The sequence below is a fragment of the Bacillus sp. SW14 genome (assembly GCF_047608225.1).
In the GTDB taxonomy this organism is placed as follows: Bacteria; Bacillota; Bacilli; order Bacillales; family Bacillaceae; genus Bacillus; species Bacillus subtilis_G.
Genome location: NZ_JBLKRW010000001.1, coordinates 253,015 through 310,685, shown reverse-complemented (window position 1 = coordinate 310,685; position 57,671 = coordinate 253,015). Strand labels below are relative to the sequence as shown.

Genomic DNA, 57,671 nt, shown 5'->3' with positions numbered 1-57,671 from the left:
CCGTCGAAAACCGGACAAATACCGGTGTCTTCACTGAAGGGTCCTGAAGAAATTTGGCCCGTGTATACTCGGCCATCGGCTCGTAAACCTGAAAAAAGCCATGTACGCCATATCCGCGCGCATGCACAACACGCTCCGGAATCCTCTCATGGTCAAAGTGCGTCATCTTCTCCCGGAAGTGAAAATCCTCCATCAGCGTCGGACCGCGAACCCCGGCTTTTAACGAGTGCTCATCCTCTGACACCCGCACACCTTGGTTTGTCGTCATTTTCTTCCCGCTGTTATCGGCTCTGTACTGCTCAAGCTGCTCGTCCTTTGCGTGTTCATTTACACGTTTGCTTTGATCATCACTCATGTCCGTTCCCCCTTTTATTGATTCCATATCTAAAACGAAACATTCTACAGCACATTTACCCGCGGCCTTCTTCAGATAAACTGCCTAATCCGTTCAATAGGATTTTAGGTCTACCTATCAGTATGAGGACATACATATTTGAAATAAGCCTTCTGTTCAGAAAGAAAAGGTGGAAGCGCTTACTTAAAATTTACTGAGGGAGGTCATAGCGTGCTTGCCATACTCGGTTTTGTGATGATCATTGTCTTTATGTACCTGATTATGTCTAACCGGCTTTCCGCTCTTATTGCGTTGATTGTTGTTCCTGTTGCATTTGCCTTGATCAGCGGATTTGGCAAAGATCTTGGCGAGATGATGATTCAAGGTGTAACAGACCTCGCCCCGACCGGCATTATGCTGTTATTTGCCATCCTGTATTTCGGTATAATGATTGACTCCGGTTTGTTTGATCCTCTCATTGCCAAAATCTTATCGCTTGTCAAAGGAGACCCGTTAAAAATTGCCGTCGGCACAGCGGTTCTGACGATGACCATTTCGCTGGACGGGGATGGGACAACAACCTATATGCTTACCATTGCGGCGATGCTGCCTCTGTACAAACGGCTCGGCATGAATCGATTGGTATTGGCCGGAATTGCGATGCTCGGTTCGGGAGTCATGAATATTATTCCGTGGGGCGGGCCGACTGCGAGGGTTTTGGCTTCCTTGAAATTGGACACGTCGGAGGTCTTCACGCCGCTGATTCCCGCTATGATCGCCGGCATTCTCTGGGTGATTGCAGTCAGTTATATCCTCGGAAAAAAAGAGCGGAAGCGGCTCGGCGTCATTTCGATTGAACACGCGCCTGCCTCCGATCAGGATGCAGATCCGCTCAAGCGTCCCGCTCTCCAATGGTTTAATCTTCTGCTGACTGTCGCCCTCATGGCTGCGCTGATCACCAGCCTGCTTCCGCTCCCTGTTCTTTTTATGACCGCGTTCGCCATCGCCTTGATGGTCAACTACCCAAATGTCAAAGAGCAGCAGAAACGGATCTCAGCGCATGCGGGAAACGCGTTAAACGTTGTCTCGATGGTGTTTGCGGCAGGCATATTCACAGGCATTCTTTCAGGCACGAAAATGGTGGATGCGATGGCCCATTCTCTCGTTTCACTCATCCCTGAGGCCATGGGCCCGCACCTGCCGTTAATCACAGCTATCGTCAGCATGCCATTCACCTTTTTCATGTCGAATGACGCCTTTTACTTCGGTGTTCTTCCGATCATCGCAGAAGCCGCTTCCGCTTACGGAATAGACGCCGCCGAGATCGGAAGGGCCTCCTTGCTGGGCCAGCCGGTGCATCTGCTCAGCCCGCTTGTGCCTTCCACCTATCTGTTGGTCGGAATGGCAGGCGTCAGCTTTGGCGACCATCAAAAATTCACCATCAAATGGGCCGTGGGGACAACAATTGTGATGACGATTGCGGCGCTTTTGATTGGGATTATTTCGTTTTAATGAGAAAAGGATTTCCGCTGGCGGAAATCCTTTTGTTCTGCATAATTTAAAAATCGAAGACCATACTATGGAAAAATCAAAACAAAAAGGTGATTGCATGAATTTTGCTTGGGAAGCACTCATTTTAATTATATCCGGCATCATATTGCTAAGAATTTCAGGAAGAAAGTCAATCTCCCAGATGACATTAGCACAAACTGTGGTGATGATTTCCATTGGAACGATTATTGTCCAGCCGATTATAGAGACAAGTTTATGGAAAACCCTTGTGGCAGCCGGTATTTTTACTGCGGCTTTAATACTCATGGAATGGTTCCAGGTGAAGGCCAATTGGATGGAAAAGTTCTTAACCGGCAAAGCGAAATTAGTGATTGAAGATGGCAAACTCAATATAGAAAATATGAAAAAACTGCGGCTGACAGTTGACCAGCTTGAAATGCGATTGAGGATTCATGGAATCTCCAGCATAAAGGACATTAAGAATGCAACGATTGAAGCAAACGGCCAAATAGGATATGAATTGCAAGATGACAAGAAACCGCTCACGATGGGTGAATTTAAGAAATTGATGAATATGCCGGCCGCAAACACAGTTAACCAGCCTGAACCAGAAAATCAAGAAAACATTTTTCAAGAAATAAAAAACGGTCATTCTACACCTTCTGGCAAACTAAAATAAGGCTGTTCCTTGTGCAGAAACAGCCCGAGCGAATGACCTTATTGGATATATGAAATGACTGGCAGACTTTCAACACCCGATGCATAGTAGTAATTAAAAACGCTGAAAGAATCGATTGCTTTGCCGGTTTTTACATCTACGATTAAAATATGATATCCGTAGCTTTGATCATTTGCATCTAGTCTTCTAGGTGTTTTTTTGCCTAACGTATCTGAAAACATTGGATTAATCAGACCGATAAAAAACTGATTTTTATGAATCAAAAGAGGACTGATATAATCTCGGTAAGTATTGCCCAGATCAGAAGATTCATGCCAACAACTTCACATTACAATCATAAGAGCCTGGCTATTATTGAAGCAGCAGGCTCTTATTACATTTGACATTATTTTTTTGTATAACGCACCCAGTCGTAATGAGCGTATAGCGGTGTTACACCATTGTAGGAACCGAGCCATTCATCAACACCCGTACCATTCCACAAGTTCATCATGATCTTTCCTGGTGTTTTCGGAATTTGGCTTGTCGCAGTATGTTTTAATTGCCCATCGACATACCATTTAATAGAGTTTGGCTGCCAATCGAACGCATACGTATGATGAGCAGTGGCTGCATCAAATCCGAGATCCACTATCTTCTCATGGTTTCCTGCACCATTTGTATAATAGTTAAATTGAACCTTTGTTGTGTCTTTTCCTAAAAATTCGATATCAATCTCATCCCAAGGAGTTCCATCCGTTGGACCTGTGTAAGTGAAGAACGATGAAACGATCCCTGTGTTTTTAGCTGGTTTCATTCTGACTTCATAAAGTCCATATCCATATGTTTGAACAGAGCGGTTTTCCCCGCAGTCAAACTTGTTATAAGATGGACTTGTTAGCGCCAAACGCATTTCACCTAATGACGTCATTGATACGTTATTTGCACGCCAAGTGCAGTTAAACATATTTCCATTCGAATAACCATTTGCTTTTTGCCATAATCCGGAGTTATAGCTGTTAAAAGGGTCAAAAAACGATCCACCTGTTTGAGCCGAGGCATTAGAAGTGACTGCAGACAAACTCATAAACAATCCAGTGACAAGAATCAACAACACTCGTTTCATACAAGATGACATGTTGACATTCCCCTTTCTAAGAAAGCGTTTTCTTTGTCGATCATACATGATTTTCATAAAGGGAACATCGGTCAAAATAATGATAATAACGAATCTTACATACTAGAATCCTGTACTATCATTTTTAGATTATACTTAGACTCAACTTTAACAAAATGAAAGTGATGAATGTATTGAATTCAACATGTTTGGTATTTCTTCTTCAACGCTGCGCTTTTATGAAAAGGAAGGAATTGGTTCCGAAAATGAATCGAGATACAAGCGGCCGATGAGTCGATGATTTGTTGATCGAGTACAAGAGATGGCCGCTCTGAAAAATTGTACGCCGGCTCAGCTTGCACTTGCATAGCCGATGGCAAATGAAGTGATTCGTATCCCTGTAACAAAGAGAATCCCTTATTTAGAAGAAAACGCATTTTCTTCCCCGCCAGCCAGCTGTAAAATGCCTTGCCGCTGCTTGAATCCCCATTTTCTCATCCCTTCTGCTAAAAAACAAAAAACCTAAACTACCCCTATCGCAATAGGAACGAGTAGTTTAGGTTTTGCCTGCCTGACCAGTAACAATCCTATGAAACGCCCTCATCACCCTCTGAAAAAAATAAAAACCTAAATTACCATCAGTACAGACAGAGATCATCCGCACTCATTGCAATTTAGGTTTTGCCTGCTTAGCAGTAACAATCCTAACATCCTCATATGTGAATGTAAGAAAAAATCAACACAAGAAAATAAAAATGTCAACGCTTTCATTTGACGACCCTTTCGATGTGAATCGTTAAATACAGCAGCTCGTCACTGGTGAGCTTGTGTTTATACTCCCGCTCAATGTAGGTTTGGATTTTTTTCGTGCATTCATACGCGTGATGGTACTTTTCTATCACTGTCTCCAGTAAAAAATCGTCCTGGCTTTCCATGTGCGTGCCATTAAAAAGACGCTGCGCGAAAAACTTCAAATGGGTGACAAACCGATAATAGTGAAGCGATTCTTCGTTGAATTCAATCTTAAAATGGTATTTTACGATACTCAAAATCTCTTGCATGACTTTTGTAATATTGATGATATTAGGCATCTCTTCATTCAGCTCGGCATTTACGATATGCATGGCAATAAAGCCAGCTTCATCCTCCGGCAGAGACACGCCAGTCTTGTTTTTCACCATGTGCAGCGCTTCTTTTCCGATCGCAAACTCGTCTTTGTACAGCCGCTTTGTTTCCCACAGCAAGGCGTTTTTGATATCAAGCCCTTTCTGATTGCGCTGGATGGCGAAGTTAATATGGTCGGTCAGCGACACATAGATGCTGTCGTTGAGCTTTTTGCCGAGCTTTAATTTCGCATAGCTGATAATCTCTTCGGATACTTCCATACACTCGATCGGTATGTCATACAAAAGGGTTTTGAATTTTTCTGATACATCCTTGTTATCGAGCGTGAACACCTTCTCAATGCGGTCTTCATCGACATCATCGCCGGTCTTTTTCTGGAACGCGAGCCCCCTGCCCATGATGACCAATTCTTTTCCCTGTTCATTGACCACGCTGATCACGTTATTGTTGATCACCTTCGCAATTTTCATGACATGTTCCTCCAATCAACTAAGAACAAACTACACCTTGATTGTACATTCTTTTTGTACTAGGTCAATATCATCAGGGAAAGAGCAGGAAGCAGGTCAATACAATCCACTCAGCACCGGCTGCCCGGGCTGTTTTTGAAGCAGTGCCTCCAGATGTCGTTCAAATGCTGCCTTGTCAGCCCCCTGCTTTTTGACAATGCTGTTCATGATTTTGACGCTTTCGGCACTGTATTGCGTATATTGTTTTTTCAGCTGATCAAGCTGCTGTCTTGTCTTCTTCGCGTTTTTCGGTGTGACTTGGCTGATGAGTTTGATCATACGTTCTGTGATCTCAAAAAAAACAGCACGATTTTCTTTCAGCTGCTGCATTTCGTTGCGGCTCATTCCATGATTGCGGGTTTTTTGAAGCAAAGCGATTGCCTCAGTGTTTTGTTTTTTGAGCGGTTTGTTTTCAAGTTGAATCGCTCCAAGGTTCTCCTTCGCAATGTCTGCTTCTTCTACAGTCATGCTGCTCCGAACAAAGTATTCAGGATTGCCGATTCCATAATCAAATGCTTCGCTTACACGTATCATGGAACTGAATACAATCGCCAGCTGCTTATCGCTTGGGAGGGTCTGGAAGTCCTGTTTATTCTTATTGCTCATCGGTTTGGCTGTGGTTTGTTTGACCGTCTCTTGATCACGATCTGCAAACGTCTGAGCCTCATCTTCACTTTCGCATGCGCTCATCACAAGAACTGTGACCAGCAGGCTTATACACAAGCCTATTCGCCTCATGCTCTGTCTCCTCTCTGCTGAATCCCTTCTGGAAAATACGTAAAATGTAGTTAAATGGTACCAGATACACCTATCCCCATCAATAAACCAAAAGTATGATTTGAAGCGCAAAAACATAAACATTTTGTAAAAATTGACGTGCTTTCCATTATTTTCAGCCCCATTTCTCGTACAATAAAAGTATTGTTACCAGAGGAGGGGGCTTGTGATGAAACGTTTTACGAAACAAGAAAACAGCTGGATTTTATATGACTGGGCAAATTCTGCATACTCGATTGTCGTGACCACCGCGGTGTTTCCGTTGTTTTATAAAGCAGCTGCTGCGGAAGGCGGTGTCGGAGCTGCTCAATCGACTGCCTATTTGGGATATACCATTGCGATTTCAACGTTTATTCTTGCGATGCTCGGGCCGATTTTAGGCACGATCGCCGACTATGAAGGGTGCAAAAAAAAGTTTTTCGGTTTCTTTGTGTCAGCCGGTGTTGCCAGCACCGCGATGCTAGCCTTTATTCCGAGTGAACATTGGCTGCTTTTATTGCTGTTTTATACGATATCAGCTATCGGTTTTTCCGGCGCCAACGTGTTTTACGATGCCTTTCTCGTTGACGTCACCCCGGAGAACCGAATGAACCTCATCTCTGCACGGGGTTTTGGCTTAGGCTACATAGGAAGCACGATTCCATTTATCATCAGCATTGCTGTCATCCTGCTTGCTCAAGCAGAGTCGATTCCGCTGTCTGTATCGGCCGCAAGCCAGCTGTCCTTTTTCATAACGGCTGCCTGGTGGGGGCTGTTTACCATCCCGATGCTGAAACATGTCCATCAGCGCTATTACATCAAAAGAGAACCTCATATTGTTATCAACAGCTTTAAGCGGCTCGGCCAAACGATGAAACGGATTAGGCAGTACCGGGCGCTGTTCCTCTTTTTGCTTGCTTATTTCTTTTATATCGACGGAGTCGGCACGATTATTACGATGTCGACTTCCTATGGGTCTGATTTAGGGATCAGCCCCTCAAGCCTCCTGATCATCCTGTTTGTCACCCAGGTCGTCGCCGCGCCGTTTTCCATTGTATACGGAAAACTGGCAGAACGCTTTACGGGAAAAACAATGCTGTACGTTGGAATCGTCATTTATATGATTGTCTGTGTGTACGCTTATTTTATGGAGACAACGCTAGATTTCTGGATACTGGCCATGCTTGTCGCCACCTCGCAGGGCGGCATTCAAGCCCTCAGCCGTTCTTATTTCGCCAAGCTCGTGCCAAAGCGCCACGCCAATGAATTCTTCGGCTTTTACAACATTTTCGGAAAATTCGCTTCGATTATGGGACCGCTGCTCATTGCCGTTACCGCTCAGGTTACCGGGAGATCCTCGACTGCGGTGTTCAGCCTGATTGTTCTATTTGTAATCGGCATTGTGATCCTCGCTTTTGTCCCGGAGGAGACCAGCGCGGATATAAGCCAGCAGCAAAATGACCTGCCCCTTTAACCGGGAGCAGGTCATTCATCATTTATTCGCTTTATTCACCTTCAGCTTTTTCCCTTTGACGGTTGTGTTTTTCATCACTTTGAGAACTTGAGGGCCTTTTCCGTTTAAAATCTCCACGTAAGAGGCGTTATCCATGATCGTGATAATGCCGATGTCATCAGCTGACACACCGTCAATTTTGGCAATCGTTCCTACAAAATCAACAGCTCTGATTTTCTTTTTCTTTCCGCCGTTAAAATACAGCTTCATAATGTCTTTATTCAGCTCTTCGCTTTTGTCCTTTTTGAATTCCGGACGGTCATTCAATTTGGATAGAAAATCAGGTTTCTTCTTGGCCACTTCTTCTTGAGAAGGGGCTTCTATTTGTTGAATCTCAAACCCGATATATTCTTCAATGTCAGCTAAAAACCGTTTTTCGAAGGCCGTGACAAACGAAATGGCCTTTCCTTTGTTTCCTGCGCGCCCCGTCCGGCCTGTGCGGTGGACGTAGCTTTCCTTCTCAAGCGGCAGATCATAGTTGATGACAAGAGAGATATTTTCAATATCAATCCCGCGCGCGGCGACATCTGTCGCGACTAAGTAACGGTACTCGCCCCGTTTAAATTCATCCATGACATCGAAACGGTCTTCCTGAATCATTCCGCCGTGTATTTTATCGCACGGATACCCTAAGTTATCTAATTCATCGGTCAGCTGATTGACATGTTCTTTCGTCCGGCAGAAAATGATGCAGCTATCCGGATTTTCCGTTATTAACACATCTTTCAGCAAAGAAAACTTATGCTCTTCTCTTACTTGAATCACGGCATGTTCAATATTCCTTGTGGTAAGCCCCGCCGCTTTGATTTCGATATGCTCCGGGTTTTGCATGTATTGACGGCTTAATTTCTCAATATCCTCCGGCAGGGTCGCCGAAAACAGCATCGTCGTACGCTCAACCGGCAGATGCTTGATAATCGCCTCCACCTGCTCAATGAAGCCCATATTCAGCATCTCATCGGCTTCATCAATCACCAAATAGGACAGACGGTCTAACGGCAGCGTGCCCTTTTCGATATGATCCAAGACACGTCCCGGCGTGCCGACAACGATGTGGCTTTTTTGCTTCAGTTCAGCTTTTTGTTTATCAAAAGAAGACTTTCCAAACACGGCAGTCGCTTTGATTCGTTTAAAGCGTCCGATGTTTGTGATATCCTCTTTAACTTGCACCGCAAGCTCACGGGTCGGTGTTAAAATAAGCGCCTGCGGCTTGTTTTCGTCCCAATCCGCCAGTTCACAGAGAGGAATCCCGAATGAAGCCGTTTTCCCGCTTCCCGTCTGTGATTTGACGACAAGATCCTTTCGTTCTAGGGCAGCGGGGATCACGCTCTGCTGCACCTTGGTCGGTTCTGTATATCCCAGTCCTTCTAATGCTCGTAAAATGTCATGACTGATTTGATAGTTTTTAAAATGACTCATGTATAAACTCCTGTCTCTTGCAGATGTTCTCATTATACGCTAATTCACGCAGGCATATGTGTTTTGCCGAAAAATGACGTATTAAAATCCTTCAATTCTCTGGCGTTTCAACTCCTGAACGGCTAGCCGCGCCAGTGCGTCGGCTCCCGCGCGGTTAGGATGCAGCGTATCTCCGTCCATATATAACGCGAGTGTTTTTTCCGGACCGATTGATGTAAAGTAAGCCGAACTGAGGACATTTAAGTCAATGAGGTGCGTTTTCTCCTCTTCGGCCAAAGCCAAAATAGAAGCCCTATACCATCGGTTGACAGACGAATGAATGCCTTCAGACGTAAAATCTGTCGCCCGTCCCTGTGGTGTTGAAAGGATGACTTCCGCACCCTTCGCTTTCACCTGGCGAATCATATCTCGCATCATCTCCTTAAACTCCGCTTCAGATTCATGATGCTTCGGATTTGTATCATTAATGCCGAGCTGCAACATAAAATAATCTCCCGGCTTGATATACTTCAAGATCGCCTCAAGCTGCCCGTCATTTCGAAACCCTCTCGCGATCTGCCCGCCTGACGCCATGTTTCTGACTTGAAAGGTGTGTTTGTCGACATAGTGAGGCAGCATCTGCCCCCAGCCCGCCTGCTTGCTGCTGTTGAGCGGATAATAATTGCACACCGTCGAATCGCCGCCGACATAAATGGTTCGGTTTGTCACCGGCTGATCAGACAATTTCTTGATTTTCAAGGCACTGAGCGTAAAGGCGGTGCCTGCTTTTCCCTCTGTCACCAGCAGATTCAGCTGCCCGTCGGTGACAGGAATTTGGAACGTATCCTCCGCACCGTCTCCCGTCATATTGATGACCTGAAACACACCCTCCGCCGCCACACTGGCCCTTGCCGTATTGCCAAGCGTCACCTTCACCTCGTAAAGGCCGTTCGGGAGATCGACATTAAACGTGTTGTCACTTTTCGTCCCATACGCTAAAAACTGAACCGCATCACTCTTCACACCAGTCCCGGATGCCGTCACATCCTTCATATTCTCCGGTGTTTGAAAACCGTAGCCCTTTGACCGGTCATAGCGATCAGACGCCCTGACACCAATGTAATCAGGCTCAACCGAAAAGCTTCCAAAATCAAACTGATACACCTTCTGCTCCGCCGCCTTCACACTCTCAATCCCGCCGGAACACAGCATCAACATCATCACAAAACCCGCAGCCATCCACTTTTTCATCAAGATTCCCCCTCTATGAAAACGCATACATTAATGCATACTCGGTGATTATTGCTTTATGATGGCTGAAAGCAGAAGAAAATTGTGTTGACAAACAGAGAGGAAAATTTTATTATATCAATGGTTGATATATCGTTTATTGATATAAGGAATGAGGTGAACACTTGCCAAAGCAGCGTCCGCAGGAAATGGATCAGCTTACCGATCCAGCCTATTATATTGTCTTAACATTGCTGGAACCAAAGCACGGATACTCGATCATGCAGGAGATTCAGGAAATGACCGATGACTCCTTCACGATCGGCCCGGCTACCTTATATACATTGTTAAAGAAATTACTGCAAGAAGAGATCATTGAGCTTGTCAACAATGACAACCCGCGCCGCAAAGTGTACCAAACAACACGAAATGGCCAAGAATTACTCAAAAAAGAAATTCAGCGCAGAAAAGTGATGGCTGAACACGGAGAACGCGCTTTTCAACAATTGAAAGGAGATTAGTCATGAAACAGAAAAAATATATGATGTCTGAAGGATTGGCGTTTTCAGAAGAAAAAGATATGAAGAGACTAAGTGATATGGCCAGCAAAGGCTGGGTGCTCGATTCATTTGCGTTTATGGGATATAAGCTTAGAAAAGCTGAGCCGCGGAAATTGATCTACAGTATTGATTATCATGATGTTGGGGAAGAAAGCTTGGCGGAATACACTGAGATGTTTGAAGCGGCCGGATGGGAGCGTGTTTGCTCTTCACAAGGTATGCATATCTTTTCGGCTGAGCCCGGGACCTCGCCGATATACAGTGATCAATCCACCATGAAAGAAAAATATAAAAGAAGCGAAAAAGCTGTACGAAACGTCACTTGCACCTTGAGTTTCCTAACTCTTTTGTCAATCACACTCCATTATGTAACCGGATTATCAAATTGGGTGCCTTTGGCTTTCCTGATCGTGACTTTTCCGTTTCTCGTTACATATGCTGCAGCAAAAAGCAGGACACTTGGAAAGTGGGGAAAATCAGTGTGACTTCTTGTCACACTTGATCACATCCCATCCGCCACAATAGAAACTCATTTGGTCTTCTTGATCATACACATAATAACGGAGTCTTTCCCATTGATCATCAGTCGGTAAAATCTCCAATTCAACCGAATCGATGGATTCAAGATCATCCAGCTTCGATGCACTGATGTCTTCAAACCGCAAATGAATGTCACAGGTTTGAGTCGAGAGTTTTAATTCAAACACAGGAATATGAATATAACGATCATCTGCTTTCATATAGAAAATAAACTCGTTTAATGTAAATGGACCTGTATCCGCATGAGAAAGATGCTTTTTCAATTTCTCGTATTGTGTGATATTCAAATGGATTCCCCCTATTTTTATGAGTCGTCGCCAACCATATAGATGTCCACAGCATCGTATTCAAACCACATGATCCGTTCGCCTGAGTCCGTCAGGCATTGGAGCTTCCCCTCGAAAAAATAGCTTTTATCCGGTTGAGGATCAGTGATCAGAAAAACATCATCATTGATAGAAGCTAACAGAAAGAGAAAATCTGCAATATCACGGTCTGCTTTCTTTAATACGGAATGGAAATGAAATTCCCTTTTGGCCAGCTTCGTCACCTTGTAAGCATGACCTTCAAAATACTCGGACAGTTGTTCTATAATTGAACCAGTCGTTATCACCTGTATCATGATTCGCTCATAGGTAAGCCCTTGCCAAAAACGATAAAACGACTCTGCATCTTCAAGTTCGCACGACGTAATGGTTTGGTCTGGCTTAAGATCAACCATGTCCAAATTGCCGATACTGCTTATAGAGGTTTTTCCATAGAATTCTCCTCCGTGGCTAGCGCAAAGCAAATCTCTTGTCTGACTTGTTCATAGAAGAAAATGTAATGGTACAGATCGGTATCATTTTTGATCATATCCGGCGATATTTCAGGATACAGCTCAAAAAAACTTTTCTCCAACGAACGCCGCTGATGCCGGGGCATCCTTTTATTCGCCAGGACATAATCCAAACTGCCAGCAACAAGCATAAAAAACTCATATATTTCTGCTTCAAAGCCGTACAATTCATCAGGGTACGGCTTTTCTTCAAGCTCTTGCTGTCTTTTTCTCAGTTTTTCAAACACGCTGATCCTCTCCCTTCAGCCACCTCATATTGCCGGCAATAAAAGCGAAACGTCTGCTCTTCCCATTCTTCCACAAGGTACATGCCTTGTGGCTGTGATTCAATGTGGAGAAGACCATCAGACATATCCGAAAGCGTTTCCATATCTCGTACCTTAACAGCTGAAACGTCTTTGAATGTGAAAACAATCGAACGGGAATGATAAACAGCTGATAACTGAATAGTATAAATGGTACCAAGAACGTTATCTCTTTCCCTATAAAGACGCCATTTCTTGATATACTGAAACATAATAGTAGAAGTTCCTGAAATACTCAACTCATCTGCCAATTTCGATTCCTCCGTTGACGCTTTCCTATACTCCATACTCACTTACATTATGAAAGACACATGTTTAATAACAAACTCATCTATCTTGAAACAGGATAGGCGGATAGTTATCTATCGCCTCCAACAGCTCTTCACCAAACACAGTGGTTGTACATTTCCACGGATCACCCAAAGGCCCCCATGAAAAGTCCTGATGAAAAAAGAAATAATAGTCTCCATTTGGAAATACGGAAACAGGCCATTCGCCAAATTCATCCTGAGGCATTGTCTGATGAGGGCTAAAGATATATCCGTCATGCTGCCAGTCTAATGCGTACATCATATCGCTTTTTCCAGTACATGATTGAAGTGCTTTTAAAATCGAAGTCTCTAAATCATTCAGCACTCTGACCACATCATCATTACTGGCTTTACCGCTCATCCCGCTTGAAATTTCAAACACTCGATATGGAAGGCGGGATGATGTGATGACATCTGCTTCCGGGTTTCCATTTTATGAGCTTGTTCACTTCTGACCAGATGCGGTCTTGTTTTGTCTGACTTAAAGCGTGCCAATTCATCATAGTCTCATCCCTCCACCTTATTGGATATCCTGCTTATAAACACCTGAAGAGACCACTGCGTAAACAGCGTTACTTGTCAGTTTCACCTGTTGAACGTCAAGGGCTTCACCGTTCGAGTCACAGCATGTTATCTCTTTCATCTCTGGACTCACATCGGCAGAAATCAAATATAGAGACGGCTTAAGGTCTGTCCTGTAACAGTTGACCGTCCCAACCCAAAAACCTTCTTTTGATACTGTAAGCTGATCAAATGCTTCTGATTCAGGTGCTTCATCCGACTCAGCATGGAAAAAATAATCTTGGGTTCGTGTTGATGATTTTATTCATTTTTAATTTTTTCATTGGTTATGCTCCCGGTTAGAAATGAAGTGATAAGAATAAGCCATTTATTAGCTATTAGTAACGGACAGCCTAGTTTATTAATCGTTTTGATATAAAGCTACTTTCCAATTCAGTCTTAAAACGCGATGACGTTGTCTTTTACATTTCGTCTGGCTGATGTTATGTTCTATAGGAAAAGAGGCTGACAACCTCTCTTTTCTTATTTAGTGTTTAATTGGTATGCATAAAACGATTGATCATCAAAGCGAACTGTTTCAGCTTCTATAGCAATCAGCATTCTGTTCATGTCAATGAGAAAGTTAGCATTTGATTGATACTCCGGAATTACACAATTTGTTAGATTCCCGATTCCTTCTGGATGATAACTCATCTCAAAAACTTGCCAATTGTATTCTTCCGGATCTATTTTTTCCAATCTTATATCACCGTCACCTCCATTAAAATAAACAGAAGCAACATTTTGATAAATAATATTATGCGTATATTCAGCTTTATTTTGAACAACCTGAATCTCAATTAAGAGTTCTTTTTTAAAGAACTGATAATCGACCTTTAAAACATTGCAACCCCCGTCAATATAATCTATCAATTGTTCAATTGTTTTGTACATTCTTCCTCTCCTGACTAACCTCTGTTTTTATACCAACAAATCCGTATATAAAAGGGGCTTGATGATAATCATAAGTCATCATCAAGCCGAAAATATCTTACTTTGTATATTGTTTTATCCAATCATTTATATCATCTTTTGAATGCAAATAATCATCTGGAGAATCTTTCAAATCAATCCCGCTTTTGATTTTATATATGCCTTCTATTAGCTTTACCGTGGTCAAACTGAAACCACGTATTCAAAGACTAAATGATTAAGTTATAAACTTACAGTTTTTTTGCATAAAAGAGCTCACAACCATATTCGGTGTGAAATAAACAGATTGCAAATGTAAAAGATGGTTCTAGCAAGATAAAGCTATTAGAAAGTAATTGACCTTCAAATTCAATAAAATCTAATAAACAGCCTAGATGCTCTACACAATCTTTCAGGGTACTCTTGATGGCTCCCACTTCATCACTATGTGGATGAAATAGATAGACAATATCATTTATGCTCTCAGAACCCAAGGTAACAATGGTTTCTTTTAATAACTGTTTAGCCTCCTTTTTGCTATTCACCTTCATTTCACGCAACATACCTTCAACAGAATTTGATAAGACAGCTTCCAACAAATCGCGGCTTTGCCCTACATCAGCTAGTTGATAAACAAATCCTTTTTTTTCGCAGTATTGTAATCTCTCTTTTAATTGTTTTATTAAAATTTTTTTCTTATTCTTCTTAAGTTTTTCATCTAATTTTCTTCTCAATTACCCTATCTCCTTCTTTTTGTTCTATATCCTTTAAAATGTTCTGGATAATGTCCTTTGAGTTGATTGTACCTCCCTTTTTTTAATGGACTTCTACCTTTTCCAACACCATGGAAATGGGGCCCTCTACCTCGTTTATCATGTTTATGAAGTACCACATATTTTTTATGACTTCCTCTTCCAATTCTACCAAAAGAATATACAGTTCTATGCTCACTACTACCATCGTATACTTTTTTATGCATTTTAAATTGAGAAGAAGTAGGTATTCCGGCAGCCCGTTTAGCAGCCCTGAATGAAGCCCTCCTACTCATTTGTTGGGTAGCTTTATAAACCCTCTTAGCACCCTTAAATATCTTCCCAGGACCAAAGTTAGAAGCAGCTGCCCAAGCAGCACCTTTCCACCCTTTTCCTGATTTATACGCCTTATACCCATCATAGGCTGCAAATCCGGCATTTACCACAAGCCATACCCAATGCCCATCCGGATCAACATTCATCACCGGGTTATTATTTCCATAAGTATACCCATTCTGATCCAATGAATCTCCGTCGCTGCCCGGGTCTGGGTCGAGCGATAAGAACACGCCGTTTCTTGGCTCGTAGTAGCGGGCCATGAGGTAGTACAGGCCTGTTTCCTCATCATATTGGTAGCCTGCGTAGCGGTAGCGGTTGTCTTTTACTTCATCGCTTGCTTCGGTTTTTGTTGGATTTCCCCATGCGTCATATTGATACTTGGCAACGGTTTTTCCAGTGCTGTCTGAGATTGCGATGACGTCTCCGTGTGCGTTGTAGTGATAGAAATATTTCTTGCCATTCTCTGTGTAGGATAACAGCTGGCCGCTGTCACCATACGTGTATGATTTTGTGACTTTGTTGTCTGCGTCAGTTTCATACAAGACGTTCAAGCTGTCTCCGTCATAGAAATAGTTCGTGACGTTTCCGTTGACGGTTTTTTGGATTCTGTTTCCTTTTTCGTCATACTTATACGTTGCGAATGGCTTGTCTTCGCCTTTTTTTGTAACGGCGGCCAGGTTATCTTCTGCATCCCACGTATATGTGAATGTGCCGTCGGATGTGCGGTTGCCGTTTTTATCGTAAGAGATGCTTTCATTATTGACTTTTGTCAGCTGGTTCATGATGTTGAAGGAAGCGTTCACCGTTTTGCTTGAGCCATCTTTTACAGTTGTAACGGTTTTCCGGTTTCCGAATCCGTCATATGTGTATGCAATGACAGTACCGTCTTCATGGGTTACTTTGACAAGCTGATTCAGCTTCCCATACTCATATTGCACCTTGCCGCTTGCTGAGCTGTTTATCGTTGTGCGATTGCCGTTGGCGTCGTACTCATAGCTTTCCGTCAGAATGCTTCCGCCGTTTTTGTCGCCGATATGCAGCGAGCTTACAAGGTTTCTTTCGTCATAAGAAAAACTTGTTCCGCCGCCGTTGCCCGTAATAAAGGTTTGGACGTTGCCATTTTCATCATAATCAAATGAATATGATGATGCACTGTCTTTCATCTCAATCATTTGATCCAGTTTGTTATACGTAAATTGATTTGTTCCTTTTTGGTCCCCGTGGCTCCATAAGAAGGTTTTGAGCTTATCGGAGTCACTAGGATATGTCCACGTTTGGCTGCCGCCCCGGTCACTCAATTCGGTTAAGCGGTTATTGTTGTCAAATGTCCGTTTCTTTGTGGTGTTCTGCTCTTTATTAACGACCGACGTTTCATTTCCATTTTTGTCATATGTGAAATTGTACTTTTCTGTACCGTTATACGATTTTGATTTCACCCGGTCTGTTCCATCATAAGAAAGAGACACTTCGGTGCCATTCGGTGAAATGGTTTTGGTCAGGTTGCTGTTGGCATCATATTCGCTTGCTAACACATTTCCCAGAGGGTCAGTTGTTTTGACAAGCTTGCCCATCACATCATATTCGTATTTATAGGTTTGATCTGCTCCCGCCCGGATGGTTTTGCTTACCTCATTGCCTTCCTTATCATAGCTGTGAAGGATAGACGTGCCGTTAGAGAGCGTCATGTTTGTCAATTGGTCTGCCTGATCATACGTATAGGTTGTTTTTTCACCTTTTGCATCCGTTTCAGACGTTTTTTTACCAGTTTCATCGTAATCAGTTGAAGTGGCGTAACCTAGTTCGTCCTCTTCCTTGGTCATATAGTTCCCATTACTGTCATACGTGCTTTTGGTTAAAAGGCTTCCTTCAATCAGACGGATATCATCAAACCAGACTGTGCCTGTCGCACTCTTTTGGAACAGAATGCTGATATCGACTTTATTGATTGGCTTTGTTTTTGGTATAACAACTGCAGCCCGGTTCCATTCCTGTGTTCCAGAAGGGAATTTCGCATTGTATACACCTGTGCTGCCGTCCGCGTAAGTGACATTCGCCTGCAGAGAATAGTCTTTTTCATCTGTAAACTTAACGCTGCTGGCTTTCGACATTCCTGTCAGTGTAAGATAAACTGGTTTGTCGTTTGCGCTTTGCCCTAAGACAACGGTTTGTTTTGTGACTGATCCGGCTTGGGACGCACTGGTCCGGGCAGCTTTTAATGATACGTCATCATTAAAGCCTTCTTCAGAATCAACAGATGCCCCGCTTACATTCCAGTTTTCCGTTGCCGATGTGAAGCTGCTGTTTTGAACTGGGTTATAGCTTGACGATACTTCGCCTTTTTCCAGCTGTACTTCATCAAACCATGCCTTCCCTTTGCCATCTTTATCTCTATGATCGACTTCCATGTACACTACAGCTTTTCCTGCATTTGCTGGAGTCGTAAAAGTGATTTGCCGTTTGGTCCAGTCGTTTTTCCCGGCTAATGCACTGTATTCATTGTGAATCCATTGAATTCGTTTTTGATCTTTGTCTCGCAAATCAATATTAAAGTAGGCTCTTGATTTCGCTAGATCTGTTTTGATTTTCCCGCTTAATGTATAGGTTGTATTCGGCTCCAGCTCAACTGTTTGTGTCGCTGACGAATACCCGAGATCTGTTCCGGCAGTCGTTGATTGGCTCAAGACTTCCAATGCCTTTGATCCGGATAGAACCCCGCTTTTAGCGGCGATGACTGAGATTTTGCCGCTGTCTTTAGATGCAGTCAGATTCCAGCCCGATTTTTGTGCTTCAAAGCTTCCATCTTTCAGAATATTAGTTGAGGCTGATAAATCTTTGCTGGATTGAATCTGATTTCCGTATTTATCATAAACAGCCGCTGAAGATGATTTTCCGCTCTGATCGGTTTCAGATACAGCATCCAGTCCGTCATAGGCAATATCAGTGACATTCCCTTCGGTATCCTTCATCTTTGTGACGTCGTTGTTTTTGTTGTATTCGTATGTCTCAGTTCCATATGCGTCTTTAACGGATGTAACGTTGCCATCTTTGTCATATTGATAGATTTCCGTTGCTTTTCCGGTGCCGACGTCGTTTGGATCTACATCTTCTACGACATTATTGCCTTCATATTTTGTATTCGTTGTAATTTTTAGCCCTTCCGCATCATCAATGACCTGAATGGGATTTCCCGCTTCATTATAGCCATACTGTACTTTCCGGCCATTTGGCTGTGTCATGAGAAGCGTCTTTTTATCAGCATCATAGCTATAGACATATGTTTCTTTTTTAGCGTTGATCGCTTTTCCGAGACGGTGCCCGCTATACTGATATTCGGTAAAGACAGGCTTTGCTTCGATACTGTTGGCTGAATATTGTTTGACCAGACGCCCTTCGCCATCATAGTCATAGCTTGTGACAGTCCCGTCTGTGTCCGTGACTTTCTTCAGTAAATCATTCTCATATGAGTAGGTGACTTTCTTATTTTTAGGCCCGGTGATGGAAGTCACATGGCCATTTCCATCATATATGAATGTGAGCTTGCGGCCTGATGCGTCTGTAATGGCTGTCAGTTGATTTTTGTCATTGTAAGTGTAGACAGTTGCATTGTTGTGGCCATCCACTACTTTTTGGAGTTTGCCGCCTTTTTTATTAAAATAAGCGTTGGTTTGATCCTTTGTTTTTAATATGAACTGATCAGCTGTTTCTGTTAATTCAAGATATACACCGGTCGGCGGCTGATACGTGCCATCGGCTTTTTTAGTAAATCGATGTGTCGTAGCGTCTTCATCAATATACATTGCCCCGCCGTCCGTCGGGATGACAGATGTTTCTGCATCAGCATACCAGCCTTGTCCAAATAAGTGATCGGAGCTGTCAAGACTGTTGTAGGTTCTCGATAAGCCAAGTCCCGGTCCGCGCCCGTCAATTGACATATCTTCTTCATTCACAATGACATTTCCTGTCGCACCGTTTAACTGGCCGCTTGGGATATCAATGATAGACCAGTATTCTTCCGTTCCAAGGAATTCTGCGCCTTCATTGAACGTTGGGTTAAAGGGTGCTGTCGGGATCGTTTCACCATTCGCATCATAGGCGGAAAGAGTGAAGGAATAATTCTTCTTCCCTTTGTAATTTCCATTTGCATTGTTATAGACAGGTGACGGGTCAAGTGCCAATTCACGGCCTTTTCCGTCTGTATGCAGCTTGTAGCTTCCGGCTTTTATTTCCTCAGAAGTCGGCCAAATGTTTTTATTTTGGGTTGTCCAATGATCCACGTTACCAACATCATAGGACTGATATTCTTTGCCGTTATAGATATTAATTTTATAGCCTTTCGCATTTTGAACCTTTTCCCATATCAAATTCACATAGCCAGTTTGGCTTGATTTTGTGTTTGTATACACATAACCCGATAAGTTCTTTGGTTTAGCGATATCAGGAAGTGTCGGGTTGGCAGCCGGTGATGCAATGGCTTCGCCGTCTTTGTTATAGGCGATTATTTTAAAAGAGTAATTTTTTTTGGCTGCATCCCCACCGGCGTTTTTATAGGTTGGTCCGGGATTGATCGGCAGCTCTGCTCCGCTTCCATCCTTTAGGTGAAGAGCATATTTTCCCGCTTTAATTTCTGCACTTGTCGGCCAGATCTTTTTCCCCTTGGTGGTCCAAGACGTCTGATTTCCGAGATCAAGTGTCTCAAAGCCTTTCCCATTGAACACCTGAACTTTATAGCCGGTTGCACCTGATACAGCTTTCCAAGAAAGATCGAAGTATCCTGTGGCATTCCCATTATTAAAGCCCTTTGTTGACGGTGCTTGTGCTTTTCCTACATTAGGGATAACAGGCTTTGCCGGTGCGGACATCGCTCCTTCTCCCTGATCAAAGATCGCGCTGACCCCGATCCAATAGTTTTTGCTTGTGGCATAGCTTCCGCCGGAGTTCTTATACACTGGAGATGGATCTAGCGCTAATTCAGTTCCGCCGTTTCCATCAAGGTGAAGCTTGTACTTACCGGATGAAATTTCTGCACTTGTCGGCCAAATGTTTTTCCCTTTTGTGCTCCAGGATGTCGTGTTGCCGACTGAGATCGCTTGATATTCTTTCCCATTATAAATCCATACCTTATAGCCTTTTGCACCCTCGGCCTTTTTCCAGCTGATATTGAAAAAACCAGTGCCGTTCCCGTTATTGTATGCTTTAACAGCAGGTGTGCTCGCCTTCGGGATGGTGTATGTCACTTCAATATAAGGCTTATTGTTTGAGTTCGCTGAGGAAATTAGTTTTTTCCAATATTCCTTTCCGTTTCCGTTTGCATGAAGCTTAAATCCATAATTGGCCCCGCCGGAGTTCCATGACTTTACAGCAGCCGTCACATCGTAACTCGCCCACTGTCCTTTATGGACATCGGCTTTTCCGATATTTTTAGATGCGGGTTTTGTGTTCCAAGTAACTTTTGCATTATCATAATTGCTGTTGACTGTATCCAACCAAAGACCAGTTGCCTTTGTTCCATAATAGGAATGGGCTACGTATGTTTTTAATGTAGCTTTGCTGACTGTCATATTTTGAATCGGTTTTAGATTGTTAAATTTCATAAACGCATAATTGGTGCCTGTTGTTTTGTCGTAATAACCCGTTTTCAGCACATAGGCCTTCAGATTAGCATCCCATTTTTGTGAAGATGCCGAATAGTTGGTCGTCGGGTAGGCACTCATGACAAACGTATCTGATGAAACAGATAAAGATGTTGACGGGTCGATAGAGACTGGATATACGCGTTCCGGATCTTTCAACCAGTTCTCATCTGCCGTGAGATGAAGCAAATACCCTTCTTCATTCTTTTCCAGCTTGTAGCTGACTTTGTCTGACCGTTCAACCTCGCCAGAAAGCTCATCTAGATTTGAATCCGTCATAAAAGGCTTAGGCACAGAAAAAACAACTTTTCCTTTTTCATCAGAAAAATCAATGGAACCATCTTCTTGTTCTTTACCCTGTAAATCGGTTTTGACCTGAAATGTAAATGTGTTGTATCCATCATACTGATGAAGGACTAAATCTTCTTTTATGTTTTCATTGAATGTGAAAGTCTGAAGATCAATATTCGGAAAAACATCCGGATAAACAATCTCATTACTGTCAGTCTTAAAATCTGCTGAGGTGTCTTTCGGAGTAAGTGAAGTTTTATTTGGGCCTTTCGCTTCTGCAAGTGAATATGTAAGTTTGTGGTCATTGTGCTCAAAAGTCGCATAAAGCCCGTTCTTCATTTGCTTTTGAAAATCTGAATTCAAAACGGCATTCTCTGTCTCGACTTGTTTGCTTGTCGATTCTTTTAACTCAGGAGAAATGTCTTCCCAGTCAGCATTCGGTGTTTCCTTTGTATGAATAGGGTCAAGATATACTTCCTGTTTATAAACACCGTCCCCTTCATAATAGAGCTTTGTATTTTCAGTTCTTTCTGAGGTAATCTCTCCCTCTTTGTTTATATCTTTTTGATTGAAAGGTACAGCTTGCTCTGTTTGTTCATTCTGAAGAGTTTCTTCTGGATCAGAAGCCGCAACACGATTTCCCTCCTCTTCTTCTGTGGTTTTTGCTAGTACATCTACTGGCAATAATGAAATCATTAGGGCCAACACTAAAAATACTGCAATGAACCTTTTAAAGGTCCGCCTCTTTCTTTTTTTCATTTTCTCTCTCCTTTTGTAATAAAAGTAATATTCATTCAATGATTTTAACTAGATTGAAATATTATTACAATATTTTTCTAGAAAGTTTATCTTATTTTAAGGATTAGCGAGAGTAAAAAGGCCTAAAACAAAAAAAGACCGCTTAGGCCTTTTTGCGTTTTCTCTATTAGTGTTACTGAATTTGTTCAATATCCTTACCCTCAGCGACCATATCCGCTTTCCCCTGCCTCCTGACAAGCGTCAAAGCCATGCCCGCAAAGATCATCATGATGCCTAGTGTTTGATAGAGGTCTGGGCGGAAGCCTGTGAAGACGGTATCCAGCACGATCGCGACAGCCGGGTCGAGAAAGACAATAATTGAAATAAATTTCGTTGATAAAAAACGCAAACTGTCAAAAAACAGCAAATACACAATACCTGTATGAATAATACCGGTAGACACCACCATGACCCAGTTCCCCTGAGACAGGCCGCCAAAAGCACCAAAGTGAATAAACGGAATCAGGATAATGATCCCTAAACCGGTTTGCAGGAAGGTGGTCGCGTAAGGGCTGAGGTTGTGAATGCCTTTTCCCAATAAAGTAGTGAACGCATAAAACAATGCGGCGAGAACGGCCCAAATGATTCCTGATCCCATCAGCTGCGTTAGTGATGTGCTGCCATTAATCCCGGAAATCAGCGCAGTTCCCAGAAAACAGATGATAATGGAACTGACGGAGATGACGTTTAATTTTTCTCTGTAGATGATGCTTCCCAGGAGAAGAACAAGCACCGGTGCAAGGTGATAAACCGAGATGGCAATCGTGACAGATGTTTCTTCAAAAGACTTAAATAAGAACACCCAGTTGAATACAAGAAAGAAACCGCACGCCAATGTTTGCAGCACTTCTCTCTTGCTCCACTTTTCGGTTTTATACTGGCCGGACGCCATCCAGCAGAAGCTTAAAAATAGCGTCGCGCAAAGGCAGCGGATGAATACCAATTCAAATGACGGCAGATTGGTATGCTCTGAGAAAAAGCCGATGGAACCGAAAATCACCATGGAGATGACCATTTTCAGCACGGCTGTTGATTTTTGATTTGATATGATTGAGAGATCTTGCTGCATCAAGTGTATTCTACCTCCAGTTATGTATATGGAAAAGCACCCCAGCTGCAAGGTGCTTTTCCCTTTATTATAGTTTCTTTCCGGCCGTCCAGCCGCCGTCTATGACAAAGTTTGAGCCTGTAATAAAGTGCGCCTCTCAGAAGCTAAAGATACCTTTTAAATGATTCTGCTGATAATTCAAAAAAATTCCTTATTCCGCCGCATTGATTAAAATACTGGAATCAAATGGCTTTGTTCAGGCTGTACATCAAAGGTTTTGCCTGCTGAACATCAGAAAAGGCTGCTTCCTCCATTTGAAAGCATTGTTTACTATAAATTCTGACATCTCATCCGTTTAATTATCTACTCCAACGACACGCTGACCGGTAGAAGTTGCTTTACCGCCTCAATGTCTTTGCACCTGTATTCATTATATTCTTTTTTTCACCATTTTACATTATACCTTTATTCATTTTGGTAATTTTAAACAACACGAATACTATACTTAAATGATGTATCACTTATCATTTAGCATGTTGCACATGTAGATTTCTGGTTTTTGCCAACACGAAGAGCCCCCAAGAAATACCAACCTACTCAATTGGATTAACGATAGATGAGAAGGGGAATGCTGTTGATATCGCAACTTTTACAGCACACTTTACGTTTTAGAAAGGAACGATGTTAATGGAGTCTATCTGGCTGGAATATGCCTGGACATTACTCATTTTAATTGGATTAGAAGGACTGCTGTCGGCTGATAATGCCCTTGTACTGGCAGTAATCGCCAAGCATTTACCTGATGATCAGAAAAAAAGAGCGATAAATTATGGAATCATCATGGCATTTGCCTTCCGGTTTGCGGCACTTTTTGCCATTTCGTTTATCGCAAATGTCTGGCAGATTCAGGCGATAGGAGCAGCGTATCTTCTTTACCTGGGCTTAAAGCATGTGGTGAAGGCCCGTTTCGGGAAAAAAAATGAGAACATTCATGAGGAGGCAAAAGAGGAGGCTGCCGGAAAAGGTTTCTGGCCCACAGTCGGAAAGATTGCTTTAGCGGATCTCGCTTTTGCCATTGATTCGATTCTTGCTGCGGTTGCTTTAGCTCTCGGCCTTCCGGATTCACCGCTTGATGATTTCGGCGGTATGGATGGAGGGCAATTTATTGTTGTTGTCCTAGGCGGAATTGCAGGCCTTATCCTGATTAAGTTTGCAGCAACCTGGTTTGTAAAACTTCTTAATCAGCGCCCCGCACTGGAAACAACCGCATATGCCATTGTGGCCTGGGTCGGTGTCAAACTGGTGGTCATTACCCTTGCCCATGAGGATATTGGAATCCTGGACCATCACTTTCCGCACAGCACCACCTGGACGCTGATCTTCTATGGCGTTTTAGTGGCCATTGCTTTATTCGGTTGGTTTGCGCCGGCCAATAAAGCAGCAAAGAAATAGATGGAATATGCAACAATGAAAAGAGGAAGGTATGTTTAAGAGCATACGGGACTTTTATGTGAACGGGCAGCTAACCTTCGAATAGGAAACTGAGAAAGCAAATTGAAACGCTGTGGCAACTAGGCAGTTGGATTTGAAACCAAACCAGATAGAGGCGTCATCCCTTATTGTTCAAAGGGAGGCGCCTCTTTTGGTAAAGCTGTATTACAAAAAACAAGTTTATTTAAGGTTGTGTTTATTGACACGTAGTGAATGAAAGTTTAAGTCTCGGACGATGGTCGCCGCTATCATTAGCAAGATGTTCAGCAGAAATTTACTTTTTTTCTATCGAACAATTAATACCGGACAGGGCGATAATTGAGACACTTTATGGCTGACGCTTCCAAGCATCATTTCTTTCAGTCCGCTGATGCCCCGGCTGCCGACTACGATCAGGCTGACGCCTTTCTCTTTTGCGTGATTTAGTATCTCATGCGCCGGCTCGCCATTCGCGTAAATGATTTCAGCTTGAACACCGTTCTCGGCTGCATTTTCTTTTGCCTTCTCAAGGATTTTCATGCCTTCTTTTTTAACCTGGTCCCTGATTTCTTCAATAAAATGTTCAGGCACATAGACCATTCCCGTCAGAGAAGAAGTCGTGACGACGGCTTCTCTCCCCACATGAAGAATGCTTAGTTCCGTCTGCTGCTCTTTGGCCAAATGCACTGCGGCATCAAGCGCTTTTGCACTCATATCTGATCCGTCAATCGCAACTAACATTTTGTTAAACATGCTCTTCCCGCCTTTCGGACTGTGGGTGGTTCACCTTTCTCTTTTATTGTCCGCCTGCTTCCGGTTATTGTCAATTGAAGCGCATGAGTATTCAAAAAATTGTCAGAGACTCTCTCCATTTGTGGCGATGACCTGCTGATACCAGCCGAAGCTTTTTTTCCTGATGCGGTTTAATGTTCCGTTTCCTTCATTGTCCCGATCAACATAAATGTAGCCGTAGCGTTTTTTCATTTCCGCAGTGGAGGCGCTGACAAGGTCAATCGGTCCCCATGACGTGTATCCGATTAAGTCGACACCGTCAGCAATGGCTTCCCGGGCTTCAATCAAATGGTCCTGCAGATAGTCGATTCTGTAATCATCCTGAATAGAGCCGTCCTCCTCCACTTTGTCTGCCGCACCAAGGCCGTTTTCCACGATAAACAGCGGCTTCTGGTAGCGGTCATATAGCGTATTGAGCGTGGTGCGCAAGCCCTTCGGATCAATCTGCCAGCCCCATTCTGATGATTTGAGATATGGATTTTTCACACCGCCCAGCAGGTTGCCTCCTGATTTTGCAAGATCTTCAGGATCAGTGCTTGCCGCCATGGACATGTAGTAGCTGAATCCGATGTAATCCACCGTATGTTCTTTCAAAATCTCTTCATCGCCATCAGCCATTTCAATTTCAATATGATTTTCTGCCAAGAAGCGTTTCATATATCCCGGGTATGCGCCTCGTGCCTGCACATCTGAGAAGAAAAGTGTTTTGCGCTCATTCTCCATTGCCGCGAAGACATCCTCCGGCTTAGATGTCATCGGATAGGTTGTCGTTGCCGCAATCATACAGCCAATTTTTGAATCAGAAATGATCTCATGCCCCGCTTTGACAGCGCGGGCGCTGGCGACAAACTGATGGTGCGCGGCCTGATACATCGCGTTTAATTTGTTTTCTCCTTCTTCAAAGACAAGGCCGCCGCCGGTAAATGGCGCATGGAGCACCACGTTAATTTCATTGAACGTCATCCAATACTTCACTTTGTGCTGATAGCGTTTGAAAACGGTTTTGGCATAGCGTTCATAGAACTCGATGACCTTGCGATTCTTCCAGCCGCCATACTGTTTCACTAAACCGAGCGGCATTTCATAATGAGAGATGGTCACGACTGGCTCAATCTCATGCTTTAACAGTTCATCAAACAGATCGTCATAAAATTTGAGGCCTTCTTCATTTGGCTCCTCTTCATCGCCATTCGGAAAAATTCTTGTCCACGCTATTGATGTGCGAAACGCCTTAAATCCCATTTCCGCAAACAAAGCAATGTCCTCTTTATAACGATGGTAAAAATCAATTCCGTTATGATACAGATTCAAGGAAGACATCGACTCATCAAATGGAGACATGATGCCGTTCGGTGATACGTCAGCCGTCGAAAGCCCCTTACCGCCCTCGTTATAAGCACCTTCCACTTGATTGGCGGCAACCGCGCCGCCCCATAAAAACCCTTCTGGAAATTGTTTTGAACTCATATTGATCACCCCATCAGTTTTTTTAAGATAAAGCTAGCAACGCTTCTTTTGTCTTCACCTTGCCGATTTCTTTTACAGGCGAAAACGAATATCGGTCTGTGTTGGTCACGATCACCGGGGTGATGACATCATATCCCGCCGCTTTGATTTGTTCCAGATCAAAGGACACGAGCAAATCTCCCGGTGCGACCTTGTCGCCTTCTTTGACGTGAGCTGTAAACCATTGCCCCTCCAGCTTCACAGTGTCCAATCCAATGTGTATGAGAATTTCGGCTCCCTGATCACTCGTCATTCCAATCGCATGCTTTGTTTTAAATACAGTGGTAACGCTTCCATGAATAGGAGAAACAACTTCTCCTTCTTCAGGCTCAATAGCGAATCCTTTTCCCATGACCCCGCCAGAAAACACCCCGTCATTCACTTTACTTAATGACTTTACTTCACCTTTAATCGGGCTGAGAATGATTTCTCCGCTGCCTTCATGCACAGACGGCCGCTGATCACTGTCAGACGGCACATCCTCGAATCCAATAAGATAGGCTGCCGCTGTTCCCGCCGCAAACGCAATCACAAGGCCGATCATGGCGTAAATAAACGTTGGTCCGATGAAGACCGGAATACTCGGCAGACCCGCGTTTCCTCCAACAATATAGGAAGCAACACCCGTGATGCCGTAAAAAGTGCCGCCGACCGCGCCGCCCAGCAAAGCAGCCGCAAACGGTTTTTTCAAACGCATATTCACGCCGTACATCGCGGGTTCTGTAATCCCCATCAACGCCGTAATGCTTGTGGTAAGCGCGAGTGATTTGAATTTTTTGTTTCTGGAGCGAAGGAAGACGGCAAATGATGCCCCGGCCTGCCCCATATTCGCCAAAAACATAGCCGGCAGCAAGTAATCGTGCCCGTTTTGGGCGATGTTGTTAATCATAATCGGCACCAATGCATAGTGCATGCCCGTCATAATGATTAAGGAGAATGTTCCCGCAAGCAAAATCATCGCAATAAGCCCTGCATGATCAAATAAAACATTCACACCGACAGACAAGTATTCTCCCAAAATAGCGCCAAGCGGACCGACTGTAATCAGCGTCAGCGGCACAACAATCAGCAATGTCAGTGTCGGAACCACAATCAGCTTCAAAGAAGAGTGGGTGACCCGGTCAATCCACTTCTCAACATACGATGCGATCCAAATCGCCAGCAAAATCGGAATGACTGTTGAAGAATACGTGGCAGCGGTTACAGGAAGCCCGATAAAGGAAATCGGTTTCCCCGCACCAAGCAGTGCCGTCAGATCCGGGTGCAGCATCGCCGCCCCAATCGCCGCCGCTACATATGGATTGTTTCCGAACTTTCTCGCCGCACTCATTGCAAGCAGGAGCGGCAAGAAATAGAACGCGCCATCACCGACAGCCGAGAGAATCACATGCGCCTGACTCGTCTCTGTCATCCAGCCGAATGTAACGGCTAACGCGACAAGCCCTTTGATCATCCCTGCTCCCGCAATCGCCGGAAGAATCGGGGTAAACACACCAGAAATCACATCAAAGACCGCACTCAGCACATTCTTTTTCTGGGATGATGAACCGGCACTCTTCTCATCACTGAGCTTACCGTGCTGCAGCATCGCCTGGTACACCTTGGGCACATCATTTCCTATGATAATTTGAAACTGACCACCGCTGATATTAGTGCCCATCACACCCGGCAGCTGCTCCAGCTGACCGCGATCCGCCTTCGAATGGTCATGAAGATTAAAACGAAGCCTTGTCATGCAGTGAATCACGCGCTGAACGTTGTCTTCACCGCCTACGAGTTGTAATATGTCTTTCGATAACTTATCATAATTCATGTGAATACCTCCTTTTTATGGGGGAACCCGCTGGATGAAAGGTGGCCGCCTTTCATCCAGCTTTTTTTGTATCAAATGCCGCATCACCTCCTTAATTGAGAATAAAAAAAACCTAAATGACACAGATTGCGAGAGTCTCCTCCTGCACCTGCACCATTTAGGTTTTGCCTGCTTTCGCAGTAACAATCCTGACGGGTTGCTTTATTTGTTTGTAGGTATACTTTAGCACTAGGTTTATGGGATGTCAACGCTTTCATTTTTGGTTTTTGACTAAGGATAACGCTTCTAGTACAACGGCAATTGATCTTGTATAGTTTGTTTTTCTTTTACTAAAAAGTCTTGAAACAAATTGCATAATTTATTTATATTTTTTTCATATGAATGTAAACGCGGATTGCATCCGTCATTAGAAGGCTGATAATGAATAAAACCCTCCATATCTTCAGGGTAATTCATATCTGCGTAAACTTCTGCGAGCTTGCTCAAAAGCTCAGTTGCATGATCACTATACTTTGATTTTACTTCAAGAAGAATAATATATCTCCATTTTCTTTTTTCAATAGCATAAAAACTATTTTCTTCCACTCGTATTATATTCAAAATGGCTTGTTCAATATCATCCTTGTCTCCCCAAGCCAGTTCTAGTATCTCTTCTTGTTGTACATCGGGATGGTTCATCAAATATTCAACAGCACAGTTCATGACTTCCATTTTGTTTATCCAACCTTGCTTCAATCCAACGTAAAGCGTTTTCCAATCGTAATTTACATGATGTACTTTGAAAGTATTTAAGGTGATTTTCAATTTCTAACATCCTCGAATTTTTTATTTCATTCCCATATATTTCACTATTAAATAAAGATAACCCCAAGTTGCTTGTTAAATTTAACTTTTACCTTTGGTTCGTTATGAATATATATGAATAGATCAGAATTACACCTCTTTAATTGAGTAACATTTACCAACTTAGATTCCAAAACGATCAACTCATTAAAGGTAAGACTTACATTGCACTCCAAAGCGTACACATCCATTGTCAGAATTAGTTTAAAACCTTTCATATCCTGAATAGAGTACATGAATACTTCTGCAAGGGGATCACTCGACACGCTGATTGGCTCACTATCAAACAGTTCTAATAAATCATATTCATTGTAAATAGTGAACATTTTAAACCGCCTTTAACTTTTAATTTGTTATCGTTGAAAAAATAGTAATTTCCAAGAACCTTGAAAGGTTTCCCCTTCAAGGTTTCTTTATTATTATTTTAATGCCTCTTCTAATATGTTGATTTCATTATTTCCTACGTCTTATAATGACACCACAAACATTGTCATCACTATCCAATCAAAATAACACGTGATTATTTTCTATAAGGGATTCTATCTCATGAGCTGAAAATTTAATATAAACTGTCTTATCTGTTATATATACGTTTAATATTCCTTTTTCATCAATATACGTTTCATTCTGTTGTCGGTCTACGCTAAAAACAGGAATCCCTTTTATGGGTTCAAGGCTTTCTATATTCCATTCTTGAAATTTATAAACACTTTCACACAGCGTTAATTTAAGAGAACGAATTTCTCCTGTTTTTTGTGCAAATCCTATTTCGATTAATGATTTTTTAAAATCACCGGTTCTCCAGTATACCGTTTTATCTTCTGATATATCCCAATTTCCAAATTCTATATTAATGGGTGTGTAATAATCAAATTTTATTACTTCTGTCTTTTTTCTTTATATACCGATACTCTCAACATAATTCAAACTACCTTTATCAAAATTAGAAATAAACTAAAATCCATTTAGCTAAATCAAGGTTTAAAAGTCAATTGCCATTCTAATTCCGGAAGTTTATTCCAACAAATTAACGAAATCTCTAAAGCTATCTGCAATTTCAAAAATTGCTTCTCCCCTATCTTCATACGCTAAATCATAGCTGAAATATACAATCGATGGCTCATGTTCCCTACCTCGCCTGTAATAAAAACATATATAATCCTCATCCTCTGTAATAGCAAAAGGTACTAAATCTTCTAATAGCATATTTCTATCTCTGCCATAAACATTTACTAAATAATCTTCATCATTTTCGTTTTCTAAGGAACAATATTTTTTAATTTCAACTATCTCTTTATCATCAGGTAGATACAATCGACTAAATCTATTAAAATTATTATTTTGATAGCTATTAACATACTCGACAGGAAGTTTTATATTTAATATTTCTTCAATTTTTTTATACATATTTCATATCCCCCTAATTACTTATTAATTTTAAAATAAGGAAATTGCGAGTGCCTTCTAGGATTATTAAGATTTAAAAACACTCTGTGCTGTCCTGTTGGAGTATCAGGGGTACTAATATTAAAATTGTAATTCTTTTTGTATGCTATGGTATTCCTAATATCGTCGTAAACAACACTATCGGGGTTAAGCATGGTGTCTCTTCTTAATTCGGACACATTTATGTCTTTACTGTACTGTGTTTTTTTAGGGGTTGAAACTTTATTTGGATTATACATATGCTTTTGTGAATGACTTGAAATAAAGTCATTAGCATTTGATCCCCCATTAACCTTTGTAAAATGAGTCTCCCCCTTAGAAGCAACCTTATTAACTTCACCCTTACTTTCCTTCTCCGCAACATGTTTAGCCACATCTGTGACAACGCGTTTCCCGCCTCGGACCGCCAATTTTTTAACAGCGCCCTGAGGGCTTACCCACTCAACAAATTCATACTGTGTCCCAGCCAGAAACGAATCAAGTGGCTTAGCTCCGCCTACTTTATCCTCTGGAATGTAAGAAACTTCTTCGAGCCGCTTTTTCCCTCCAGCATAGAATTCTCTCACAATTTGACCGTTTTCATATACAAAATATTTGCCGCCGACGTAGTCAATGCTTGCAGTATCACTTTCTAGCTCGTCAATCACTTCAATCGAATCTATCTTTTTTAATCCTTTATGATTATACAGTTTATCATCTATCACCCGTATGTCACCATAGACTTTCGGATGGGCTGCTGCTTCTTTCTGCAATACCGTCAAGTTACTGTCATCACCATAAATCTCACGCTCGATCTTCTGTTGTTTGCTATCCTTCATCACGGTATCAACGTTGGACTGCTTATGTTTCTCCAGCTTTTTCAACATCATCTCCATCGGAGAATCATCCGCCTGCTTCATTTGCGGGTTGATCGCGCCGAAGGTTTGGTTGATGTTTTCTTCTTCCTTTGATTTCAGGATGGAGCCGCTTTTGTAGCCTGTGATTTCGATTTTCGGACCGGTGTACATCGTTTCGAGCTGATCTATGTATTTTTTCATCGTTTGAAAATCTGATTTTGCTGTTTCCAGTGCTTGGGTTTGCTGGCCGTCAAATTGAAAGAGCTTATGCAGGGTGTCCGTGATCAGCCGTTCAGCCTGTTCTGTTTCCATCCGAAAAAAGGAGTCATTGACTGTTGGCAGGCTGACGATGTGGTCGATGGCTGATGTCTGGCGATTGACTGCGTCTGTGAGCTGTTCTGTCACTGCCCGTGCATGCTTGACCCCGTGTCTTGCATCATGTGAGAGAAAAGCCTCCGCAATCATGCCATGAGAGTCGGATTCTACAGAGGAAATGCCGTGCTGCGTTTGTTTCAGCACTTTTTTGTATTCGTCGATAAACATGCCGAAGAAAAGGAGAAAGGGCTTGTGGCACTCCTCGTAGAAGGTTCGGATCGCATCTCCGCCTTTTCCTTTTAACGCATCCTTCATGCCTGCCAGATGCTCAACGCTTTTTTCCAGCTTCTGCAGCTGCTGTTTTTGCTTGTCCAGTTTCTCAATCGTATGCTGAATGCCCTCGTGAAGAGCGTGGACATCTAATGTTTTCAAATTCCTTGTCCTCCCGCGCTTTATTTCATGGAAGATGATACGTTTTCGTCCGTTTCCTTCATGGCATTTACCGCGCTTTCCGTTTGTGCGATATGCTTGGCCAGAACGGACGCATACGCTTCAGTGAGCTCTTTGATGTCCTCATTTAATTGCTCGATGGACTTCACAACGTTTAAATGGTTTCTGCCTGAAAGATGGCCGGGTACGGAGGACTTGAGTTCAGCTGAGTTCTTGAGCTGAGAAAGCCCTTGCTTCACTGTGCCATAGACCATTTTAATTTCCTGTGCCATTTGTGCTCACCTCACTTTTTATGTTTTTCCTGCTCTATTTCATGCTCTATTCTCGTGATTTGCCGTCTTATGGAATATACATCGCCCTCTAATGAATGGATTTTCCCTTCGATGCTTTCGATGATTCCGCTGACCTGTTGGCTTTTGATTTGATGATATGATTTGTTCATTCCATCACGAATATCTTCAAAACGCTCAGCGTGTGTTCCTCTCCATACATCCCGGTTAAGATGCGGCCGGTGAATGAGATGCTGAACCTCGGAAAAATCGTGTTTGATTTGCCTGATTTCGTGCAGCACTCGTTTTAACTGATGGATCTGTTCCTGTTTCTCATGTAAATCGGCTTTGACCGAATGTAACAACATTTCACTATGCATGCCGCAACACCTCATGTTTCTATCAAACTGTGTAAATTCTTTACAATACAGACTATTTTCATATTACATGATGGGTCATATTGGATAAATAGGTGAAAAGTTTTGTCTTGAGGAGGATTGATTAGTTCCAAAATGCTACAAAATCGCTTTTTATGATTTTACAAGGAGTATAATAAGAATAGAGAGGACTTTGTGTTTAGGTCTATATTCTCATCTAAAGCTTTTGTTTTTACTTCCGTAGGACTGTTACTTATAGTCAATAATGATCATAAAAAAACGCCCTCCTAAGAAGGCGCTTCTCCATCTTATTTAGATCCCCAAACAGCCTCACCACTGCCATTCAACACACTAAACGTCAACACGTTCTTCTCTCTCACCGAATCCCACTGCTGTAAAAACACTCCGCTATACTTCTTGCCGGCTAACGTGATTTCGGCTGTGTTTTTACCGGTTTTCTGCCATGTTCCGGCCATTTCCCCGGAAATGGTGTGGTTTTTGTTGAGTTGGATGTTGATGGTTTTTTTGATGTCTGCTGAGATGTCTTTTCCGTGCTGGATGAGTTTGTAGGTTCCTGTGATGTCTTTTTGTTTTACTTTTTTCAGTGTTTCTCCTGCGTAACGATATGGGGCTGTTACCGGCCAGCCGTCTTTGTTCATGAACATTTGGTGGACTCTGACTTCGTGTTCTTCACCTCTGCCCGGGAAGCGGGTGTGGAAGAGTAAATAGGATCGTCCGGTTTTTTCGTCATAGTATGCGGAATTGTGGCCTGGCGAGACGTAGCCGGTTCCTTTTTCAGTTTCTGTTTCAAATGAATAGCTGCCCATGAGTTTGACGCCGTACGGTTCGATAGAGCGGTCATCGAAGACTGTGCCTTCTTTGCCGCGGACGTCAATCATTGGGTTTCCTTCTGCGTCATAGTATGGGCCGTCCGGTTTTTTGGAGCGGGCGACACGAATGTTGTAGCCGCCTGTTGCGTCGAGACCGCCATATGACAGGTATAAGTAGTAGTATTGGGTGTCTGGATTGTAGAGAACATACGGGCCTTCGATTCTGCTGTGGTTGCCGCCGAGCAGTTTTTTGCCGTATCCCTGCCCAGGAAGCGGGAAGCCTGTTTTCGGATTCATTTCAAGAATGAAAATGCCGCCTGAGTATGATCCGTACACCATCCACAGCTTGCCGTCTTTATCAAAGAAGGTATGCGGGTCTACAACATTCGGGTGTTTGGTTGCGTCATACGGTGTTCCATCGCTGCTTGTACCTTCCATTCCTGATTTTAAAAAGATGCCTTTGTTTTTGTACGGGCCTTCGATGTTGTCAGCGACGGCCACGCCCATGGCCGATCTTGGCGAATCGCCGCGGCAGGCGTTGTAGTACATGTAGTATTTGCCGTCCGCCAGCTGTGTGACGTCAGCCGCCCACAAGGTATCGGATTGCGCCCATTCGAAGGTATCTTTTAATTCTTCGTAGACATTCGGAATCAGAGGATTGTTGTTACTAACGTTGGTGGTCAGCTGTTGCCATTGCATGAGGTCATTTGTTTTTGCTGAAGCGAGATGAGATCCAAAAACATAAAAGGTGCCGTTTGTCTCAATGACGGAAGGGTCATGTACACTGACTTCTGTAAATACAGGTTTTTCTCCCTTTTGTGCATTAGCGGAGTTTGGCAGGGTAAAGGCCATAAGAAGAGCTGCAAGAAAACATACACGGAACAATCGGTTTAACATCTAAACAGTTCGCCTCACTTTTTTATTAAATTTTTAAGCGCTTACATTTTCCTTATGAAAAAGCCCGGATCCCTTATAAAGGCCCGATGTTTTCATATTAAAACGGGTAAGTCATTCCCCACTGTTCTCTTACATTGTCCATGATGTTCATGACATCCAGGGAGAGATGGATGGTCTGGCTGCCTGCTTGGTGCAGGACTGTAGCTTGCATATTCTCTACTTCATAATTCAACCCTTTTGCCGTAACTCCTTCTTTCAATTCCATTTGCGTATGTAATGAACGCTTTGTCCGGCCTTGTGAAGTCATCGACTGTGATAAAGCCATTTTCTCTGGCAACTACGCCTCTTTTTTTCATTTTCGCCCTTTATTTCCAGTGATATGACAGGCCATTCGTTGTTTTTAGAATCATGCCTGACTGCTCGTCTCCACCTGTGTCAGCCGGCTTGGCCGTGCTGAGGATCTTATTCGGCTGGCTCGTGAGAAAATTGACAGCAACCGCCCACACTCCTGTCTGGCTATCGTGTGCAATGTGCTGAAAAAAACCGTCCGGTTATCTGTGCCACACTATCACAATAGCAATCTAACTTGTTAAAGACTGTAAAAAAACTTTTGACTTCTGCTGCTGAACCAATTAATATAATACACAGTTAATAGTTATCAGAATTTTTAGGAATTGAGTGATTCATATGACACTGCACAAAGAGCGCCGGATCGGCCGGCTGTCTGTTCTTCTGCTGCTTAATGAAGATGAAGAACGTACACAGGTCGGGGAGCTGGAGCGAGATGGATGGAAAGTCTGTCTCGGCAAGGTAGGATCAATGGACGCGCATAAAGTAGTAGCCGCAATTGAAACCGCTTCCAAAAAGAGCGGTGTCATTCAATCTGACGGTTATCGCGAGTCACATGCGCTTTATCATGCGACGATGGAGGCTTTGCATGGCGTGACCAGAGGTGAAATGCTGCTTGGATCGCTGCTTCGGACGGTTGGCTTGAGGTTTGCCGTTTTGAGGGGAAATCCTTATGAAAGTGAAGCGGAAGGCGATTGGATCGCTGTCTCGCTTTATGGAACAATCGGGGCGCCGATCAAAGGACTTGAGCATGAGACATTCGGCGTTGGAATCAATCACATATGAAACAGCCCATAGATCTTAGACGATAGGGGGCTATGCGTGAAATCAAATTTTCACAGCATAGCCCCTTTTTGTATGGGCGCTTTACCAAAGTAAAGACAAAGGAGTTGGGCTTATGGTGACTTTAGACGGTTCTTCATTGACAACAGCCGACGTCGCTCGTGTGCTGTTTGATTTTGAGGAGACAGCGGCTTCCGAGGAAAGTATGGAGCGCGTGAAAAAAAGCAGAGCGGCAGTGGAACGGATTGTTCACGAAGAAAAGACAATCTACGGCATCACCACTGGATTTGGCAAATTCAGTGATGTCCTGATTCAGAAAGAAGACTCGGCGGCACTGCAGCTGAATTTAATCCTTTCTCATGCCTGCGGAGTCGGTGATCCTTTTCCTGAGTGTGTTTCCAGGGCCATGCTGCTTTTGCGCGCCAATGCGCTGTTAAAAGGGTTTTCCGGTGTACGTGCTGAACTGGTCGAACAGTTGCTTGCTTTTCTAAATAAACGCGTCCATCCTGTCATCCCCCAGCAGGGATCACTTGGCGCAAGCGGGGATCTGGCGCCGCTTTCCCATCTGGCGCTTGCGCTGATCGGTCAAGGAGAAGTCTTTTTTGAGGGAGAAAAGATGCCGGCAATGAAGGGATTGAAAAGAGCCGGTATTCAGCCGATAACGCTGACATCCAAGGAAGGACTTGCCTTGATTAACGGGACTCAGGCCATGACTGCTATGGGTGTGGTCGCATACATTGAAGCTGAAAAACTAGCCTATCAAACCGAGCGCATCGCCAGCTTAACGATCGAGGGGCTGAGGGGAATTATTGATGCGTTTGACGAGGATATTCACTCAGCCCGCGGCTATCAGGAGCAGATTGATGTCGCAGAACGAATTCGCTTCTATCTATCCGACAGCAGCCTGACAACCTCTCAAGGTGAACTGCGGGTTCAGGATGCCTATTCATTGCGCTGTATTCCGCAAGTGCATGGTGCGACTTGGCAAACGTTAGGCTATGTCAAAGAAAAATTAGAGATTGAGATGAATGCAGCTACGGACAATCCTCTAATTTTCAATGACGGTGACAAAGTGATTTCCGGCGGGAATTTTCACGGACAGCCGATCGCCTTTGCCATGGATTTTCTGAAAATCGCAATGTCAGAGCTTGCGAATATTGCAGAACGCAGGATAGAGCGCCTTGTGAACCCGCAGCTGAATGACCTGCCGCCATTCCTAAGCCCTCATCCCGGTCTGCAATCCGGTGCCATGATCATGCAGTACGCCGCGGCCTCACTCGTTTCTGAAAATAAAACACTGGCGCATCCTGCAAGTGTGGATTCTATTCCGTCATCCGCCAACCAAGAAGACCATGTCAGCATGGGAACCATTGCTGCGCGGCATGCCTACCAGGTGATCGCGAATACAAGAAGAGTCATTGCAATCGAAGCGATTTGCGCATTGCAGGCGGTTGAATACAGAGGCATAGAACATGCAGCGTCCTATACCAAACAGCTCTTTCAGGAGATGAGAAAAGTCGTGCCGTCCATTCAGCAGGACCGTGTTTTTTCCTATGACATTGAACGCTTGACTGACTGGCTGGAGAAGGAATCTTTATTACCTGATTATCAGAATGAAGAACTAAGGGGGATGAACATATGACTGATATAAAAAAATCTATCCGTGCCAATAGGGGAACAGAGCTTGAATGCTTAGGGTGGGAACAAGAGGCGGTGCTTCGGATGCTTCGAAACAACCTTGATCCGGAAGTCGCCGAGAAGCCGGAGGACCTGATTGTATACGGCGGAATTGGCAAAGCTGCGCGGAATTGGGACGCTTTTCACGCAATTGAGCATTCTTTGAAAACACTTAAAAATGATGAGACATTGCTCGTGCAATCCGGAAAGCCCGTTGGTATGTTCCGTACTCACCCGCAGGCGCCGCGCGTGCTTTTAGCAAATTCTGTTCTTGTTCCGAAGTGGGCGGACTGGGAGCATTTCCACGAACTTGAGAAAAAAGGGTTAATGATGTACGGGCAAATGACAGCGGGCAGCTGGATTTACATTGGCTCACAAGGCATATTGCAAGGAACCTATGAAACCTTCGCTGAGCTCGCGAGACAGCATTTCGGAGGAAGCTTAAAAGGAACATTGACGCTGACAGCCGGTCTCGGCGGAATGGGAGGCGCCCAGCCGCTGTCTGTCACGATGAATGAAGGAGTCGTCATTGCCGTCGAGGTTGACGAGAAACGAATCGACAAACGAATTGAAACAAAATACTGCGACCGAAAAACAGCGTCGATTGAAGAAGCCTTAGCATGGGCTGAAGAGGCAAAGCTAGCAGGAAAACCTCTCTCCATCGCTCTTCTCGGAAACGCGGCAGAGGTTCACCATACCCTTCTGAATCGCGGCGTCACCATTGATATCGTCACCGATCAGACATCTGCCCATGACCCCTTAATCGGTTATGTTCCCGAGGGCTATTCCCTTAATGAAGCCGACCGTTTGCGCCAAGATAATCCAGAGCTTTACGTACGCCTTGCGAAACAAAGCATGAAAAAACATGTGGAAGCCATGCTGGCCTTTCAGCAAAAGGGCTCTATTGTATTTGACTACGGCAACAATATCCGGCAAGTTGCTAAAGATGAAGGCCTGGAGAATGCCTTTGATTTTCCAGGGTTTGTCCCAGCCTACATCCGCCCCTTGTTCTGTGAAGGAAAAGGACCGTTCCGCTGGGCGGCGCTTTCCGGTGATCCGGCAGATATTTACCGTACAGATGCGTTATTAAAAGAACTATTTCCGGAAAATAAAGCCCTTCACCGCTGGATCGATATGGCACAGGATAAAGTCACGTTCCAAGGCTTGCCGTCCCGTATTTGCTGGCTCGGATATGGAGAACGAAAAAAGATGGGCCTCGCCATTAACGAGCTGGTCAGAAACGGGGAGCTAAAAGCGCCTGTCGTCATTGGGAGAGACCATTTGGACTGTGGGTCTGTCGCCTCTCCTAACCGGGAAACCGAAGCGATGAAGGACGGAAGTGACGCTGTCGGCGATTGGGCTGTGCTAAATGCGCTTGTCAATACGGCGGCCGGTGCAAGCTGGGTCTCCTTCCACCATGGCGGGGGCGTCGGGATGGGCTATTCCCTGCATGCCGGTATGGTCGCAGTTGCCGATGGAAGTGAGCTGGCTGACGAACGGCTCGCCCGTGTCTTAACGAGCGACCCTGGGATGGGCATTATCCGCCATGCGGATGCGGGTTATGAACGTGCCGTTGAAGTAGCGAAGAAACAGGACATTATCGTTCCAATGCAAAAAGAAAGGGAGTGATGACATGCCGAAACAAATTGATACGATTCTCATCAATATCGGTCAGCTTTTGACGATGGAAAGCAGCGGCCCCCGCGCGGGCAAAAGCATGCAGGCTCTTCATGTGATCGAAGACGCTGTGGTCGGCATCCATGAACAGAAGATTGTGTTCGCCTCAAAAAAAGGAGCTGAAGCCGATTACGAGGCAGACGAAATCATTGACTGTTCGGGACGGCTTGTAACGCCGGGTCTCGTCGATCCGCATACCCATCTTGTATTTGGCGGATCTCGGGAAAAGGAGCTGAATCTAAAGCTTCAGGGCATCTCATATTTAGATATACTGGCGCAGGGGGGCGGAATTCTGTCTACTGTCAAAGACACCAGAGCGGCTTCAGAAGAAGAGCTGCTGCAAAAAGGCCATTTTCATCTGGAGAGAATGCTGTCCTACGGGACGACCACGGCTGAAGTGAAAAGCGGCTATGGCTTAGAAAAAGAATCAGAGCTGAAGCAATTGCGTGCCGCAAAACAACTTCATGAGAACCAGCCTGTTGACCTTGTCTCCACGTTTATGGGAGCCCATGCGATCCCTCCCGAATATCAACACAACCCAGATGAATTTCTGGATCAAATGCTTTATCTGTTGCCGGAAATAAAAGAGCAAGAGCTCGCAAGCTTTGCGGATATTTTTACAGAAACAGGCGTTTTTACCGTCAGTCAATCCCGCCGTTACTTAAAAAAATCGGCTGAAGCGGGATTCGGGTTGAAAATACACGCAGATGAAATCGACCCGCTTGGAGGAGCTGAATTAGCGGGGGAGCTAAAGGCTGTCTCAGCCGACCATTTAGTAGGCGCCTCAGACGAAGGCATAAAAAAATTGGCTGAGGCAGGAACGATCGCCGTCCTCTTGCCGGGCACGACATTTTATCTTGGCAAAAGCACATTCGCCAGAGCAAGAGACATGATTGATGAGGGTGTATGTGTCAGCTTGGCAACGGACTTTAATCCTGGCAGCTCGCCGACTGAAAATATCCAGCTGATCATGTCGATTGCCGCGCTTCATCTGAAAATGACTGCGGAAGAAATATGGCATGCGGTCACAGTCAATGCCGCATACGCCATAGGAAAAGGAGAAGAAGCCGGTCAGCTCAAAGCCGGCCGCTCAGCTGATCTTGTCATTTGGGAAGCCTCGAATTACATGTATATTCCGTATCACTATGGCGTCAATCATGTACATCAAGTCATGAAAAACGGAACAGTTGTTGTTAACAGGGAGAGAGTCATTTATGGATAAATACCCTTTTCTCAGAGAGGCTGGTTCTTCGTTTCAAGACCGGGATGTAACAAAAATGAGCGACCTGATCGCAAAATGGGACGGCCAAGGCATTAAAGGGCCGGCATTGATAGGTGTCCCCCTATCAAAATCCTCCATCAGTCATTCAGGCGCTTCCTTTGCCCCCGGAACAATCCGCCAGGCTCTTAAAAACACATCTGCCTATTCTGCCGAGCTTGGAGAACATGTCGTATCTGACCTTCTTTACGACCTGGGAGATATTGATATTCATGTCACTGATATCGTCAAGTCACATCATCAAATCTTTCTTACCATGCATGCGCTACTTTCGGATCACCCAGATTGGGTGCCGTTCATACTCGGTGGAGATAACTCCATCAGCTACTCCACTATAAAAGCAATGGCACAAACGAAAGGAACGATCGCAGTTATTCAATTTGATGCCCATCATGATGTTCGGAACACGGAGGACGGAGGGCCGACCAACGGCACTCCCTTCCGCCGCCTTTTGGATGAAGAAATCATTGAAGGCCAGCATTTGATTCAGCTGGGCATCAGAGAATTCAGCAACAGCTTAGCGTATGAAACATATGCGAAAAAACATAACGTGGACTTTCACACGATGGGCATGGTACGTGAAAAAGGACTAGTCCCGACGATAAAAGAGATTCTGCCTGCCATCCAAACGAGAACAGACTTCATTTTTATATCAGTTGATATGGATGTCTTAGACCAGTCCCATGCACCCGGCTGTCCAGCGATTGGCCCAGGCGGCCTTTATACAGACGAATTACTCGAAGCCGTCAAATACATCGCACAGCAGCCTAATGTCGCCGGGATTGAAATCGTTGAAGTCGACCCTACCCTCGATTTTCGAGATATGACTAGCAGAGCCGCGGCTCACGTTCTGTTGCACGCATTAAAAGGAATGAAGTGCTCCCCGTTCTAATGATCTTCTGTCTGGTTGTATTTTGGATACGAGAAACTCATCTGCCTAATGAATGGCAGCTAAAAGGAGGACGAGACGGTGAGTCTTCAGGGAAACAGCGGCCAACAGCTAAAACGCACGATGAAAAGCAGGCACTTATTTATGATCTCATTGGGAGGCGTCATAGGCACAGGACTTTTCCTCAGCACAGGCTATACGCTAAATCAAGCTGGACCCGGCGGTACGATCCTCGCATATGTAATCGGCGGATTGATGATGTACCTCGTCATGCAATGTCTCGGTGAATTGTCGGTCGCCATGCCGGTGACCGGTTCTTTTCAAAAATACGCCACAACATTCATCGGGCCATCTACCGGTTTTATGGTCGGCATCATGTACTGGGTGAATTGGGTGGTGACGGTAGGTTCAGAGTTTACCGCATCCGGCATTCTCATGCAGCGCTGGTTTCCTGACAGTAGCGTATGGATGTGGAGTGCAATTTTCGCAGCTCTCCTTTTCGTATGCAACGCATTTTCAGTCAAGTTATTTGCGGAAACCGAATTTTGGTTTTCCAGCGTAAAGATTGTCACGATCATTTTATTTATCATTTTAGGGGGAGCCGCCATGTTCGGCCTGATCTCTCTAAACGGGACGGCTGATGCTCCTGTGTTTTCAAATTTCACAGATCATGGAGGGTTGTTTCCGAACGGCTTTCTCGCCGTATTTATCGCCATGATATCTGTGAGTTTTGCCTTTTCTGGAACAGAATTAATCGGAGTCACAGCAGGAGAATCAGCAAATCCTCAAAAAGATATTCCGCGCTCTATTCGTAATGTCGCATGGAGAACAGTCATTTTTTTCATTGGTGCCGTCTTCGTATTATCCGGACTGATTTCATGGAAAGAAGCAGGAGTGATTGAAAGCCCCTTTGTAGCAGTGTTTGCAGAAATCGGAATCCCTTACGCCGCAGATATTATGAATTTCGTGATATTAACAGCCTTGCTGTCCGTTGCCAATTCAGGCCTGTATGCCTCAACCCGTATGCTGTGGTCGTTAGCAAATGAAAACATGATCAGCTCTCGTTTTAAAAAAGTCACATCTAAAGGCATTCCACTAAATGCCTTAATCATCAGTATGGCCGTATCTTGTTTATCTCTCGTTTCCAGTATCGTGGCGCCCGGAACTGTTTATGTGGTGATGGTAGCGATTGCTGGGTTCGCAGGAGTTGTGGTCTGGATGAGCATTGCCCTGTCTCAGCTCCTGTTTAGAAAGAGATTTCTTAAAAAAGGGGGGAATGTTAAAGATCTGACATTTCGCGCACCGCTTTATCCTTTTATACCTATAGCCGCTCTTTTATTATGTTCAGCTTCTTGTATCGGTCTCGCTTTTGATCCCAATCAAAGAATCGCACTATTCTGCGGAGTTCCTTGTATCATCCTTTGCTATCTCATCTTCTATTTCAAAAGAAAGCTTGAGAAAGCAAAAAAAATCACCCAAGAGGATTATCAGATCGATCATATCCTTTAATTAAAACAGCACACCCCACTCAGGATGGGATGTGCTTTATTTTTATTCCGTAATTAACGTATGAATCAGCTTCGGCGCCTTCGCCTCTGCTGTGATGCGGATGTTGTCATAGACTTTCGCCATGACTTCATCGACGTTCTCGCGGTTGGCGTAAAGCGTGACGAGTGGTTCGCCTTTTTCTACCTTGTCGCCGACCTTTTTGCGGAGCATGATGCCGACGGCTAAATCGATTTCGTCTTCTTTTGTGGCGCGGCCGGCACCTAACAGCATGGCTGCGACACCGATTTCGTCCGCGACGATTTCAGAAACGAAACCGGCTTCTTTGGCAGGCACATCAATTTGATAAGCAGCCTGCGGAAGCTTAGACGGCTCGTCAACAATCGAGCTGTCGCCGCCTTGGTTTTTCAGGAAGTCCTTGAATTTCTCAAGCGCTTTGCCGTTTTTCATGACTTCTTCCAGCTTCGCTCTCGCCTCGTCTAATGTATCGGCTTTTTTCGCAAGCACAACCATTTGGCTTCCGAGCGTTAAAACAAGCTCATGAAGATCCTCAGGGCCCTCGCCTTTGAGCGTGTCAATCGCTTCTTTGACTTCAAGCGCATTTCCAATCGCAAAGCCGAGCGGCTGGGACATGTCGGAAATGACTGCCATGGTTTGGCGGCCGACGTTATTTCCGATGCGTACCATCGCTTTGGCGAGTTCAGCCGCGTCTTCTTCCGTTTTCATGAAGGCGCCCGCTCCCGTTTTCACGTCGAGTACAATAGCATCCGCCCCGGCAGCGATTTTCTTGCTCATAATCGAGCTTGCGATGAGCGGGATGGAATTGACCGTACCTGTCACATCACGAAGCGCGTACAGTTTTTTATCAGCCGGCGTTAAATTGCCGCTTTGGCCAATGACGGCGACCTTATCGCGATTCACAAGCTTAATAAATTCGTCCTTCGACAGCTCCACGTGAAAGCCGTCGATCGCTTCTAATTTATCAATCGTTCCGCCTGTATGGCCGAGGCCGCGTCCGGACATTTTGGCTACCGGCACATCAAGAGCCGCAACAAGCGGGGCGAGAACGAGTGTTGTCGTGTCGCCGACGCCGCCGGTGGAGTGTTTATCCACTTTAATTCCTTCAATGGCAGAAAGATCAATCGTTTCACCGGAGTTCACCATAGCCATCGTCAAATCCGCACGCTCGCGGTCACTCATATCCTGGAAAAAAATCGCCATGGCAAGCGAGCTTGCCTGATAATCAGGAATGCTTCCATCCGTATAGCCGTTCACGAAAAATTGAATTTCTTCTGTGGTGAGTTCTTTTCCGTTCTGTTTTTTGATGATAATATCTACCATTCTCATTATGGTCACCGATCCTTTTCGTTTATGTTCAGTAAATCAAGCCCACAATTGCCGCTGATAAAAAACTGACAAGCGTAGCGCCGTATAATAATTTCAGGCCGAAACGAGCAACAACATTTCCTTGTTTTTCATTCAGTCCTTTTACGGCACCGGCTATGATTCCGATTGACGAGAAGTTCGCAAATGACACAAGGAATACCGATACGATCGCTGTTGTCCGGCCGCTGAAATCAAAGCCGTTTTGCGTTAATGTCGTCATAGCGACAAATTCATTCGATACCATTTTTGTTGCCATAATACTTCCCGCATTAACAGCTTCATTCCATGGGATACCCACAAGAAAAGCGAATGGAGCAAACACATATCCAAGAAGGTCTTGGAAGGAAATACCGAGCACTGCATTAAAAATACCGTTAATCAAGGCAATAATCGCGACAAATCCGATCAGCATCGCAGCGACGACAACCGCTACTTTGAAGCCATCGAGGATGTATTCTCCAAGCACTTCGAAGAAGGATTGTTTTTCTTCTTCTTCAACACGCAGCATATCCTCTTCTTCTTCCACATCGTAAGGATTAATAATTGTAGCGATAATGAAACCGCCAAATAAGTTCAAGACCAGCGCCGTTACCACATATTCCGGCTCCAGCATCGTCATATACGCGCCGACGATTGACATGGATACAGTTGACATCGCAGAAGCGCAAAGCGTGTACAAGCGCTGCTGATTTAAAAGACCGAGTTCTTTCTTCAAGGAGATAAACACTTCAGACTGCCCTAAAATAGCAGAAGCGACTGCGTTATACGATTCCAGTCTTCCCATACCGTTTATCTTGCTGAGAGCAAGTCCGATATATTTAATAATGAACGGAAGTATCTTCCACTTTTGCAAAATCCCAATCAGAGCGGAAATAAACACAATCGGCAAGAGAACATTCATAAAGAATGTCGTTTGGTCCGCATTCACCAGACCGCCAAACACAAAGTTGATGCCTTCTGCCGCGTATTCAAGCAAGTAATTGAATCCTTTTGCAAATCCTCCTACAAGGAAATTCCCCACACCGGTATTGAGGAGAATGTAGCCGAGTATAAATTGCAAAATGAGCATAACAACAATTGGGCGGATCTTAATTCTCTTTTTCCCGCTGCTTGCGATCCACGCAAGGCCTAAAAACACGATTAAACCGATAATCCCAATCAAATACTTCATATGTGTTCTCCTTTATCTGTATTCGCTTACAATTATTATTTCCCCGTGAATAATAGAAGAGTAACGGAAAGCAATGGGCCTTCCGTCTGCTTCTTAATAGTTGTCTCCGCCAGATGCATGTTCCCCTTTTACAATGGAAACGCCTGCGCTTGCGCCGATTCGGCTCGCACCCGCCTCGACCATTGTGTCTACATCTTCTTTCGTTCTGACGCCGCCGGATGCTTTCACGCCGATATCAGGGCCTACGGTTTTACGCATTAAGGCGATATCTTCCTTCGTTGCGCCGCCTGTTGAGAAGCCTGTTGATGTTTTCACGAAATCCGCTCCCGCAGAAACTGCTAAACGGCATGCACGTTCTTTTTCTTCATCAGTCAAAAGGCATGTTTCGATAATGACTTTGACAAGCGCTTTTCCGGCTGCAGCTTCCACTACACCGCGGATGTCCGCTTCAACTATGTCATCTTCTTTGTCTTTCAAAGCGGCAATGTTAATGACCATGTCCACTTCAGTGGCGCCTTTTGAAATCGCGTCTTTTGTTTCGAACGCTTTTGTTTCAGTTGTGTTGGCACCGAGCGGGAAGCCGATGACCGTACAAACGTCAACTCCAGTTCCCTCAAGCTCTTTTGCAGCAAGCTGCACCCATGTCGGATTGACACATACAGAAGCAAACTTGTATGTTTTCGCTTCTTCGATTAATGTTAGAATTTCCGCTTTTTGTGTATGCGGTTTCAAAGCTGTATGATCAATTTTGTTAGCTAATGACATCCGTCGCACACTTCCTTTTTTGTTAAGATATTTTTTAGCATAACCGACTTTTGAACATATGTAAATTGGTAATTGAAATTTTGTTCATCGAACGGTTTGCACGTGTCACAAATCATTAACAAGCGCCCTTGCGGTATGCTGGTCAATGATTAAAACATTGGCATATTTTCCGGTTAACGCACCGTGTATGGAAGACACTTTTCTGCTTCCGCCGGCCACTAAAATTGAGCGTTCCTTCAACCTCAAGTCTTCAAGCTCAACGCCGATGGTCCGGTCATTGATGGCTGTGCTGCAAATATTTCCTTTCGCATCAAAAAAGCGTGAACAAATATCGCCGACGGCCTGTCTTTTCAGCAACGCTTTCTCTTCTTCATTAAAATACCCGAGCCTGAATAACAGCGCTTCGTCACGGACCGTTCCCACCGTAAAAAGTGCGACATTCGCCTGCTTGCCCATCTCGATGATCCGCTCGATATGACGGTCTTTCTCCACCATTTGCTTTACATCGGCATGATCAAATACGACGGGAAGCGGGAGATAGCGCGGCATCGTTTGAAAGGCCTCTGCAAACAGCTGAATCGTTTCAGCGGAATACGTGTTCACCCGGGAATGGCTGATACCGCCTTTCAGCTGGACGACCTCGACGCCTTTAACCTGCTTCGGCTGCATGTTCTGCGCGATTTGATACATGGTGGTTCCCCAGCTGACGCCGACAATGTCGCCGTCTTTCACCGTTTCATGCATATATTCTGCACCATAGCGGCTTAGGTCATGTGTAATTCCTGCATAATCGGGGGTCGGAGAAAACACAACATGCGCCTCGAGAAGCCCGTATTTTTCTTCAAGCATGGAACCGAGTGCATCCAAATCCTCAAAAGGGTCCATGACGCGAATCTGGACAAATCCTTTTGCTTTTGCATATTGCAGCAGCCGGGAAACGGTCGGCCTTGAAATGCTGAGCTGCTCAGCAATTTGCTGCTGACTGTAGTCAGACTGATAGTATAGCCTTGCCGCTTCTATGCTTAATTGCTGTTTTTCCCGATCCATTCCGCACCTCCCTGTGGATCAGTTCATGATGAAACTGCTTTCGATTTGCTTTTATTATACAGGCTGGCACCAGCTTTCATCCACCTGATTTCTAAGAAACTGAAAAACGCGCTGGACGCGAATCTGCCGAGAGCTCACTTCTCCCATGCCATATGCTGATAAATGCCTTTCATAATGGCGTACATTCCATATAAGATCAGCCCGAACGCCAAAATACATAAAATCATTTTGCCATGCGGCTGTTGCGCGAGTTCGGCGAGCGCGCCGTCAAAGCCTCTTGTGTCATCAGGGTCAGCGGTGATAGCGGTCTTAATGAGAAAATAACCGATAGCTGAGAAAATAATAGCCCGGGCGATATGGCCTGCTCGTCCGGTGTTTTTTGCGATGCATATCATCTGTTTGTTCATTTTTGACGTATCGAATTCTTTCATAAATGCAGCCCGGACGCCCTTCACAAATTGAACAATCGCAAATAGGATAAAAACCGCACCCGTAACCCCTGTGAGCCATTGGCCGAACGGCTGCGCCAATACATAAGCGGACCACGTCTGTTCTGAAGTGCCGCCGGTTCCTTGGCCAAACACAAATCGCAAGGCATTCCAAGCAATGGATGCGTAAACGGCGGCGCTGAAAAAGTTTCCCGTTCTCCGTGACAGGCCGCGCCTGCTTGTTCCGTAGCCCTCTGTGTCCTTGAGCGCGCTCAGCACCATCTATATCACATAGCCGATGAGACCGACGCCAATGAGCAAAAGCAAGATTGATCCATACGGCATGCGTGATAGCGTTTGAAACGCTCCGCTCGAATCTTTCGCGCCGCCCGCCCCTGCTGCCGTCATACATGCTAAGATCCCGAGCAGGATAAAAACGCCGCCGAATGCAAAATAACCAAGCCTCCCGAATTGCTTAATCCAAGGCTTGGTTTCCTGTTTGATTTTTGACATGCACTCGTCTTTCACGGCCATGTGTCCAACCCTCTTTCACAGAATCCTTACTGTAACATTCCCGATTGGACAAAGTTGAAACAGCTTCTGCTTCAGCTATAGCCGGCTGAGGCGTGTTTTTGCTGATCAGCTGATTGTGCAGGCGTCATCCAGGCAGCCGCTGCCGCAGCTGTGAATCCCCCAGCTAATTTCCCAATGATCATGGCCGCCGCCATTTCTTTTTTCATTCCCGCCACAAAACCGAGATGGCTGCCAAGCACAAAGGCTGCGCTAACCGCAAACGCGACATTGATGACCTTTCCTCTCGGCGTCATATCTTTTAATGAGGCCAGCATCGGAATATGATGAGCCAAAGAGGTCACCAAGCCTGCTGTTGCTTTCTCATCTAAATGAAAACATCTCCCCACTGCCTGAAGCGGCTTTTTAAAGGCTTTTGTGATAAAGGCCGTCATCGGAAAAGCCCCTGCCAAGGCAATGGCGATGGTGCCAGTCGTTTGTATTCCTGTTTCAACGCTTTCCATTCCCGGAATCAGCACAATGCCGGTCATCGTTTCAACGGAAACAGCTGCGAGCCCGATAATCGCAACCATACTGACAGCCTTTCCGAACAGATGAAATAATCGAATGATGTTGTCGGTATACCGCCATAATCCAAAAGCGATCACAGCAGAAAAAAGACTCGGAATCAGAAGGTTTTTACCTATCATAACGGTGTCAAAACCTGCGCATAACCCGCCGATTAAGCACCCGATCGGTACTGTACACAGCCCGATTAATATGCCTTTCGCAAAATACGGGTGATCCTCTTTTTCGATGATCCCAAGAGCGACGGGAATCGTGAAGACGATTGCCGGCCCCATCATCGTTCCTAAAAACACCCATGAAAACAGTCCGGCATCTGGATCTTTGGCCATTTCTCCAGCGAGCGCGTATCCACCCATATCAATGGCCAAGATGGTGTTCGCAAAGGATGAGGGATCAGCTCCAATCGCTGTATAAACCGGAGATACGATGGGAATCAGGATTGCTGCCAGCACGGGTGCCAGTGACACAATTCCGATCATCGACAGCGCCAGCGGACCCATGGCTTTGAAGCCGTCGGCAAACCGCTCGCCAAGCCCCCATCTGTTTCCCAAACAATAATCCGCCGCTCCCCCTAGTAAAAAGACAGCCAAAATGAATACAACCGCATCGTTCACCATCAGGGGTTTCTCCTTTTTTAAACGTATGATTGGTTTCATCATATCATCTGAAATCACCTAATAGAGCTCAATCTTAATCAATATACGCTAAAAATTCATTGATATCGGCTTTCTCAACGGCTGCTTATGTTGTGCCGCGCTTATACGGAACCGCTAATGTCCATTTGGTTTTGTCAATCATTCAGAAACTGTGAAATTGCACAAAAAAATAAGCTGACCCCGGATTCATAACGGCATCAGCTGATTGAATCTTAATTAATTAAGCTCTAGAATATTTTCTTCTGCTTTAGCAGAAAACACTTTAGGCTCAAAACGGTCAAGGTCTTCATGAAATAAACTTACTTTTTGGATTTGCCGATTGTCGTAATGGTGAAAGTAGTAGTTTCCCGTGTCGCTGCACATCACAGAAGTATATTGCGTATAATCAATTTCGTCTTCTTCCGTTATCACAGCACCCTTGGGTATCGCCATGTTAGCCAAAAGCTGAAAAGCTGCGGATACACCTCTCGTTTCATCTGCCGCCGGCTCTAGATGTTCTTTCAGAAAAACAGCTCTGACAAACCGTGAAGGCGGTGTATAATCTCCCGGCAGACCTACAGTGCCCGAGCCTTCGCCAAAAGCGGACAGCATCAAGCCGGCCATCTCCTTGCTCTCGAATTGTTTCGGCCTTATTCCTATATATTGCCGAAGATTGGTCACATGCCATAAAAAGTCGGGGCTGTTCGTCATGACACCTGGTTGATTGTCATAGATTTTGATGCCTTCTGTTCTCGGTTCTATCGTCAGGCTGCGTCCCGTCCGGTCTGACAATATCCAGTGTAGCGGTAAAACTGTATCCAATAGCTCTAATTTCTTCTCTACAATCGTTAAAGATTGGATCTTTTCTTTTACGTCTTCCAAAGACTTACAGACTGACAGCACCCATGTGACAAACTCATGCGGGGCAATATGAACGCCGTCTCCCCGTATCGTTTTTTCGTACTCCGCATATCCCATAAAATAAAGCGCCGCACAAGATAAACCGCTTTCATTAACACCGTCGGCAAATAATATATTTCCAAGTTTTCTCCCCATACCGATAAACGCGTACTGCGTTTGATGCACCTTTCCGTCAGCTTCACTCGTCCAGCTGTAACGGCGCGGATAGAGAATGACCTCCGTCCCCAGCTGAAATGCAAAATCCATTGTTCTCGCTAATAAATGATTCCGGTCAGCAGTTTCCAATGTAAGACTTGTGCACATCTGATTCAGTCCCCTTTCAATTCAGGCTAAAATCATACATTTTGTGAACGAGTTGTTTTATCAGCATAACGAAAGTCAAATAGATTCGTCAAAAGATTAGCATGACATCAAAACAATGAACAAGAAGATTCGTTCCTCAAAAAAAAATGTACGATGCTGATGTTTATGGCGATTGCTTCCTTTTTATTTCTACAGTCCTCTTTCTTCAGCAGCAGAGCCAATCAGAAATTATACAGGTTTATGATCAATCGCTGACGTTCTAAATATCGACGGGGCAGCAGGAATGTTAGCGTCCATTCCGCAATTACAGACAGGACAGGCACAATAAAGCCGCCATAACAAAAAATCCAGCCTCCTAAAAGGCTGGACTTCATTATTTCGCCAAAACAAGCTCGTGAATCGCATGCGCAACTCCATGTTCATTATTGGAGCGTGTTTGAAAGTTTGCGGCCTCCAATACTTCTGGGATGGCGTTTGCCATGGCAACGCCGCATCCCGCCCATTCAATCATTGTCAGGTCGTTCCCGTTGTCACCTATGCTCATGACTTCCGCCTGTTCAATTTCAAGCAGCTGCGCCAGTTGGCGTACGGCATTTCCTTTGCTGGCTTCCGGATGCAGAATTTCATAAAAGAAAGGCGCGCTTCTGACCATCGTATATTTTTCTCTCACGTCTTCTGGAATTGATGTAATGACGCGGCTTAAGTTCTCCGGTTTATCAATAAACATCACTTTCGGGATGAGGATGTCCTTTGGCATTTCATCAACTTTTCGGTAGTGAAGCGGCACTTGTGTCACATAGGATTCGTATACGGTAAATTCGCTGATATCGCGGTTAGGCGTATACAAATTAGATGAATCAAAGAAATGCATCGGCGTCTTCAGCTCTAAGCTCAGGTCATATAATGAAGTTAAATCATCATATCCGAGAGACAGCTCCGTGACCACTTCATTTGTATGCGTATTTTGAACAAGCGCTCCGTTGTACGCGATGACATAGTCGCCTTCTTCAATTAAATTCAGTTCATCTAAATATCTCCGCACTCCCCCGATAGGCCGGCCGGTGCAAAGCACAACTTTGACACCTTCCGCTTTTGCCGCGTGAAGCGCGTTGCGGACCTCCTCTGTTACTTCATGGTGATCATTTAAGAGTGTTCCGTCCATATCAATTGCAATTAGTTTGTACATCCTGCATCTCCTTCGTGTCGTTTTCAGGCTATAGTCCCATCATATCGTTTTTTCTTTTTGATATTCAACTGGAAGAGATGATTTTCTCCTGATTCTATTTTGACGCCGGCCTTGTCTTCGCATACGCGTGCGCGGTTTCCGCTTTGTTTCTGTCTCCATTTCGCCGTTTTCTGCTTTTTCTTGTTTCATCAGCAGGAAGCCGGCAGCTAAAAAAGGAATGCCGGTTATATTCAAGATGGCTAGCTTCACACCTGCCGCCGTCAAAAAGACTGCCCATGATGATGCAGGGTTCCGTCTGATCATAACGTAAGCGACCATTTCCATAACAATCAGGATGGCGTGAAGCACTACACAATAAATAAGGAATACAAGCGCAAAAAACAAAATATAATTCACGAATGCCCCCGAGTAGATCATAGCGCGCATCATTTGGATAAACGATAAGGACTGCATAGATCCGCTGATGACATTAGGGTTATAAATCGTATAGTCACTCAATAAATGTTTAATCTTGAGAAAAGCCCAAAACATAAAAATCCACTGAATAATATGTAAGATAAGTCCTGTTAACACCAAGCTTTCAGCTTTTTTATTTCTCATATGTCTCCTCCTTGCCGGTCTTTGATTCGATTCTTGTCATCGTTTTTGTCTGGCCATTTTGCTCCCATATCAACGTCCTGTTTTCACCTCTTTTCAGCGTGCTTTTGAGCGAATAATGGGAGCCTCTCAATGAACCCGTCAGTGCTTTGGGACATGATCTTGTATGCCTTAAAACAGCTGCTGATCTCACGCCGTCCATGGGTCCCCACGTTCCATCATAAAATGGCGTTGCTGTTGGCAGCCCGCTATCATGAACATACATCCGTTAAGAGTAACATGGCACATTTTCTCTCATCGCAATCTCCGTCCTTTCTCTCCTTTTTGGGCGAATGCCGTGGCACTGTGCCAATGACTACATAAGTTATAAAGAATTCACCCATATTTTACATTTTTTAAGGAGATTGATCACATGGACCCTTATCAATATTACAGTCCGCAGCCGCCTTACTATAGCCAATATGAATACAATCCTTATCCGCAGCAGGATTATTATGAGCCCCTCCAGATGGACAGACAGCCGCCAGCATTAGAAAGAAGAATCGCAGCACTTGAACGGCAAAATGAACAACAAACAAGAGAGTTAACACGCCTTACAAATGAAGACCGCCGCCAAAATCGGGAAATTGCACGGATGGCCGAACAGGTCAATCAGTTAAGCCAGGCTGTTGAACGCCATACCCGCCGCTTAAATCGGCTCAATCAGCGTCTCCGCACAGTAGAAAACAGGCTGAATATCCCATTTACCGCAGGCGAAGGCGGTTTTTGAAGCGGGCAAAGAAAAAAGCGGAATACGATTTTCCCGATTTCAGGGTTTCGTTTTCCGCACTTCTTATGATTTTAACGCGAAGCATTTACATAAAAAGGGTTTTCACAAGTATACAATCTTTACCGTTTTCATTCAAAGATAGAGGGGGTAAGGAAAATAATTGTAGTTTCTCATTTGCGGAATTTCTTTTCATTCAGGTTGCATGATAATACCGACTCACGTCAATTGATCATTATGGAGGGATCATTCATGCATAATACACAACACGGCTTGCAGCAGCTGAACCAAGCCCGCCAAACTGCTCAGCAGCTCATTCAGCAAACACAGCAAAGCAGCCAGCAATATCGCCAAATGCTTCATCAGGAGCAGCAGAACATCCAAATGCTGCAGCAGATACTAAACCACGAACAACAAGCTGCACATACCATTCAGCAAGCACTGCACGGACATGATATGGCGATTCAAAAATGCCAGCAGGTTGTCAACATGTGCAACCAAATGCAGCAGGAACTCACTGGGCAATCCAGCGGCATGAATTCGAATGTATCAGCACTTCCATTCGGACAAAACACGCCATTCCAGCAGCATTCCTACCAGCAGTAACATATAAAAGCAAGCGGCATAGCTCCCCCTATGCCGCTTGCTTCTCTATTGTTTTAATTGTGATTGGACGTTTTTGGGCAAATCTTTATATTGCACTTCTTCCCAGGTCTCTACATATTTGCCTTTTGTGTTGACTTTTAAATAGGCATTCTTCCGCAGATCACCGCTTGCCAGGAACGTTATTTCGCTCTTTTCACCGGACTTATTGTATCCATCTAACGTATATTCAGTACCGCCTGGTTTAAGGTGCTGGCCATCCCGATCAATCTGGACATACACATCCTGTCTGGGAACAAGCGGGTTGATTCTGTCTGTTATCTCGTTATGAATGAAGAGAATGCCGCAAATCGCTGCGATAACCCCTGCCCCCACAATAATTGAAAAGATTTTTTTCATCTTTACCTTCCTTTATTTCATCGTTAAATCGCTTTTTATTTTTTTCAAGTAGCTAAACCGCACCATCAAGAAGAACAGCAGCTGAAAAGCTAAAAATCCTCCGATTGTCAGCAGCAATGGTTTGGTTACGTTGACAAAGTCGCCAGCTCTAATGGCAAAAACCGTATGAAGAACAGCCATCGCAAACGGAAAGAAGAACAAGATCGCTAATTGAATGGTTACGCTCTGTGACATTTCTTCTTCACTAAATCCAATCTTCGCTAATGAACGGTAGCGCTTCTGATCTTCCTCTAAATCCGTAAACAAACGGAAATACAAAAAGCTTCCGGCCGCGGTAAAGAAGACAATGGCAATAAAAAGTCCGATAAATAAGCTTAAGCTTGGCAGTTGCACTGTCATATAGTGCGTGCTGGCCTTCGCATCAAATTGAAAGTGAACGTCAGAATAATCACCATACAATTTATTTGTAAGTGATTGGCTGATGCCTAAACTGTCTTTCCAATTCTTAAATTTGTAACCAATGAGCTTCGTGCTTTCTCCAAGCTTATGAAGCTTTTTGTAGGTTGTTTCATTTACGACAAGAACGCTGTTTACAGAAATCAGCGGTTTTTTTGTTTCTTTCACTTGGAGCTTCTGATTTGCCAGCTCATTTTTTTTGTTCAGCAGATCTAATTGTTTCGGAAATTCAGTTTTATCCTTGACTTCATAGGTGCTTGGGAAATAGATGCTTTCCCCGTTTTTCAGATCATTCATGCTCAGGCTGAAGTGCTTTTGAAATGTTCCCTGATCCATTAAGATAACAGGCGGCACTTCATCTCCCCGCTTATAGCGCACGTATGAAACCTGCATATCATAACGAGTAAATGAGAAATGGTTCTGCTTCAGTTCGTGTTCAATATCTTGCAGATGCTGTTTTTCTTTCGGATTGCCCTCAAAGGATAAGTACTCCATTTCATAGGCTGAATCCATTGCCCCGACAGTTGATTTGTAAACCGCCAGCACCCCTGTGGCTGTAAATGCCACTGCTGAAATAATACTGACGATAAAAAACAGGCGGGCGTTATCCTTTAAGCGATAGACTAAATCAGAAATCCAAATGACATTTTTCCCGCGCAAATAAAAGCCCTTCCACTTTTTCACTGCCCGCAATATCCAAATGCTGCTCTGGCTGAAGAAAAAATACGTTCCGACAATGGTTAAGATCAAAATCAGAAAAGGCATATAGGAGTGAACATTCTCTTTTAAGACCATTCCGTAGCCCATCACAAGGCATGCCACGCCGAAAATCGACAAAAGGATAGACGGCTTCGGCTCAGGTTTCATGTTTTCTGCGCCTTTGATCAGCAAAATAACGGTTTTGGCTTTAATAAAAAAGAGCGTAAACTGCGATATAAAGAAAAATAAGAGCATAAATCCGCAAATCGTGATCCCCAACGCCTTCCAAGGCATATACAGCGGCAAAGCGTCCATTTCTAAAATATAAGCGCCGATTGTAAAAAACGTTTTAGAAAAAATCAGTCCGCCGATGATTCCGGCAACAATTGAAAAGGCGCCGATCATCATGTTTTCTGCAGTCACCAGAACTCGCAGCTGGGCGGGTGTAATCCCTTGAATCAGCAGGATTCCAAATTCTTTGTTTCTGGATTTCAAAAAAGCATTAACAGAGTAGAGAACAAATAAAATTGAAAAGATAAAAATCATCCACTCCGCTGCCGTTAATCCCTTCCTTGCAATGTTGTTCAAGTATCCTTCCTTAAGAGCAGGATGAAAGATAAACATCGCGAAAGTAAAGAAAATCAATACGGAAAAAGCACTGCTCAAAAAGAACGCCAAATACGACCGTTTGTTTCGTGTAACATTTTTATAAGCGAACTGAAGAAAGGTCATTTGCGTTCCCCCCTAGCATAGAAAGCACATCCAGGATTTGATCATAAAACACTTGGCGGTTATCTCCGCGGTAAATTTCGTTAAACAGTGTTCCGTCTTTAATAAAAATCACACGCTGGCAATAGCTTGCCGCCACAGGGTCATGGGTGACCATTAATGCTGTAATCTGATCGTTCTGGTTCAGGCTTTGCATCGTTTCCATGACATCCTTTGAAGCTTTTGAATCGAGATTTCCCGTCGGTTCATCAGCAAGAATCAGAGAAGGTTTATGAATCACTGCTCTTGCAATGGCCGCCCGCTGCCGCTGTCCCCCTGAAACCTCAAATGGACGCTTTTGTAAAAGATTCTCTATTCCAAGCTTTTCAGCGATGGCATGCAGTTTTTTTTCCATCACAGAAGGAGATTCTTTTTCGAGTGTTAACGGCAGCATGATATTTTCGCCAATCGTCAGTGTATCAAGCAGGTTGAAGTCCTGGAACACGAAGCCTAGCTGTTTGCGCCTGAATTGTGCCAGCCTTGTTCGTTTCAGATTGTGTGGGTTGTCTCCTTTGATCAGAACGTCTCCGGAATCGGGACGGTCAATCGTTGAGATGATATTTAACAGCGTTGTTTTACCGGAACCCGACGGGCCCATTACAGCCGTGAATTCCCCTTCTTCTACTGAAAAAGAGATTTGTTTTAACGCCTGGTGGGACACTTGTCCTTTGTAAGTTTTATTTACATGTTTGACCTCGAGCATATTCGCCATGAGAATCCTCCTTATCGTTATTCTTCATCAGAAACCGGCTTATCATGTGTGCGAAGAACCTCATAAAAAATCCCCCCTGATAAGCTGGTAAACAAATCTTATCAAGAGGGATGGCAGTGTGCTATGCGGTTTTCTTAATGCCTCCTTACACTTTTGTAAGAAATAAAAATTGTACCGCTGTGCCTTTTCCCGAAGAAGAGCTGATCTCTACTTCATGATTCAGTTTTTTCGTAATTTCTTTCACCAGATGAAGGCCTATCCCGGTTGATTCTTGGAAACGCCGGCCGTTTTCACCTGTGTAATAGGGGTCAAACACACGCTTTATATCCTGTGAGGGAATCCCCACACCATAATCTCTTACTTCTAACACCGTTTTAACCTCATGCTGAAATATCATCAGCTCAATCCGGTCACTCATTCCCGCGGAATACTTCACCGCGTTTGTCACAACCTGCCCAATCGCAAATTTCAGCCATTTAGGGTCTGTATAAATCGTATCGTCAGTAAGAATGTTTGTTTTCGGATATACACGGTGCTCAATAAAATACCGTTTATAGCTTTGAATAACGGTTTGGAGAATGTCGGATAAAGAGACCGCTTCTATTTTGAAATCTCTCTCGAACAGGTCGAGCCTCGAGGAATACAACAATGTTTCCAATCCATATTCAATCTGCCGGACTTCTCTTTTGAT

The 57,671-nt window shown here is 44.2% G+C and carries 49 protein-coding genes and 7 pseudogenes (2 of these 56 only partly in view); 15 read left to right on the top strand and 41 right to left on the bottom strand.

The annotated features are described in order from the left end of the window. Positions 1–355: the 5' portion of a catalase gene (locus ACMX2I_RS01640; RefSeq protein WP_414955972.1), read on the bottom strand. Its footprint begins 1,706 nt before the window's first position; 355 of the gene's 2,061 nt are visible here — the first part of the coding sequence; the start codon lies at positions 353–355; the stop codon falls past the left edge of the window. A 210-nt stretch (positions 356–565) separates the two neighbouring features. Between ACMX2I_RS01640 and citH the strand changes: the two genes are divergently transcribed. Together citH and ACMX2I_RS01630 are read left to right on the top strand one after the other, a co-directional pair. Next, complete coding sequence (gene citH / locus ACMX2I_RS01635) at positions 566–1,846, top strand: citrate transporter CitH (RefSeq protein WP_414955971.1); 1,281 nt, start codon at positions 566–568, stop codon at positions 1,844–1,846. A gap of 97 nt (positions 1,847–1,943) precedes the next feature. Next, positions 1,944–2,525, top strand: coding sequence for a DUF421 domain-containing protein (locus ACMX2I_RS01630; RefSeq protein WP_103749200.1), 582 nt, complete (start codon positions 1,944–1,946; stop codon positions 2,523–2,525). A 38-nt stretch (positions 2,526–2,563) separates the two neighbouring features. Here the strand turns inward: ACMX2I_RS01630 and ACMX2I_RS01625 are convergent. The 4 genes and pseudogenes from ACMX2I_RS01625 to ACMX2I_RS01610 all read right to left on the bottom strand — a co-directional run. After that, positions 2,564–2,743 (bottom strand): annotated as a pseudogene (locus ACMX2I_RS01625) (hypothetical protein); the annotation flags it as partial. 167 nt (positions 2,744–2,910) lie between these two features. Next, on the bottom strand, positions 2,911–3,642 hold the full coding sequence (gene bglS / locus ACMX2I_RS01620; RefSeq protein WP_414955970.1) for a beta-glucanase: 732 nt from the start codon (positions 3,640–3,642) through the stop codon (positions 2,911–2,913). A 746-nt stretch (positions 3,643–4,388) separates the two neighbouring features. After that, complete coding sequence (licT, locus tag ACMX2I_RS01615) at positions 4,389–5,216, bottom strand: transcriptional antiterminator LicT (RefSeq protein ID WP_148963314.1); 828 nt, start codon at positions 5,214–5,216, stop codon at positions 4,389–4,391. 96 nt (positions 5,217–5,312) lie between these two features. Then, entirely contained in the window at positions 5,313–5,993 is a 681-nt protein-coding gene (locus ACMX2I_RS01610; RefSeq protein WP_414955969.1) for a hypothetical protein, read from the bottom strand. Between the two features lie 205 nt (positions 5,994–6,198). On the opposite strand from ACMX2I_RS01610, the gene ACMX2I_RS01605 reads away from it, so the two are divergent. After that, a complete protein-coding gene (locus ACMX2I_RS01605; protein WP_414955968.1) occupies positions 6,199–7,485 on the top strand; it encodes an MFS transporter in 1,287 nt (428 codons plus the stop codon). A gap of 18 nt (positions 7,486–7,503) precedes the next feature. Here the strand turns inward: ACMX2I_RS01605 and dbpA are convergent, their stop codons facing one another. Together dbpA and ACMX2I_RS01595 are read right to left on the bottom strand one after the other, a co-directional pair. Next, the gene (gene dbpA, locus ACMX2I_RS01600) at positions 7,504–8,943 is read right to left on the bottom strand and encodes an ATP-dependent RNA helicase DbpA (RefSeq protein WP_414955967.1); all 1,440 of its coding nucleotides are present in this window, start codon (positions 8,941–8,943) and stop codon (positions 7,504–7,506) included. Between the two features lie 81 nt (positions 8,944–9,024). Continuing rightward, positions 9,025–10,173, bottom strand: coding sequence for a rhamnogalacturonan acetylesterase (locus tag ACMX2I_RS01595; RefSeq protein WP_414955966.1), 1,149 nt, complete (start codon positions 10,171–10,173; stop codon positions 9,025–9,027). Positions 10,174–10,337: 164 nt separating this feature from the next. On the opposite strand from ACMX2I_RS01595, the gene ACMX2I_RS01590 reads away from it, so the two are divergent. Together ACMX2I_RS01590 and ACMX2I_RS01585 are read left to right on the top strand one after the other, a co-directional pair. Further along, positions 10,338–10,673, top strand: a complete 336-nt coding sequence (locus ACMX2I_RS01590; protein ID WP_414955965.1) for a PadR family transcriptional regulator — start codon at positions 10,338–10,340, stop codon at positions 10,671–10,673. A gap of 2 nt (positions 10,674–10,675) precedes the next feature. Further along, a complete protein-coding gene (locus ACMX2I_RS01585; RefSeq protein ID WP_414955964.1) occupies positions 10,676–11,197 on the top strand; it encodes a DUF2812 domain-containing protein in 522 nt (173 codons plus the stop codon). A gap of 213 nt (positions 11,198–11,410) precedes the next feature. Here the strand turns inward: ACMX2I_RS01585 and ACMX2I_RS01580 are convergent. From ACMX2I_RS01580 to ACMX2I_RS01535, 10 genes and pseudogenes are all read right to left on the bottom strand, one after another. After that, positions 11,411–11,539: pseudogene (locus tag ACMX2I_RS01580) on the bottom strand (hypothetical protein); the annotation flags it as partial. A 17-nt stretch (positions 11,540–11,556) separates the two neighbouring features. Then, positions 11,557–11,973 carry a hypothetical protein gene (locus ACMX2I_RS01575; RefSeq protein ID WP_414958281.1) on the bottom strand — a complete coding sequence of 139 codons (417 nt, stop codon included), beginning with the start codon at positions 11,971–11,973 and terminating at the stop codon, positions 11,557–11,559. 20 nt (positions 11,974–11,993) lie between these two features. Then, complete coding sequence (locus ACMX2I_RS01570) at positions 11,994–12,317, bottom strand: YxiJ family protein (protein WP_414955963.1); 324 nt, start codon at positions 12,315–12,317, stop codon at positions 11,994–11,996. Beyond that, entirely contained in the window at positions 12,302–12,646 is a 345-nt protein-coding gene (locus tag ACMX2I_RS01565) for a hypothetical protein (RefSeq protein ID WP_414955962.1), read from the bottom strand. The genes ACMX2I_RS01570 and ACMX2I_RS01565 overlap by 16 nt, the downstream gene beginning before the upstream one ends. A gap of 76 nt (positions 12,647–12,722) precedes the next feature. Beyond that, positions 12,723–13,209: pseudogene (locus ACMX2I_RS01560) on the bottom strand (DUF2716 domain-containing protein). A gap of 17 nt (positions 13,210–13,226) precedes the next feature. Beyond that, a pseudogene (locus tag ACMX2I_RS01555) lies at positions 13,227–13,487 on the bottom strand (DNA-binding protein); the annotation flags it as partial. 263 nt (positions 13,488–13,750) lie between these two features. Next, positions 13,751–14,161, bottom strand: a complete 411-nt coding sequence (locus ACMX2I_RS01550) for a hypothetical protein (RefSeq protein ID WP_414955961.1) — start codon at positions 14,159–14,161, stop codon at positions 13,751–13,753. A gap of 269 nt (positions 14,162–14,430) precedes the next feature. Next, a complete protein-coding gene (locus ACMX2I_RS01545; RefSeq protein ID WP_414955960.1) occupies positions 14,431–14,913 on the bottom strand; it encodes a reverse transcriptase in 483 nt (160 codons plus the stop codon). 5 nt (positions 14,914–14,918) lie between these two features. Further along, complete coding sequence (locus ACMX2I_RS01540) at positions 14,919–21,950, bottom strand: DNRLRE domain-containing protein (RefSeq protein WP_414955959.1); 7,032 nt, start codon at positions 21,948–21,950, stop codon at positions 14,919–14,921. A gap of 172 nt (positions 21,951–22,122) precedes the next feature. Then, positions 22,123–23,058, bottom strand: coding sequence for a DMT family transporter (locus ACMX2I_RS01535; protein ID WP_414958280.1), 936 nt, complete (start codon positions 23,056–23,058; stop codon positions 22,123–22,125). Between the two features lie 666 nt (positions 23,059–23,724). Here ACMX2I_RS01535 and ACMX2I_RS01530 point away from each other — a divergent pair. Then, the gene (locus ACMX2I_RS01530; RefSeq protein WP_253268692.1) at positions 23,725–24,489 is read left to right on the top strand and encodes a TerC family protein; all 765 of its coding nucleotides are present in this window, start codon (positions 23,725–23,727) and stop codon (positions 24,487–24,489) included. Between the two features lie 324 nt (positions 24,490–24,813). Here ACMX2I_RS01530 and ACMX2I_RS01525 read toward each other — a convergent pair whose 3' ends face one another. The 10 genes and pseudogenes from ACMX2I_RS01525 to ACMX2I_RS01480 form a co-directional block, all read right to left on the bottom strand. Next, positions 24,814–25,260, bottom strand: coding sequence for a universal stress protein (locus tag ACMX2I_RS01525; protein WP_414955958.1), 447 nt, complete (start codon positions 25,258–25,260; stop codon positions 24,814–24,816). Between the two features lie 102 nt (positions 25,261–25,362). Beyond that, entirely contained in the window at positions 25,363–26,766 is a 1,404-nt protein-coding gene (gene bglH / locus ACMX2I_RS01520; RefSeq protein WP_414955957.1) for an aryl-phospho-beta-d-glucosidase, read from the bottom strand. Positions 26,767–26,788: 22 nt separating this feature from the next. Then, the gene (locus ACMX2I_RS01515; protein ID WP_414955956.1) at positions 26,789–28,618 is read right to left on the bottom strand and encodes a beta-glucoside-specific PTS transporter subunit IIABC; all 1,830 of its coding nucleotides are present in this window, start codon (positions 28,616–28,618) and stop codon (positions 26,789–26,791) included. 285 nt (positions 28,619–28,903) lie between these two features. Then, positions 28,904–29,422 carry a DUF2247 family protein gene (locus ACMX2I_RS01510; RefSeq protein WP_414955955.1) on the bottom strand — a complete coding sequence of 173 codons (519 nt, stop codon included), beginning with the start codon at positions 29,420–29,422 and terminating at the stop codon, positions 28,904–28,906. A 1,053-nt stretch (positions 29,423–30,475) separates the two neighbouring features. Further along, positions 30,476–30,868: an SMI1/KNR4 family protein gene (locus ACMX2I_RS01505; RefSeq protein WP_414955954.1), complete on the bottom strand. Its 393-nt coding sequence runs from the start codon at positions 30,866–30,868 to the stop codon at positions 30,476–30,478. A gap of 818 nt (positions 30,869–31,686) precedes the next feature. Then, positions 31,687–32,490 (bottom strand): annotated as a pseudogene (locus tag ACMX2I_RS01500) (ribonuclease YeeF family protein); the annotation flags it as partial. Positions 32,491–32,510: 20 nt separating this feature from the next. Continuing rightward, the gene (locus ACMX2I_RS01495; protein WP_333516352.1) at positions 32,511–32,780 is read right to left on the bottom strand and encodes a YwqI/YxiC family protein; all 270 of its coding nucleotides are present in this window, start codon (positions 32,778–32,780) and stop codon (positions 32,511–32,513) included. Positions 32,781–32,791: 11 nt separating this feature from the next. Next, entirely contained in the window at positions 32,792–33,157 is a 366-nt protein-coding gene (locus tag ACMX2I_RS01490) for a YwqH-like family protein (RefSeq protein ID WP_087991918.1), read from the bottom strand. 305 nt (positions 33,158–33,462) lie between these two features. After that, positions 33,463–34,881: a glycoside hydrolase family 43 protein gene (locus ACMX2I_RS01485; RefSeq protein WP_414955953.1), complete on the bottom strand. Its 1,419-nt coding sequence runs from the start codon at positions 34,879–34,881 to the stop codon at positions 33,463–33,465. A 97-nt stretch (positions 34,882–34,978) separates the two neighbouring features. Continuing rightward, a complete protein-coding gene (locus tag ACMX2I_RS01480) occupies positions 34,979–35,218 on the bottom strand; it encodes a hypothetical protein (RefSeq protein ID WP_414955952.1) in 240 nt (79 codons plus the stop codon). A gap of 350 nt (positions 35,219–35,568) precedes the next feature. On the opposite strand from ACMX2I_RS01480, the gene hutP reads away from it, so the two are divergent. The 6 genes from hutP to ACMX2I_RS01450 all read left to right on the top strand — a co-directional run bounded on the left by hutP (position 35,569) and on the right by ACMX2I_RS01450 (position 43,043). Next, positions 35,569–36,015, top strand: coding sequence for a hut operon transcriptional regulator HutP (hutP, locus tag ACMX2I_RS01475; protein WP_141113404.1), 447 nt, complete (start codon positions 35,569–35,571; stop codon positions 36,013–36,015). A gap of 112 nt (positions 36,016–36,127) precedes the next feature. Further along, on the top strand, positions 36,128–37,654 hold the full coding sequence (gene hutH, locus ACMX2I_RS01470; protein WP_414955951.1) for a histidine ammonia-lyase: 1,527 nt from the start codon (positions 36,128–36,130) through the stop codon (positions 37,652–37,654). Next, on the top strand, positions 37,651–39,318 hold the full coding sequence (hutU, locus tag ACMX2I_RS01465; protein WP_414955950.1) for a urocanate hydratase: 1,668 nt from the start codon (positions 37,651–37,653) through the stop codon (positions 39,316–39,318). Before hutH ends, hutU begins: the two co-directional genes overlap by 4 nt. A 4-nt stretch (positions 39,319–39,322) precedes the next feature. Next, positions 39,323–40,588, top strand: a complete 1,266-nt coding sequence (hutI, locus tag ACMX2I_RS01460; RefSeq protein ID WP_414955949.1) for an imidazolonepropionase — start codon at positions 39,323–39,325, stop codon at positions 40,586–40,588. Further along, positions 40,581–41,537 (top strand): formimidoylglutamase, encoded by a 957-nt coding sequence (gene hutG, locus ACMX2I_RS01455; RefSeq protein ID WP_414955948.1) that lies wholly within the window; start codon positions 40,581–40,583, stop codon positions 41,535–41,537. Before hutI ends, hutG begins: the two co-directional genes overlap by 8 nt. Before the next feature lie 78 nt (positions 41,538–41,615). Next, complete coding sequence (locus tag ACMX2I_RS01450) at positions 41,616–43,043, top strand: amino acid permease (protein WP_414955947.1); 1,428 nt, start codon at positions 41,616–41,618, stop codon at positions 43,041–43,043. Positions 43,044–43,085: 42 nt separating this feature from the next. Here the strand turns inward: ACMX2I_RS01450 and ACMX2I_RS01445 are convergent, their stop codons facing one another. The 10 genes and pseudogenes from ACMX2I_RS01445 to ACMX2I_RS01400 all read right to left on the bottom strand — a co-directional run. Continuing rightward, entirely contained in the window at positions 43,086–44,387 is a 1,302-nt protein-coding gene (locus tag ACMX2I_RS01445) for a pyrimidine-nucleoside phosphorylase (protein ID WP_414955946.1), read from the bottom strand. 28 nt (positions 44,388–44,415) lie between these two features. After that, the gene (nupC, locus tag ACMX2I_RS01440) at positions 44,416–45,597 is read right to left on the bottom strand and encodes a nucleoside permease NupC (RefSeq protein ID WP_202327829.1); all 1,182 of its coding nucleotides are present in this window, start codon (positions 45,595–45,597) and stop codon (positions 44,416–44,418) included. Between the two features lie 93 nt (positions 45,598–45,690). Then, on the bottom strand, positions 45,691–46,362 hold the full coding sequence (deoC, locus tag ACMX2I_RS01435) for a deoxyribose-phosphate aldolase (RefSeq protein WP_414955945.1): 672 nt from the start codon (positions 46,360–46,362) through the stop codon (positions 45,691–45,693). A gap of 105 nt (positions 46,363–46,467) precedes the next feature. Further along, on the bottom strand, positions 46,468–47,409 hold the full coding sequence (deoR, locus tag ACMX2I_RS01430) for a DNA-binding transcriptional repressor DeoR (RefSeq protein ID WP_414955944.1): 942 nt from the start codon (positions 47,407–47,409) through the stop codon (positions 46,468–46,470). Between the two features lie 134 nt (positions 47,410–47,543). Next, positions 47,544–48,371, bottom strand: a pseudogene (locus tag ACMX2I_RS01425) (DUF1206 domain-containing protein). Between the two features lie 71 nt (positions 48,372–48,442). Next, positions 48,443–49,555 (bottom strand): ethanolamine utilization protein EutH, encoded by a 1,113-nt coding sequence (gene eutH, locus ACMX2I_RS01420; RefSeq protein ID WP_414958279.1) that lies wholly within the window; start codon positions 49,553–49,555, stop codon positions 48,443–48,445. 252 nt (positions 49,556–49,807) lie between these two features. Then, positions 49,808–50,794: a choloylglycine hydrolase family protein gene (locus ACMX2I_RS01415; RefSeq protein WP_087991931.1), complete on the bottom strand. Its 987-nt coding sequence runs from the start codon at positions 50,792–50,794 to the stop codon at positions 49,808–49,810. A gap of 373 nt (positions 50,795–51,167) precedes the next feature. Next, entirely contained in the window at positions 51,168–51,980 is an 813-nt protein-coding gene (yidA, locus tag ACMX2I_RS01410) for a sugar-phosphatase (RefSeq protein WP_414955943.1), read from the bottom strand. Positions 51,981–52,019: 39 nt separating this feature from the next. Continuing rightward, the gene (locus ACMX2I_RS01405; RefSeq protein WP_414955942.1) at positions 52,020–52,580 is read right to left on the bottom strand and encodes a hypothetical protein; all 561 of its coding nucleotides are present in this window, start codon (positions 52,578–52,580) and stop codon (positions 52,020–52,022) included. Then, a pseudogene (locus ACMX2I_RS01400) lies at positions 52,570–52,777 on the bottom strand (DUF3255 family protein); the annotation flags it as partial. The pseudogene ACMX2I_RS01400 and the gene ACMX2I_RS01405, both read right to left, overlap by 11 nt. On the opposite strand from ACMX2I_RS01400, the gene ACMX2I_RS01395 reads away from it, so the two are divergent. The 3 genes from ACMX2I_RS01395 to ACMX2I_RS01385 all read left to right on the top strand — a co-directional run bounded on the left by ACMX2I_RS01395 (position 52,710) and on the right by ACMX2I_RS01385 (position 53,949). Further along, positions 52,710–52,940, top strand: a complete 231-nt coding sequence (locus tag ACMX2I_RS01395; protein WP_414958376.1) for a hypothetical protein — start codon at positions 52,710–52,712, stop codon at positions 52,938–52,940. The pseudogene ACMX2I_RS01400 and the gene ACMX2I_RS01395 overlap by 68 nt on opposite strands. A 49-nt stretch (positions 52,941–52,989) precedes the next feature. Then, positions 52,990–53,346, top strand: coding sequence for an inner spore coat protein CotNE (gene cotNE / locus ACMX2I_RS01390; protein WP_087991934.1), 357 nt, complete (start codon positions 52,990–52,992; stop codon positions 53,344–53,346). A gap of 249 nt (positions 53,347–53,595) precedes the next feature. Further along, the gene (locus tag ACMX2I_RS01385; protein ID WP_087991936.1) at positions 53,596–53,949 is read left to right on the top strand and encodes a hypothetical protein; all 354 of its coding nucleotides are present in this window, start codon (positions 53,596–53,598) and stop codon (positions 53,947–53,949) included. A 45-nt stretch (positions 53,950–53,994) separates the two neighbouring features. Here the strand turns inward: ACMX2I_RS01385 and ACMX2I_RS01380 are convergent, their stop codons facing one another. The 4 genes from ACMX2I_RS01380 to ACMX2I_RS01365 all read right to left on the bottom strand — a co-directional run. Continuing rightward, positions 53,995–54,345 carry a YxeA family protein gene (locus tag ACMX2I_RS01380; protein WP_414955941.1) on the bottom strand — a complete coding sequence of 117 codons (351 nt, stop codon included), beginning with the start codon at positions 54,343–54,345 and terminating at the stop codon, positions 53,995–53,997. Positions 54,346–54,357: 12 nt separating this feature from the next. Further along, the gene (locus ACMX2I_RS01375; protein WP_414955940.1) at positions 54,358–56,232 is read right to left on the bottom strand and encodes an FtsX-like permease family protein; all 1,875 of its coding nucleotides are present in this window, start codon (positions 56,230–56,232) and stop codon (positions 54,358–54,360) included. Next, a complete protein-coding gene (locus tag ACMX2I_RS01370; protein ID WP_289348831.1) occupies positions 56,207–56,980 on the bottom strand; it encodes an ABC transporter ATP-binding protein in 774 nt (257 codons plus the stop codon). The genes ACMX2I_RS01375 and ACMX2I_RS01370 overlap by 26 nt, the downstream gene beginning before the upstream one ends. Before the next feature lie 145 nt (positions 56,981–57,125). Further along, a protein-coding gene (locus ACMX2I_RS01365) for a sensor histidine kinase (RefSeq protein WP_414955939.1) crosses the window boundary here: on the bottom strand, positions 57,126–57,671 show its 3' portion. 432 nt of this gene lie beyond the right edge of the window; only the last 546 of its 978 coding nucleotides appear in the window; its start codon lies beyond the right edge, outside the window; it ends in the stop codon at positions 57,126–57,128.

Coding starts and splice junctions, on each gene's coding strand:
- ACMX2I_RS01630 (WP_103749200.1), top strand. CDS start 1,944: ATGAATTTTGCTTGGGAAGCACTCATTTTAATTATATCCGGCATCATA.
- hutI (WP_414955949.1), top strand. CDS start 39,323: ATGCCGAAACAAATTGATACGATTCTCATCAATATCGGTCAGCTTTTG.
- ACMX2I_RS01585 (WP_414955964.1), top strand. CDS start 10,676: ATGAAACAGAAAAAATATATGATGTCTGAAGGATTGGCGTTTTCAGAA.
- yidA (WP_414955943.1), bottom strand. CDS start 51,980: ATGTACAAACTAATTGCAATTGATATGGACGGAACACTCTTAAATGAT.
- ACMX2I_RS01540 (WP_414955959.1), bottom strand. CDS start 21,950: ATGAAAAAAAGAAAGAGGCGGACCTTTAAAAGGTTCATTGCAGTATTT.
- ACMX2I_RS01395 (WP_414958376.1), top strand. CDS start 52,710: ATGAACCCGTCAGTGCTTTGGGACATGATCTTGTATGCCTTAAAACAG.
- hutU (WP_414955950.1), top strand. CDS start 37,651: ATGACTGATATAAAAAAATCTATCCGTGCCAATAGGGGAACAGAGCTT.
- ACMX2I_RS01485 (WP_414955953.1), bottom strand. CDS start 34,881: ATGTTAAACCGATTGTTCCGTGTATGTTTTCTTGCAGCTCTTCTTATG.
- ACMX2I_RS01505 (WP_414955954.1), bottom strand. CDS start 30,868: ATGTATAAAAAAATTGAAGAAATATTAAATATAAAACTTCCTGTCGAG.
- ACMX2I_RS01530 (WP_253268692.1), top strand. CDS start 23,725: ATGGAGTCTATCTGGCTGGAATATGCCTGGACATTACTCATTTTAATT.
- ACMX2I_RS01515 (WP_414955956.1), bottom strand. CDS start 28,618: ATGAATTATGATAAGTTATCGAAAGACATATTACAACTCGTAGGCGGT.
- bglH (WP_414955957.1), bottom strand. CDS start 26,766: ATGAGTTCAAAACAATTTCCAGAAGGGTTTTTATGGGGCGGCGCGGTT.
- ACMX2I_RS01405 (WP_414955942.1), bottom strand. CDS start 52,580: ATGAGAAATAAAAAAGCTGAAAGCTTGGTGTTAACAGGACTTATCTTA.
- ACMX2I_RS01370 (WP_289348831.1), bottom strand. CDS start 56,980: ATGGCGAATATGCTCGAGGTCAAACATGTAAATAAAACTTACAAAGGA.
- ACMX2I_RS01610 (WP_414955969.1), bottom strand. CDS start 5,993: ATGAGGCGAATAGGCTTGTGTATAAGCCTGCTGGTCACAGTTCTTGTG.
- nupC (WP_202327829.1), bottom strand. CDS start 45,597: ATGAAGTATTTGATTGGGATTATCGGTTTAATCGTGTTTTTAGGCCTT.
- ACMX2I_RS01385 (WP_087991936.1), top strand. CDS start 53,596: ATGCATAATACACAACACGGCTTGCAGCAGCTGAACCAAGCCCGCCAA.
- ACMX2I_RS01535 (WP_414958280.1), bottom strand. CDS start 23,058: ATGCAGCAAGATCTCTCAATCATATCAAATCAAAAATCAACAGCCGTG.
- ACMX2I_RS01380 (WP_414955941.1), bottom strand. CDS start 54,345: ATGAAAAAAATCTTTTCAATTATTGTGGGGGCAGGGGTTATCGCAGCG.
- deoR (WP_414955944.1), bottom strand. CDS start 47,409: ATGGATCGGGAAAAACAGCAATTAAGCATAGAAGCGGCAAGGCTATAC.
- dbpA (WP_414955967.1), bottom strand. CDS start 8,943: ATGAGTCATTTTAAAAACTATCAAATCAGTCATGACATTTTACGAGCA.
- bglS (WP_414955970.1), bottom strand. CDS start 3,642: ATGTCATCTTGTATGAAACGAGTGTTGTTGATTCTTGTCACTGGATTG.
- hutH (WP_414955951.1), top strand. CDS start 36,128: ATGGTGACTTTAGACGGTTCTTCATTGACAACAGCCGACGTCGCTCGT.
- ACMX2I_RS01415 (WP_087991931.1), bottom strand. CDS start 50,794: ATGTGCACAAGTCTTACATTGGAAACTGCTGACCGGAATCATTTATTA.
- ACMX2I_RS01445 (WP_414955946.1), bottom strand. CDS start 44,387: ATGAGAATGGTAGATATTATCATCAAAAAACAGAACGGAAAAGAACTC.
- ACMX2I_RS01375 (WP_414955940.1), bottom strand. CDS start 56,232: ATGACCTTTCTTCAGTTCGCTTATAAAAATGTTACACGAAACAAACGG.
- ACMX2I_RS01495 (WP_333516352.1), bottom strand. CDS start 32,780: ATGGCACAGGAAATTAAAATGGTCTATGGCACAGTGAAGCAAGGGCTT.
- ACMX2I_RS01490 (WP_087991918.1), bottom strand. CDS start 33,157: ATGCATAGTGAAATGTTGTTACATTCGGTCAAAGCCGATTTACATGAG.
- deoC (WP_414955945.1), bottom strand. CDS start 46,362: ATGTCATTAGCTAACAAAATTGATCATACAGCTTTGAAACCGCATACA.
- licT (WP_148963314.1), bottom strand. CDS start 5,216: ATGAAAATTGCGAAGGTGATCAACAATAACGTGATCAGCGTGGTCAAT.
- ACMX2I_RS01575 (WP_414958281.1), bottom strand. CDS start 11,973: ATGGTTGATCTTAAGCCAGACCAAACCATTACGTCGTGCGAACTTGAA.
- ACMX2I_RS01595 (WP_414955966.1), bottom strand. CDS start 10,173: ATGAAAAAGTGGATGGCTGCGGGTTTTGTGATGATGTTGATGCTGTGT.
- hutG (WP_414955948.1), top strand. CDS start 40,581: ATGGATAAATACCCTTTTCTCAGAGAGGCTGGTTCTTCGTTTCAAGAC.
- ACMX2I_RS01550 (WP_414955961.1), bottom strand. CDS start 14,161: ATGTACAAAACAATTGAACAATTGATAGATTATATTGACGGGGGTTGC.
- hutP (WP_141113404.1), top strand. CDS start 35,569: ATGACACTGCACAAAGAGCGCCGGATCGGCCGGCTGTCTGTTCTTCTG.
- ACMX2I_RS01525 (WP_414955958.1), bottom strand. CDS start 25,260: ATGTTTAACAAAATGTTAGTTGCGATTGACGGATCAGATATGAGTGCA.
- cotNE (WP_087991934.1), top strand. CDS start 52,990: ATGGACCCTTATCAATATTACAGTCCGCAGCCGCCTTACTATAGCCAA.